At 57.2% G+C, this 55,277-nt stretch carries 61 protein-coding genes; 35 read left to right on the forward strand and 26 right to left on the reverse strand.

The genetic code is table 11. From position 1 onward, the window contains the following. Positions 1 to 98: 98 nt before the first annotated feature. Positions 99 to 1,931, reverse strand: a complete 1,833-nt coding sequence (ilvD, locus tag ACR0AH_RS17580; RefSeq protein WP_480592996.1) for a dihydroxy-acid dehydratase — start codon at positions 1,929 to 1,931, stop codon at positions 99 to 101. 104 nt (positions 1,932 to 2,035) lie between these two features. Here ilvD and ACR0AH_RS17585 point away from each other — a divergent pair, with 104 nt between their 5' ends. The 4 genes from ACR0AH_RS17585 to ACR0AH_RS17600 all read left to right on the forward strand — a co-directional run bounded on the left by ACR0AH_RS17585 (position 2,036) and on the right by ACR0AH_RS17600 (position 5,009). Then, entirely contained in the window at positions 2,036 to 2,593 is a 558-nt protein-coding gene (locus tag ACR0AH_RS17585; protein ID WP_170395136.1) for an XRE family transcriptional regulator, read from the forward strand. A 14-nt stretch (positions 2,594 to 2,607) separates the two neighbouring features. Beyond that, positions 2,608 to 2,877: a CBU_0592 family membrane protein gene (locus ACR0AH_RS17590; RefSeq protein ID WP_480592998.1), complete on the forward strand. Its 270-nt coding sequence runs from the start codon at positions 2,608 to 2,610 to the stop codon at positions 2,875 to 2,877. A 93-nt stretch (positions 2,878 to 2,970) separates the two neighbouring features. After that, complete coding sequence (sseA, locus tag ACR0AH_RS17595; protein WP_170395143.1) at positions 2,971 to 3,825, forward strand: 3-mercaptopyruvate sulfurtransferase; 855 nt, start codon at positions 2,971 to 2,973, stop codon at positions 3,823 to 3,825. After that, positions 3,825 to 5,009 carry an amino acid aminotransferase gene (locus ACR0AH_RS17600; RefSeq protein ID WP_170664331.1) on the forward strand — a complete coding sequence of 395 codons (1,185 nt, stop codon included), beginning with the start codon at positions 3,825 to 3,827 and terminating at the stop codon, positions 5,007 to 5,009. Before sseA ends, ACR0AH_RS17600 begins: the two co-directional genes overlap by 1 nt. Positions 5,010 to 5,079: 70 nt before the next feature. On the opposite strand, the gene ACR0AH_RS17605 is transcribed toward ACR0AH_RS17600, so the two are convergent. Then, positions 5,080 to 6,402, reverse strand: a complete 1,323-nt coding sequence (locus tag ACR0AH_RS17605; RefSeq protein ID WP_170395150.1) for an ammonium transporter — start codon at positions 6,400 to 6,402, stop codon at positions 5,080 to 5,082. Between the two features lie 33 nt (positions 6,403 to 6,435). Next, on the reverse strand, positions 6,436 to 6,774 hold the full coding sequence (locus tag ACR0AH_RS17610) for a P-II family nitrogen regulator (RefSeq protein ID WP_039541190.1): 339 nt from the start codon (positions 6,772 to 6,774) through the stop codon (positions 6,436 to 6,438). A gap of 257 nt (positions 6,775 to 7,031) precedes the next feature. Between ACR0AH_RS17610 and ACR0AH_RS17615 the strand changes: the two genes are divergently transcribed. After that, positions 7,032 to 9,218, forward strand: a complete 2,187-nt coding sequence (locus ACR0AH_RS17615) for a PBP1A family penicillin-binding protein (RefSeq protein WP_170776368.1) — start codon at positions 7,032 to 7,034, stop codon at positions 9,216 to 9,218. Positions 9,219 to 9,276: 58 nt separating this feature from the next. On the opposite strand, the gene leuB is transcribed toward ACR0AH_RS17615, so the two are convergent. Further along, a complete protein-coding gene (gene leuB, locus ACR0AH_RS17620; protein ID WP_480593000.1) occupies positions 9,277 to 10,380 on the reverse strand; it encodes a 3-isopropylmalate dehydrogenase in 1,104 nt (367 codons plus the stop codon). A 91-nt stretch (positions 10,381 to 10,471) separates the two neighbouring features. Here leuB and ACR0AH_RS17625 point away from each other — a divergent pair, with 91 nt between their 5' ends. Then, the gene (locus ACR0AH_RS17625) at positions 10,472 to 10,999 is read left to right on the forward strand and encodes a redoxin domain-containing protein (RefSeq protein ID WP_480593002.1); all 528 of its coding nucleotides are present in this window, start codon (positions 10,472 to 10,474) and stop codon (positions 10,997 to 10,999) included. A gap of 6 nt (positions 11,000 to 11,005) precedes the next feature. On the opposite strand, the gene ACR0AH_RS17630 is transcribed toward ACR0AH_RS17625, so the two are convergent. Beyond that, entirely contained in the window at positions 11,006 to 11,899 is an 894-nt protein-coding gene (locus ACR0AH_RS17630; RefSeq protein ID WP_480593004.1) for a LysR family transcriptional regulator, read from the reverse strand. An 83-nt stretch (positions 11,900 to 11,982) separates the two neighbouring features. On the opposite strand from ACR0AH_RS17630, the gene ACR0AH_RS17635 reads away from it, so the two are divergent. Continuing rightward, positions 11,983 to 12,888 carry a sugar nucleotide-binding protein gene (locus ACR0AH_RS17635; protein WP_480593006.1) on the forward strand — a complete coding sequence of 302 codons (906 nt, stop codon included), beginning with the start codon at positions 11,983 to 11,985 and terminating at the stop codon, positions 12,886 to 12,888. 7 nt (positions 12,889 to 12,895) lie between these two features. Here ACR0AH_RS17635 and ACR0AH_RS17640 read toward each other — a convergent pair whose 3' ends face one another. The 6 genes from ACR0AH_RS17640 to ACR0AH_RS17665 form a co-directional block, all read right to left on the reverse strand. Further along, a complete protein-coding gene (locus tag ACR0AH_RS17640) occupies positions 12,896 to 13,918 on the reverse strand; it encodes an endonuclease/exonuclease/phosphatase family protein (protein WP_170734175.1) in 1,023 nt (340 codons plus the stop codon). After that, positions 13,915 to 14,745: a hypothetical protein gene (locus ACR0AH_RS17645; RefSeq protein WP_170395166.1), complete on the reverse strand. Its 831-nt coding sequence runs from the start codon at positions 14,743 to 14,745 to the stop codon at positions 13,915 to 13,917. The genes ACR0AH_RS17640 and ACR0AH_RS17645 overlap by 4 nt, the downstream gene beginning before the upstream one ends. 331 nt (positions 14,746 to 15,076) lie before the next feature. Next, the gene (gene leuD, locus ACR0AH_RS17650) at positions 15,077 to 15,682 is read right to left on the reverse strand and encodes a 3-isopropylmalate dehydratase small subunit (RefSeq protein WP_170395169.1); all 606 of its coding nucleotides are present in this window, start codon (positions 15,680 to 15,682) and stop codon (positions 15,077 to 15,079) included. Positions 15,683 to 15,724: 42 nt separating this feature from the next. Further along, positions 15,725 to 16,279, reverse strand: coding sequence for an HdeD family acid-resistance protein (locus ACR0AH_RS17655; RefSeq protein WP_170395171.1), 555 nt, complete (start codon positions 16,277 to 16,279; stop codon positions 15,725 to 15,727). 38 nt (positions 16,280 to 16,317) lie between these two features. Further along, positions 16,318 to 17,721 (reverse strand): 3-isopropylmalate dehydratase large subunit, encoded by a 1,404-nt coding sequence (gene leuC, locus ACR0AH_RS17660; protein ID WP_480593007.1) that lies wholly within the window; start codon positions 17,719 to 17,721, stop codon positions 16,318 to 16,320. A gap of 43 nt (positions 17,722 to 17,764) precedes the next feature. Beyond that, positions 17,765 to 17,878, reverse strand: coding sequence for an isopropylmalate isomerase (locus ACR0AH_RS17665; RefSeq protein WP_480593009.1), 114 nt, complete (start codon positions 17,876 to 17,878; stop codon positions 17,765 to 17,767). Between the two features lie 105 nt (positions 17,879 to 17,983). On the opposite strand from ACR0AH_RS17665, the gene ACR0AH_RS17670 reads away from it, so the two are divergent. The 4 genes from ACR0AH_RS17670 to ACR0AH_RS17685 all read left to right on the forward strand — a co-directional run bounded on the left by ACR0AH_RS17670 (position 17,984) and on the right by ACR0AH_RS17685 (position 20,871). Continuing rightward, on the forward strand, positions 17,984 to 19,345 hold the full coding sequence (locus ACR0AH_RS17670) for a mechanosensitive ion channel domain-containing protein (RefSeq protein ID WP_170408707.1): 1,362 nt from the start codon (positions 17,984 to 17,986) through the stop codon (positions 19,343 to 19,345). A 164-nt stretch (positions 19,346 to 19,509) separates the two neighbouring features. Next, positions 19,510 to 19,869 carry a ribosome silencing factor gene (gene rsfS / locus ACR0AH_RS17675; RefSeq protein WP_039541351.1) on the forward strand — a complete coding sequence of 120 codons (360 nt, stop codon included), beginning with the start codon at positions 19,510 to 19,512 and terminating at the stop codon, positions 19,867 to 19,869. 44 nt (positions 19,870 to 19,913) lie between these two features. Further along, positions 19,914 to 20,384: a 23S rRNA (pseudouridine(1915)-N(3))-methyltransferase RlmH gene (gene rlmH / locus ACR0AH_RS17680; RefSeq protein ID WP_170408706.1), complete on the forward strand. Its 471-nt coding sequence runs from the start codon at positions 19,914 to 19,916 to the stop codon at positions 20,382 to 20,384. 1 nt (position 20,385) lies between these two features. Next, positions 20,386 to 20,871 carry an NAD(P)H-dependent oxidoreductase gene (locus ACR0AH_RS17685; RefSeq protein ID WP_170664335.1) on the forward strand — a complete coding sequence of 162 codons (486 nt, stop codon included), beginning with the start codon at positions 20,386 to 20,388 and terminating at the stop codon, positions 20,869 to 20,871. Positions 20,872 to 20,874: 3 nt separating this feature from the next. Here the strand turns inward: ACR0AH_RS17685 and ACR0AH_RS17690 are convergent, their stop codons facing one another. Together ACR0AH_RS17690 and ACR0AH_RS17695 are read right to left on the reverse strand one after the other, a co-directional pair. Further along, the gene (locus ACR0AH_RS17690; RefSeq protein ID WP_480593012.1) at positions 20,875 to 21,222 is read right to left on the reverse strand and encodes a hypothetical protein; all 348 of its coding nucleotides are present in this window, start codon (positions 21,220 to 21,222) and stop codon (positions 20,875 to 20,877) included. A 35-nt stretch (positions 21,223 to 21,257) separates the two neighbouring features. Continuing rightward, a complete protein-coding gene (locus tag ACR0AH_RS17695) occupies positions 21,258 to 21,968 on the reverse strand; it encodes a DUF599 domain-containing protein (RefSeq protein ID WP_170395190.1) in 711 nt (236 codons plus the stop codon). A gap of 80 nt (positions 21,969 to 22,048) precedes the next feature. On the opposite strand from ACR0AH_RS17695, the gene ACR0AH_RS17700 reads away from it, so the two are divergent. The 15 genes from ACR0AH_RS17700 (at position 22,049) to ACR0AH_RS17770 (ending at position 36,337) form a co-directional block, all read left to right on the forward strand. Then, positions 22,049 to 23,488: an FAD-linked oxidase C-terminal domain-containing protein gene (locus ACR0AH_RS17700; RefSeq protein WP_480593015.1), complete on the forward strand. Its 1,440-nt coding sequence runs from the start codon at positions 22,049 to 22,051 to the stop codon at positions 23,486 to 23,488. Between the two features lie 50 nt (positions 23,489 to 23,538). Next, a complete protein-coding gene (locus ACR0AH_RS17705) occupies positions 23,539 to 24,633 on the forward strand; it encodes an FAD-binding protein (protein ID WP_480593018.1) in 1,095 nt (364 codons plus the stop codon). A 3-nt stretch (positions 24,634 to 24,636) separates the two neighbouring features. Beyond that, complete coding sequence (gene glcF / locus ACR0AH_RS17710) at positions 24,637 to 25,950, forward strand: glycolate oxidase subunit GlcF (protein WP_480593020.1); 1,314 nt, start codon at positions 24,637 to 24,639, stop codon at positions 25,948 to 25,950. Between the two features lie 117 nt (positions 25,951 to 26,067). Further along, complete coding sequence (locus ACR0AH_RS17715) at positions 26,068 to 26,853, forward strand: trypsin-like serine protease (RefSeq protein WP_170395202.1); 786 nt, start codon at positions 26,068 to 26,070, stop codon at positions 26,851 to 26,853. After that, on the forward strand, positions 26,850 to 27,668 hold the full coding sequence (locus tag ACR0AH_RS17720) for a trypsin-like serine peptidase (RefSeq protein ID WP_480562695.1): 819 nt from the start codon (positions 26,850 to 26,852) through the stop codon (positions 27,666 to 27,668). The genes ACR0AH_RS17715 and ACR0AH_RS17720 overlap by 4 nt, the downstream gene beginning before the upstream one ends. Before the next feature lie 122 nt (positions 27,669 to 27,790). Continuing rightward, on the forward strand, positions 27,791 to 28,258 hold the full coding sequence (locus ACR0AH_RS17725) for an Hsp20 family protein (RefSeq protein WP_170395206.1): 468 nt from the start codon (positions 27,791 to 27,793) through the stop codon (positions 28,256 to 28,258). Between the two features lie 223 nt (positions 28,259 to 28,481). Next, positions 28,482 to 28,913, forward strand: coding sequence for a hypothetical protein (locus ACR0AH_RS17730; protein ID WP_170395209.1), 432 nt, complete (start codon positions 28,482 to 28,484; stop codon positions 28,911 to 28,913). A gap of 210 nt (positions 28,914 to 29,123) precedes the next feature. Further along, on the forward strand, positions 29,124 to 30,203 hold the full coding sequence (locus ACR0AH_RS17735; protein ID WP_170423295.1) for a coiled-coil domain-containing protein: 1,080 nt from the start codon (positions 29,124 to 29,126) through the stop codon (positions 30,201 to 30,203). A 62-nt stretch (positions 30,204 to 30,265) separates the two neighbouring features. After that, on the forward strand, positions 30,266 to 30,481 hold the full coding sequence (locus ACR0AH_RS17740; RefSeq protein ID WP_480593024.1) for a hypothetical protein: 216 nt from the start codon (positions 30,266 to 30,268) through the stop codon (positions 30,479 to 30,481). Beyond that, positions 30,474 to 31,592, forward strand: coding sequence for a hypothetical protein (locus ACR0AH_RS17745; RefSeq protein ID WP_480593025.1), 1,119 nt, complete (start codon positions 30,474 to 30,476; stop codon positions 31,590 to 31,592). Before ACR0AH_RS17740 ends, ACR0AH_RS17745 begins: the two co-directional genes overlap by 8 nt. A 75-nt stretch (positions 31,593 to 31,667) precedes the next feature. Further along, the gene (locus ACR0AH_RS17750; RefSeq protein ID WP_480593027.1) at positions 31,668 to 33,599 is read left to right on the forward strand and encodes an AAA family ATPase; all 1,932 of its coding nucleotides are present in this window, start codon (positions 31,668 to 31,670) and stop codon (positions 33,597 to 33,599) included. Next, positions 33,596 to 33,928 carry a hypothetical protein gene (locus tag ACR0AH_RS17755; protein WP_480593030.1) on the forward strand — a complete coding sequence of 111 codons (333 nt, stop codon included), beginning with the start codon at positions 33,596 to 33,598 and terminating at the stop codon, positions 33,926 to 33,928. The genes ACR0AH_RS17750 and ACR0AH_RS17755 overlap by 4 nt, the downstream gene beginning before the upstream one ends. Positions 33,929 to 34,076: 148 nt before the next feature. Beyond that, positions 34,077 to 35,414, forward strand: coding sequence for a DUF6638 family protein (locus tag ACR0AH_RS17760; protein WP_480593032.1), 1,338 nt, complete (start codon positions 34,077 to 34,079; stop codon positions 35,412 to 35,414). Between the two features lies 1 nt (position 35,415). After that, positions 35,416 to 35,682 carry a hypothetical protein gene (locus ACR0AH_RS17765; protein WP_170395242.1) on the forward strand — a complete coding sequence of 89 codons (267 nt, stop codon included), beginning with the start codon at positions 35,416 to 35,418 and terminating at the stop codon, positions 35,680 to 35,682. A 10-nt stretch (positions 35,683 to 35,692) separates the two neighbouring features. Next, the gene (locus ACR0AH_RS17770; protein ID WP_170408694.1) at positions 35,693 to 36,337 is read left to right on the forward strand and encodes a DUF1523 family protein; all 645 of its coding nucleotides are present in this window, start codon (positions 35,693 to 35,695) and stop codon (positions 36,335 to 36,337) included. A 38-nt stretch (positions 36,338 to 36,375) separates the two neighbouring features. Here the strand turns inward: ACR0AH_RS17770 and ACR0AH_RS17775 are convergent, their stop codons facing one another. The 6 genes from ACR0AH_RS17775 to ACR0AH_RS17800 all read right to left on the reverse strand — a co-directional run bounded on the left by ACR0AH_RS17775 (position 36,376) and on the right by ACR0AH_RS17800 (position 43,604). Further along, a complete protein-coding gene (locus tag ACR0AH_RS17775; RefSeq protein ID WP_170408693.1) occupies positions 36,376 to 37,470 on the reverse strand; it encodes a flagellar basal body P-ring protein FlgI in 1,095 nt (364 codons plus the stop codon). Continuing rightward, a complete protein-coding gene (locus ACR0AH_RS17780; RefSeq protein WP_170423309.1) occupies positions 37,467 to 38,474 on the reverse strand; it encodes a flagellin in 1,008 nt (335 codons plus the stop codon). Before ACR0AH_RS17780 ends, ACR0AH_RS17775 begins: the two co-directional genes overlap by 4 nt. A 2-nt stretch (positions 38,475 to 38,476) precedes the next feature. Then, on the reverse strand, positions 38,477 to 39,928 hold the full coding sequence (gene flgK, locus ACR0AH_RS17785; RefSeq protein WP_480593034.1) for a flagellar hook-associated protein FlgK: 1,452 nt from the start codon (positions 39,926 to 39,928) through the stop codon (positions 38,477 to 38,479). Positions 39,929 to 39,961: 33 nt separating this feature from the next. Next, complete coding sequence (locus ACR0AH_RS17790) at positions 39,962 to 41,257, reverse strand: flagellar hook protein FlgE (protein ID WP_480593035.1); 1,296 nt, start codon at positions 41,255 to 41,257, stop codon at positions 39,962 to 39,964. Between the two features lie 98 nt (positions 41,258 to 41,355). Then, positions 41,356 to 42,195: a flagellar motor protein MotB gene (locus ACR0AH_RS17795; RefSeq protein ID WP_170408689.1), complete on the reverse strand. Its 840-nt coding sequence runs from the start codon at positions 42,193 to 42,195 to the stop codon at positions 41,356 to 41,358. An 83-nt stretch (positions 42,196 to 42,278) separates the two neighbouring features. Continuing rightward, positions 42,279 to 43,604 carry a FliI/YscN family ATPase gene (locus ACR0AH_RS17800; RefSeq protein ID WP_480593105.1) on the reverse strand — a complete coding sequence of 442 codons (1,326 nt, stop codon included), beginning with the start codon at positions 43,602 to 43,604 and terminating at the stop codon, positions 42,279 to 42,281. Between the two features lie 107 nt (positions 43,605 to 43,711). On the opposite strand from ACR0AH_RS17800, the gene ACR0AH_RS17805 reads away from it, so the two are divergent. The 9 genes from ACR0AH_RS17805 to ACR0AH_RS17845 are packed head-to-tail and all read left to right on the forward strand — an operon-like array spanning position 43,712 to position 48,242. Beyond that, positions 43,712 to 44,098, forward strand: coding sequence for a FlgB family protein (locus tag ACR0AH_RS17805; protein WP_480593036.1), 387 nt, complete (start codon positions 43,712 to 43,714; stop codon positions 44,096 to 44,098). A gap of 11 nt (positions 44,099 to 44,109) precedes the next feature. Beyond that, the gene (gene flgC / locus ACR0AH_RS17810) at positions 44,110 to 44,496 is read left to right on the forward strand and encodes a flagellar basal body rod protein FlgC (RefSeq protein ID WP_170395265.1); all 387 of its coding nucleotides are present in this window, start codon (positions 44,110 to 44,112) and stop codon (positions 44,494 to 44,496) included. Positions 44,497 to 44,508: 12 nt separating this feature from the next. After that, positions 44,509 to 44,799 (forward strand): flagellar hook-basal body complex protein FliE, encoded by a 291-nt coding sequence (fliE, locus tag ACR0AH_RS17815; protein ID WP_170734158.1) that lies wholly within the window; start codon positions 44,509 to 44,511, stop codon positions 44,797 to 44,799. Positions 44,800 to 44,802: 3 nt separating this feature from the next. Continuing rightward, positions 44,803 to 45,075, forward strand: a complete 273-nt coding sequence (locus ACR0AH_RS17820; protein ID WP_170395271.1) for a flagellar biosynthetic protein FliQ — start codon at positions 44,803 to 44,805, stop codon at positions 45,073 to 45,075. Then, a complete protein-coding gene (locus ACR0AH_RS17825; protein WP_170408684.1) occupies positions 45,075 to 45,785 on the forward strand; it encodes a flagellar hook-basal body complex protein in 711 nt (236 codons plus the stop codon). The genes ACR0AH_RS17820 and ACR0AH_RS17825 overlap by 1 nt, the downstream gene beginning before the upstream one ends. A gap of 21 nt (positions 45,786 to 45,806) precedes the next feature. Then, positions 45,807 to 46,592, forward strand: coding sequence for a flagellar basal-body rod protein FlgG (gene flgG, locus ACR0AH_RS17830; RefSeq protein ID WP_480593038.1), 786 nt, complete (start codon positions 45,807 to 45,809; stop codon positions 46,590 to 46,592). Then, positions 46,592 to 47,005 carry a flagellar basal body P-ring formation chaperone FlgA gene (gene flgA, locus ACR0AH_RS17835; RefSeq protein WP_480571223.1) on the forward strand — a complete coding sequence of 138 codons (414 nt, stop codon included), beginning with the start codon at positions 46,592 to 46,594 and terminating at the stop codon, positions 47,003 to 47,005. Before flgG ends, flgA begins: the two co-directional genes overlap by 1 nt. Next, positions 47,005 to 47,736 carry a flagellar basal body L-ring protein FlgH gene (flgH, locus tag ACR0AH_RS17840; protein ID WP_170395282.1) on the forward strand — a complete coding sequence of 244 codons (732 nt, stop codon included), beginning with the start codon at positions 47,005 to 47,007 and terminating at the stop codon, positions 47,734 to 47,736. Before flgA ends, flgH begins: the two co-directional genes overlap by 1 nt. A gap of 11 nt (positions 47,737 to 47,747) precedes the next feature. Continuing rightward, on the forward strand, positions 47,748 to 48,242 hold the full coding sequence (locus ACR0AH_RS17845; protein WP_480593039.1) for a flagellar basal body-associated FliL family protein: 495 nt from the start codon (positions 47,748 to 47,750) through the stop codon (positions 48,240 to 48,242). Between the two features lie 11 nt (positions 48,243 to 48,253). On the opposite strand, the gene ACR0AH_RS17850 is transcribed toward ACR0AH_RS17845, so the two are convergent. The 7 genes from ACR0AH_RS17850 to ACR0AH_RS17880 form a co-directional block, all read right to left on the reverse strand. Next, on the reverse strand, positions 48,254 to 48,613 hold the full coding sequence (locus tag ACR0AH_RS17850) for a hypothetical protein (protein WP_480593040.1): 360 nt from the start codon (positions 48,611 to 48,613) through the stop codon (positions 48,254 to 48,256). Between the two features lie 23 nt (positions 48,614 to 48,636). Further along, on the reverse strand, positions 48,637 to 49,722 hold the full coding sequence (flhB, locus tag ACR0AH_RS17855) for a flagellar type III secretion system protein FlhB (RefSeq protein WP_480593042.1): 1,086 nt from the start codon (positions 49,720 to 49,722) through the stop codon (positions 48,637 to 48,639). Further along, the gene (locus ACR0AH_RS17860; protein ID WP_480593043.1) at positions 49,719 to 50,492 is read right to left on the reverse strand and encodes a flagellar biosynthetic protein FliR; all 774 of its coding nucleotides are present in this window, start codon (positions 50,490 to 50,492) and stop codon (positions 49,719 to 49,721) included. Before ACR0AH_RS17860 ends, flhB begins: the two co-directional genes overlap by 4 nt. Then, positions 50,489 to 52,576, reverse strand: coding sequence for a flagellar biosynthesis protein FlhA (gene flhA, locus ACR0AH_RS17865; protein ID WP_480593046.1), 2,088 nt, complete (start codon positions 52,574 to 52,576; stop codon positions 50,489 to 50,491). Before flhA ends, ACR0AH_RS17860 begins: the two co-directional genes overlap by 4 nt. A 9-nt stretch (positions 52,577 to 52,585) precedes the next feature. Further along, positions 52,586 to 53,263 carry a lytic transglycosylase domain-containing protein gene (locus ACR0AH_RS17870; protein WP_170691623.1) on the reverse strand — a complete coding sequence of 226 codons (678 nt, stop codon included), beginning with the start codon at positions 53,261 to 53,263 and terminating at the stop codon, positions 52,586 to 52,588. A gap of 72 nt (positions 53,264 to 53,335) precedes the next feature. Next, positions 53,336 to 53,764 (reverse strand): Lrp/AsnC family transcriptional regulator, encoded by a 429-nt coding sequence (locus ACR0AH_RS17875; RefSeq protein ID WP_480571238.1) that lies wholly within the window; start codon positions 53,762 to 53,764, stop codon positions 53,336 to 53,338. A gap of 56 nt (positions 53,765 to 53,820) precedes the next feature. Continuing rightward, positions 53,821 to 55,140: an MFS transporter gene (locus ACR0AH_RS17880; RefSeq protein ID WP_480593049.1), complete on the reverse strand. Its 1,320-nt coding sequence runs from the start codon at positions 55,138 to 55,140 to the stop codon at positions 53,821 to 53,823. Between the last annotated feature and the right edge of the window lie 137 nt (positions 55,141 to 55,277).

The raw sequence follows: 55,277 nt of genomic DNA on the forward strand, positions 1-55,277 counted from the left end.
GCCGCGCAAAGCGCGGCGCCGGGCCCAAATTCCGAAAGTGGAATCGGCGCAGCCGATTCCATGTATCGGGTGCAGGAGTGTTCGCTCACCCGCAGTGCTTAGACCTGACGGACGGCACCTTTTGCGGCACTGGTCGTCAATTTGGCATAGGCTTTTAGCGCGGTGGACACTTTACGCTTACGTGGTGCAACGGGCTGCCAGCCCTTCTCGTCCTGCTCTTCGCGCCGCGCGGCCAGGTCTTCGTCGGAGACCGCCAGATGGATGCTGCGGTTGGGGATGTCGATCTCGATTTTGTCGCCGGTTTTCACCAGCCCGATCTCGCCTCCTTCGGCGGCTTCGGGTGAGACGTGTCCAATCGACAGGCCGGACGTGCCGCCCGAGAAACGACCGTCAGTCAGCAGCGCGCAGGCTTTGCCCAGCCCCTTGGATTTCAGATACGAAGTCGGATACAGCATTTCCTGCATTCCCGGCCCACCACGCGGGCCTTCGTAGCGGATCACCACCACGTCACCTTCCTTGACCTTGCCGGTCAGGATGTCATTGACAGCCTGGTCCTGGCTTTCGCAGACATAAGCTGAGCCTGTGAATTTCAGGATGTTCTCATCCACACCCGCAGTTTTCACGATACAGCCGTCGCGCGCGATATTGCCGAACAATACTGCCAGGCCGCCATCCTGGCTGAATGCGTGCTCTTTCGAGCGGATCACGCCGCCTTCGCGGTCAGTGTCCAGCTCCTTGTAGCGGTTCGACTGGCTGAAGGCTTGTGTAGTACGCACGCCGCCGGGCGCCGCTTTGAATAGGTCCTGAGCCTTCGGGTTGTTGGCGACTTTGATGTCCCAGTTGGCAATTGCTTCGCCCATGGTGCCCGAATGCACTGTATGGCAATCCTCATGCAGCAAGCCTGTGCGGCTGAGTTCACCAAGGATCGAGAAGATGCCACCAGCGCGGTGGACGTCTTCCATGTGCACGTTTTCGATGTTGGGCGCGACTTTGCACAAACAGGGCACTTGGCGGCTCAGGCGGTCCATGTCGGACATGGTGAAATGCACTTCACCTTCGTGCGCGATGGCCAGCAAATGAAGCACCGTATTGGTCGATCCACCCATTGCGATATCCAAGCTCATGGCATTTTCGAACGCGTCGAACGTGGCGATTTCACGCGGCAAAAAGCCTTTCTCGTCCAGATCATAGTGGCGCTTGGTGATCTCGACGATGCGGCGACCAGCTTCCAAGAACAACTCTTTACGGTCGGCATGTGTGGCCAGGGTCGAGCCATTGCCCGGCAGCGCCAGACCCAGTGCTTCGGCCAGACAATTCATCGAGTTCGCGGTGAACATGCCCGAGCATGAACCACAGGTTGGACAGGCGTTTTCTTCAATGTGTTGCACCTGCTCATCGGTAAATCGATCATCCGCTGCGGCAACCATCGCGTCGACAAGGTCGATCTTCTTGGCGTCCAGATCGGCGATGTCGATCTTGCCCGCCTCCATAGGTCCACCCGAGACAAAGATCGCAGGGATGTTCAGACGCATGGCCGCCATCAACATGCCGGGCGTGATCTTGTCGCAGTTCGAGATACAGACCATAGCGTCCGCGCAGTGGGCGTTAACCATGTATTCAACAGAATCCGCAATCACCTCACGCGAGGGCAGCGAATACAGCATCCCGTCATGGCCCATGGCGATGCCATCATCGACCGCGATGGTGTTGAACTCTTTGGCGACACCGCCAGCGGCTTCAACCTCACGCGCAACCATCTGTCCCAGGTCCTTCAGGTGGACGTGACCGGGTACAAACTGGGTGAATGAGTTGACGATGGCGATGATCGGTTTGCCGAAATCGTCGTCTCCCATACCGGTGGCGCGCCACAGGCCGCGGGCACCGGCCATGTTACGGCCATGGGTGGAGGTTCTGGATCGGTACATTGGCATGATGCTGTATCCCTATTGCCCAAACTGCGATATTGGGTGTGTACGTTATAGCGCACGTATCATATGTACGTTATAACGCACAAGACAAATCGCAGGGCGCGGCTATGGAATCGGACGAACTAACGCTGAAACTAAGGGATGTGCGGGCGGCATCCGGGCTGAGCCTGTCAAAAGTCGCGGAACTCACCGGGGTCAGCAAAGCTATGCTGGGCCAGATCGAGCGTGGCGAATCAAGCCCGACCATCGCGACCCTGTGGAAGATCGCGAAGGGTTTCCAGCTCCCGCTGAGTGCATTGATTGGTACTGCTGCAATGCGTGACACGACAGATGCTGATGTGTTCAGTACCGTGAGATTTCCGGGAAGTATCGAAGTCAAGATTGTCTTTCCTTTTGATCCCGCATTGGGGGCCGAAACATTTCATGTCGAGTTGTCACCCAATCAAAGCCACGAATCTCCGGCCCATGCAGCAGGCGTAACCGAAGAGGTTTTTGTTCTGAGCGGAGCTTTGGACGTGCTGCGAAATGGAAATTGGGTTCCGCTGCAATCCGGTCAAGGGTTGCGATTTTCTGCGGATGTGCCGCATGGATACCGCGCTGGTGATCAGGGAGCTGCTTTTCTAAATATGCACCACTATTCGCAACCAGCGGAAGTTTCAGAATAGGAAAGCCCCATACAATGACCGCACTACTGGACAGTTTGACCGTCGTCGATGCCATCGGCTCATTCGGGGCTTTGATCGTTGTTGCGGCATATTTTGCGACCCAGATGCGAGTGATGAACTCGGAGGATCTAGCCTTTCCGCTGGTGAATCTTATCGGTTCGGTGCTGATCGTGCTCTCACTGCTGCAGAACTTCAATCTGGCGTCGATGCTGATCGAAGGCTTCTGGATCATCATCAGCGTTATTGGGATCATCCAGTATTATCGCCTGCGTCGTTTGCGATAAATCCAGTGTGGTCGGGACGCTAGCGCTATCCAGCCTTGAACCTGCATCCTGCCAAGTATAGGGAAAGCCCAAGCTCGCTTAGGGGAGGCATAGATGCAGGACGATCCAAAAACCCTCGTTTCTACCGAATGGCTTGCCGCACATCTCAAGGATCCGGATCTAAGGATTCTGGATGGGTCGTGGTACCTGCCGCAGCAAGCGCGAGACGCCAAGGCAGAGTATGACGCTGCCCACATCCCTGGTGCGCGGTTCTTTGATATTGATGAGATATCCGACCATCGTTCCGACTTGCCGCATATGGCACCTCCGGTCGAGAAGTTCATGTCGCGCCTGCGCGCGATGGGCGTTGGCGATGGCCATCAGGTCGTGGTCTATGATGGTGCGGGGCTGATGTCGGCGGCGCGGGTCTGGTGGTTGTTCCGTCTGATGGGACAGGACAATATTGCCGTTCTGGATGGTGGACTGCCAAAATGGCAGTCCGAAGGGCGCGAGATCGAAGACCTGCCCCCCATTATTCGCGACCGTCATATGACGGTGCGGGTTCAGAACCACCTTGTCCGCGATGTGACGCAAGTTTCATCAGCCGCGAAGCTTGCGGATCACGAGATCATCGATGCCCGTTCGGCGGCCCGTTTCTTCGGGACCGAAGCTGAACCGCGCGAGGGGTTGCGCTCGGGTCATATCCCAGGCTCGCGCAACGTGCCTTTTGGAATGCTGTTGAACAAGAATGGCACGATGAAGTCGCCCGAAGACTGCCGCGCGGTTTTCGAAGATGCCGGCGTCGACTTATCGAAACCCGCGATCACATCCTGTGGCTCTGGTGTGACTGCCGCAATTCTCAGCCTTGCATTGGAACGCATGGGCAAGAAAGACCACGCGCTTTATGACGGCTCCTGGGCTGAATGGGGTGCCTTCCCAACCCTGCCCGTCGCAACCGGAGAGAACTGATGTTCGAGAACCTTAAACCGCAGCCAGCAGACAAGATTCTGGCGCTGATGCAGATGTACCGCGACGACCCACGTGATCAGAAGATCGATCTGGGCGTTGGCGTCTACAAGAACGCCGAGGGGGTCACTCCGGTGATGCGCGCGGTGAAAGCAGCTGAAAAGCGTATTCTCGAAGAGCAGGAGAGCAAGGCTTATACCGGTCTGGCTGGTGATCCAGCCTTTGCGGACGCGATGATCGACTTGATCCTCGGAACTTCTGTCCCGCGTGGCAACATTGCAGCCGTAGCCACCCCCGGTGGTACCGGTGCCTGTCGTCAGGCGTTTGAGATGATCCGTATGGCCAACCCCACCGCGCGTGTTTTCGTGTCGAACCCCACATGGCCAAACCATTTGTCGATCCTGAACTATCTAGGGATCGAGACAGTCCAATACCGTTATTTCGACGGAGAATCTCGTGGCGTCGATTTCGACGGTATGATCGAGGACCTGAAAACTGCCAATGCAGGCGACGTGGTTCTTCTGCACGGCTGTTGCCACAACCCAACGGGTGCCAACTTAAATATGGTGCAATGGCAAGAGGTCGTGAACCTGATCAACGCGCGTGGCCTCGTCGCAATGATCGACATTGCCTATCAGGGCTTTGGCGACGGTCTGGAAGAAGATGCGCAGGCAACCCGTCTGGTCGCATCGTCAGTGAAGCGCTGCCTGATCGCGGCGTCTTGTTCGAAGAACTTCGGCGTCTACCGCGAACGCACCGGCCTGCTGATGGCGATCAGTGACGATCCGGCACAGACTGCACTGAACCAGTCTACGCTGGCATTTCTGAACCGCCAGAACTACTCATTCCCGCCTGATCACGGCGCGCGGGTGGTGACGACGATCCTGAATGACGATGCTCTGCGGGCAGATTGGGCGACCGAATTGGAAGATGTCCGCCTTTCCATGCTGGGCCTGCGTCAGCAACTGGCTGATGAGCTGCAGAGCCTTAGTGGATCGGATCGATTTGGATTTATCGCCCAGCATCGCGGCATGTTCTCGCGACTGGGGGCCGCGCCAGAACTGGTTGAAAAGCTGCGTGCCGATCACGGCATTTACATGGTCGGTGACAGCCGTCTGAACATCGCTGGTTTGAACGCCAATACTGTGCCCATTTTGGCGCAGGCGATTGTCGATGTCGGCGTCTGAGCGATATCTTTGAATGAAGGAAAACCCGGGCGCGAACGCCCGGGTTTTTTTGTTTTTACTTGGTTGGCTATTAGCCCTTGGAGAATTCCGGATACGCTTCCATACCCAGTTCAGCCATGTCGAGGCCGTTGATCTCGTCCTCTTCGCTAACACGGATACCTACGGTGGCCTTCAGGATCGACCAAAGGATAAGTGCAGCACCAAAGGTGAAGACACCATAAGCAATGATCCCGGTCAGCTGAGTGATCAGGCTGGCTTCGCCATAGAAGATCACGGCGATGGTGCCCCAGATGCCAGCGAACAGGTGGACCGGGATGGCGCCGACTACGTCGTCGATCTTGAACTTGTCCAGCATCGGAACCGCGAAGACCACGATGATACCGCCCACAGCACCGATCCACAGAGCGCCGAACAGGGTTGGGGCCAGCGGCTCAGCAGTGATCGACACCAGTCCCGCCAGCGCGCCGTTCAGCACCATGGTCAGGTCGGGCTTTTTGTACAGCAGCTGTGTCATGATAAGGGCGGCAACGGCTCCGGATGCAGCAGCCATGTTAGTGTTGGCAAAGATGCGCGATACGTCCGAGACATCTCCTACAGTGCCCATCGCCAGCTGCGAGCCACCGTTGAAGCCGAACCAACCCAGCCACAGGATAAAGGTACCCAGAGTGGCCAGAGCCAGGTTCGAACCAGGCATCGGGTGCACTTTACCGTCCTTGTACTTACCGATGCGCGGCCCAAGGATGAGGGCACCTGCTAGAGCCGCCCAGCCACCGACCGAGTGCACGATGGTCGAACCAGCGAAGTCCGAGAAGCCTGCTTCGGACAGCCAACCACCACCCCACTGCCACGAGCCCGAGATCGGGTACATGATGCCGGTTAGGACAACAACGAAGGCAAGGAAGGGCCACAATTTGATCCGTTCAGCCACCGCACCGGACACGATCGAGGCGGTCGCTGCGACAAAGACCAGTTGGAAGAAGAAATCCGAACCGATTGAGGCGTAGTCAAGCGCCGCAGCATCTGCACCGACACCCACTGGGTCAAGCACGGTGGTCGAGAAGAACGGGCCCAGCCAGCCAGAAATGGTCCAACCATCACCGGGGTACATCAGGTTGAAGCCGATCAGCCAGTACATGATCGCGGCGATTGAAAACAGCGCGATGTTTTTGGTCATCTGCATCGCGACGTTCTTTGAGCGCACCAGCCCGCCTTCGAGCATGGCAAAGCCTGCAGCCATGAAGAACACCAGGAAACCGCCCATCAGGAACAGCAGCGTGGTGAAGATATATTGGGTGTGTTGCGCGGGCTCTCCGGTAGCGGCCTCTTGCGCAAGACCCATCTGCGGCAGTGCGACGATCGCAGCGGCAGGGATGAGAGATTTCATCAGGTTCATTGTTAGTCCTCGAGTGATTGTGAGTAAGCGCGCTTAAAGCGCCTCTTCGTTGGTTTCCCCGGTCCGCACGCGCAGGGCTTGCTCGACATCGAGGACGAAAATCTTGCCGTCACCGATCTTGCCGGTCTTGGCGGTTGTGGTGATGGTTTCGACGATCTGGTCGGCCATGGTGGCGGGCACCACGATCTCAAGCTTGATCTTAGGAACGAAATTCACGGCGTATTCGGCACCGCGATAAATCTCGGTGTGACCCGATTGCGAGCCAAACCCTTTGATCTCAGTCACCATCATGCCGCGCACGCCTGCATTGGTCAGTGCTTCGCGCACCTCCTCAAGCTTGAACGGTTTGATTGTCGCAATGATCAGTTTCACGTCTTTCCCCTCTACTACTCCGGGCGGCCCGGCATTTTGCACCTGCAGAAAAATGCGCGACAGAGGTTCAGATGGAACGTTTTCGGAGGGTAAATGAGGGTAAAAAATCAGCAATTATGCACAATTTTTGCACAAAACACGCTATTTGGTGAAAATATAGGCAAACTTGTGAGGGGAAATACGGGTATTTCACACCTCTACATGGCCGTTCCGGCGGGGTATGGTGCCCCAAAAGCATAACCGGGCAGAGTTTGAGCATGACTGAGTCCAACCGTCGCAAATCGCGCCTTGTCGCGGATAAAAGGTACCCGACCAAAGGCCGAAAGCCTGCGGCGACCAAGCGGGCTGCAAAACCCGCTGGTAAGAAGTCGACGGCCCGAAAAGCCGCTCCGCGCAAAACGGCGCGGAAGAAAACGCGGCGCAGTTCTGGTGGGAAGGGCGGTGGCATTTTCCGCCGGCTGTTCCGCTGGTTCTGGCGCATAATTTGGGGGATCAGTTGGAGGGTCGGCGCAGTGGCGGGGTTGCTGTTGGCGCTGGCGGTGGGTGTTGTTTACACCTCATTGCCGGATGTCGATGCCCTGCTTGATGGGCGGGCACGTGGTTCGGTGACCTTGCTGGATCGCGACGGCAAGGTCTTTGCCTGGCGCGGCGATCAGTTTGGCGGCGTGATTACGGCGGATACAGTTTCGCCGCATCTCAAGAACGCCGTGATTGCAACCGAGGATAAACGGTTCTACCGCCATTTCGGCGTCAGCCCGCGCGGTGTCGCCAGCGCGGTACGCATCAACCTGAGCGAAGGACGTGGACCGCTGTCTGGTCACGGTGGTTCAACGATCACCCAGCAAACCGCGAAACTTCTATGCCTGGGTGTGCCTTATGAGCCCAGCGAATGGGAGTCTGAGGCTGCATATGAAGCCGATTGCCGTCAGGGTTCGCTATGGCGCAAGGCGAAAGAGGCAGTTTATGCCATTGCGATGGAGGTCAAATACTCCAAGGATGAAATTCTGACGATCTATCTGAACCGCGCCTTCCTCGGTGCGGGAGCCCGCGGCTTCGAGGCCGCCAGCCAGCGGTATTTCGGTATTTCGGCAGCCGAAGTGTCTCCGGCCGAGGCGGCAATGCTGGCAGGTCTATTGGTGGCCCCGACACGCTATGCGCCAACGAACAACCTACAACGTTCACAAGATCGGGCACGTTTGGTGGTTGGGCTAATGGAGACTCAGGGCTATCTGAGCAGCGCGCAGGCCAGCGAGGCCCGCAGCCGTCCGGCGCAGTTATCCGAGGCCGCTGCCGCGCGTGCTGGCGGTTACTTTGCCGATTGGGTCATGGCCAGCGGGCCTGAGTTTTTCACACGTAACACAACCGAGGACGTGGTGATCCGAACCACACTGGATCAGCGCATTCAAACGTCGGCAGAAGAGGCGCTGAAATTCATCTTCCAGGAGAAGGTGCGCGAAGGGTCTAAAGCGCAGGCCGCCATTGTCGTGATGTCGGCGGATGGCGCGGTTCGAGGTATGGTCGGTGGGCGCAAGACCCGTGTTTCGGGGGCGTTCAACCGGGCTACGCAGGCTCTGCGTCAAACGGGTTCGTCGTTCAAACCGTTTGTCTATGCGACGGCCTTGGAGTTGGGATATTCACCGCTGGACACGGTGATGGATGAACCAACGTGCTGGAACATCGCAGGTTCAGGTCAGTGGTGCCCGAAGAACTACACCAATAAGTTCTATGGCCGGGTGACATTAGCAGATGCGTTGAAGAACTCGTTGAATATTCCCGCAGTCAAAGTGGCGGATATCTCGGGGCTGGACAACGTGCGCACGGTTGCCAGTGGTTTCGGCCTTTCAAGTGATCTGGCCGAGGGACTCGCGCTGGCGCTCGGCGCATCGGAAAGCACGCTGATAGAGATGACGGGCGCTTACGCTGGTATCCTGAACGGCGGTTCAGCGGTGGAACCCTATGGCCTGACCGAGTTGAAGCTGCTTGGTGAGACCGATCCAGTTATGATCACGACAACCGGTATCGGTGAACGCGTCATCAACGACAAGGCCGCCAAACAACTGACCTGGATGATGGAGCGTGTGGTCTCTGAAGGTACGGGTGGGCGCGCGAAGCTGCCGGGCTGGCAGGTGGCGGGCAAGACCGGCACGACCCAGGCCGCGCGGGATGCCTGGTTTATCGGATTTACCGCGGACTACGTTACGGGCGTTTGGATGGGGTATGATGACAATACACCGTTGTCAGGTGTCACGGGTGGAGGCTTGCCGGCGGAGATATGGAAAGAGACCATGCTGCGCGTGACAGAAGGGATGACGCCCACGCCGTTGCCCATGTTGGCGCCGGACCCACCGGTTAGAACCGCGCAGCCGCAGCAACAGCGCCGTAAGAATCAAACCGGTTTGGACCGTGCGATCAACAACCTGCTAAACAACATCTTCGGAAACTGACGAACAAAAAAAGGCGGTGCGCTGGGCACCGCCTTTGCTAGTCTGAATGATCGTAAGATCAGACGCTTTCGTCTAGCGCTGCCAGAATTGCATCACCCATTTCGCTGGTCGAAACCGGCTCAACCCCTTCTTCGGCCAGCAGGTCAGCTGTGCGAACGCCGTCGGCCAGAACCTTCTCGATCGCCGCTTCCAGACGATCCGCTTCGTCGCCCTGATCAAAGCTGTAGCGCAGTGCCATGGCGAAGCTGAGGATACACGCAATTGGGTTGGCCTTGCCTTGACCTGTAATGTCCGGGGCCGAGCCATGAACGGGTTCATACATGGCCTTAGGGCGGCCATTCGCCATCGGTGCGCCCAGCGAGGCAGACGGCAGCATGCCCAAAGACCCGGTCAGCATCGCTGCGCAATCGGATAGTACATCTCCAAACAGGTTGTCGGTGACGATCACGTCAAACTGTTTGGGCGCGCGCACAAGCTGCATCGCGCCGTTGTCTGCATACATGTGTGACAGCTCGACCTCGGGGTATTCCTGACCGACACGTGTCACGACCTCGCGCCACAGGATGCCCGATTCCATCACATTCGCTTTTTCCATCGAGCACAGTTTCTTGTTCCGGCGCATCGCCAGCTCAAACGCGGAACGTGCTGCGCGTTCGATCTCGGATTCGGTGTAGCGCTGGGTGTTGATGCCGACGCGCTCATTGCCTTCTTCAAAGATGCCGCGCGGCTCACCGAAGTAGACACCCGATGTCAGCTCGCGCACAATCATGATGTCGAGGCCAGCGACCACATCCTTCTTTAGCGAAGAGAAATCCGCCAGCGCGTCGAAGCACTGAGCTGGGCGCAGGTTGGAATACAGGTCCATTTCCTTGCGCAAACGCAGCAGTCCGCGTTCGGGTTTCAGGCTGAAATCCAGATCGTCATACTTAGGGCCGCCAACAGCCCCCAGCAGAACAGCGTCGACCTCTTGTGCCTTGGCCATGGTCTCATCCGACAGGGGCTTCCCGTGCGCATCATAGGCAGCGCCGCCGACCAGATCCTCGCTCACGTCAAATTGAAGACCGCGATTGGCGCCGAACCAATCGATGATTTTGCGCACTTCGGCCATAACTTCCGGGCCAATTCCGTCTCCGGGCAGGATGAGGAGCGAGGGGTTGGTCATCGACAGTCTCCTTGCGTTTTGTCGCACAGGCCCTAGCGTTTGCGGCGCATCGGGTCAATGAGACGAACCCATCAAATCACGAGGAAACCACATGCTGACACCCGGAAATCCGGCCCCATCGCTAAAAATCGAAACAGTAAGCCATGGCACCTTTGATCTTGAGCGCGACACTGGCGAAAACGGAACGCTGGTGATTCAGTATCGCGGTCTGCATTGCCCGATCTGCGTTCGCCAAATGGGTGAGGTCGAGGCTGCGCTGGATGAATTCGCCGAGCTGGGGGTTGAGGTGATCATGATCACCACGGATACCGACGAACGTGCGGCCGAGACGGTTGAGAAGGCCGGAGTGTCGAAGCTGCGCGTAGGATACGGCCTGTCCATGGCCGACGCGCGGGATGTCTGGGGCCTGAACATCTCGGTGGCTCGTGAAGGTAGTGCCGAGCCAGCGTTGTTCGCTGAGCCGGGACATTTCTATATCAAACCTGATCAGACCCTCTATTACGTCTGGCAGCAGACAACGCCTTTTGCGCGACCGCCAATGTCGGACATCGTCGGCGGTTTGAAATTCACCTTGGCCAATAACTATCCTGCGCGCGGCACCTATACCGGCGCGCTGTAGGCGGTTTTAAAGCCGGGCCTTCAACCCGTCGGCCAGCAGATCCCAGACTCTGCGAATGCGCGGGGTCTGTCGCATCGCCTGAGGGGCAGCCAACCAGACCGGCAGCACCGGTATCTCGACATCAATATCTAGCACGTCGACCAGAGGATCGGACTGCGCGATGCTGAGTTGGCTGAAGCCCACCCCACACCCTGCGCGGATCAATTCCCAATAGGCAGTCTGGTTGTCGCATCGCGTGACAAAGCTGTCCCGGCTGGCAGGCCAGCCCTTGTTCCGCATAGCGGTGATAATGTCTTCATTGGTGTCAAATCCCACAAGGTCGTGCTGCATCAGCTCTGTCGGCGTTGTTGGTCGCCCCGCACGATCCAGATAGCTTTGGGCGGCGCAGAAACATAACGGCACCTCGCCGATATGCTTTGCCACGATGTCGACCTGTTCGGGCCGATACATGCGCACGGCAATATCGGCCTCGCGGAATAGCAAGTTTTCGCTGGCATCCGAGGCGACCAGATCAAGCTGAATCGCCGGTTCTGCCTCACGGATTGCGGCAAGTATCGGCGGCAACAGGTGATGCGATACAAATACCGAAGCGGTGATCCTGACCGACCCTTCCAGCTGTTGCGCCTGACCCGCTGCCGTCAGCCCCAGGGCATTGACTGCGCTGTACATCTGCTGCGCCATTGGCAGCACTTGCTGCCCCACCTCGCTGAGCGTCAGTCCACGCGCGTGACGATCAAACAGCGAGACCCCCAATTCTTCTTCCAGCGCATGCACCTGACGACCAAGCGTCGGCTGGCTGCGACCCAGTTGCTTTGCGGCTGCGGATAGTGAGCCGGTTTCGGCAACCGCCAGAAAGCTTTGAACTAAGGACCAGTCGGATAGTTGGAGTGTTTTAGCCATTCAAAAACGAATACATAATCTGCGATTTTTCGCAATTTCCAAAACATCGTGAATGAATAGATTGATCCGGAACGGAGGGATCAATGCCACAAACGGTACTTATTCTCGGGGCCACCGGTCGATTTGGACGCAACGCTGCAAGAGCCTTTTCGGATGCGGGATGGATTGTGCAAAAGTTTGATCGACGCAGGGAGGAATTGCGCACGGCGGTACATGGAGTAGACGTCATCGTGAACGCCTGGAACCCGCTTTACCCCGACTGGGCGGAGCAGGTGCCAGAGTTGCATCGTCAGGTAATCGCCGCTGCATCAGAGCGTGACTTGACGGTCATTGTCCCGGGGAACGTTTATGTTTTCGGTGCGGATACGCCCGGCCCCTGGTCGACCAGGACACCGCATCTTGCGCGAAATCCGTTGGGACGCATTCGGATCGAGATGGAAGAGGCTTATCGCGCCTCGTCGGTTCGGACCATCATGTTGCGGGCAGGTGATTTCATAGATACCACGGCCTCTGGCAATTGGTTCGATCAGATTCTCATCAAACACTTGCGGCGCGGGCGCTTTGTGTATCCCGGCAATCCGGATATCGCGCATGCTTGGGCCTATCTGCACGATTTAACTCGCGCTGCTGTGGAATTGGCAGAAATGCGCAGCCTGCTACCGCGTTTCTGCGATGTCCCCTATGCTGGATACACCTTGACCGGCAATGAAATGGCATTGGCGCTTTCGCAGGTTGCGGGGCGTGAACTCACCCTTAAACAGATGGCATGGTGGCCTTTGCATCTGGCCCGCCCGTTCTGGCGTATGGCGCCTCATTTGCTTGAGATGAGGTATCTATGGAATACTTCTCACCGGCTGGACGCACGCCTCTTTGATGCTCTGCTCCCGGAATTTGCGCAGACCGACCTAAATGACGCGTTGAGGAACGCCGTGTCTGAACCTATGCAATATGAATCCCGCCAGCGATTCGGCACAGTCATACGGTCATGATCGAAGCCTATTCGTCGAATAGATCGACCCAGACAAGCCGGTGACGGCTTGCGGCGACGGCCGCGTCACGGGATGTGGGTTCCGGCCAGTAAATGCCCGCATCGTGCACACGCCAATCCGCCGAAGGTAGGACATAATCAACTCTCATCTCGCCAACGCCCTTCCACAAAACTGTTGAAGTTGACCCCGCAGGGTCAACAGGCATCGGATCCTGCAGATGCGGATTGGCCAGAAGATCACGGATTGCCGATTTGCGACCCTCGCCTTTGTAAGGATCCTGGTTCGCATCACCTGCGATGACAAAACGGCCTGTAGGTTTCTCACCCAGATCACCGTTCAGCAGAAGCGACCAGAGCCGAATTTCATCCCGGTTGCGCAGTCCGTTCCGATCTTCAGGTCCATCAAAGACAGGCGGGCTGGCGTGAAACGTCATCAGGTTTAGGCGACCACTCGGGGTGTCGACCGGAACGACCCAATGCGATGTAGAAGACAGCCGCTGAACAGCCTGCGCTTGTGGTGATGGGAAGGGCTCTCCATCCTCGGCTGGCAGCTGGGCATCCGGCAAGTCGCGCCACCGCATCTGGGTGAATGACCGCACTTGATCAGTAGCGATAGGATAGCGGGACAGCACTGCCAGCCCATTCTGGCCGGTGAACCGCCCCCAGCCTTGTGCATCGCCCGGGCCGCCCGTCTCGCCGTCCCCATCCAGATCCAACGCGGTTTCGATCCCGGAATTGGGTTGCTCGGCATAACTGTATCGATAATCCAAGCCGTTGCTTTTCAGCGCCTCGACCAGCGCAGCAAGGGCAAGCCCGTCTAAATCCCAATCGATGCCTTGCAGCGCGACGATATCGGGACGGGTTGTCATCAGCACCTCGATCACCGCAGCGACCTGAGGGTCGTTCCGCCGAATATCACGCAGCAACAGGCCGGGACCTTCGCGACTGAGTTCTGTATTGAAACTTGCGATGCGCAATGTCTCTGCCTGTGCCGTAAACGGCAACAGCAACAGAACCAGCAGTCGGATCATGCGATCTGAGTTGACTCGGAAGTTGAGTATGCGCGGCGCTTCTCAACGATCAGGCCGGCAATGCGCAGTGTCGCCATACCTCGCATGATCATGCTGGCAGGCAGGAATGCCCATGCGCAAAGCGTCCAGATCAATGTCTGCGGATTGCTGAGCGCGATCGGCGTGATGAAAGCAGCCATCAGTTTGATCAGGGCGGGAATCAGGAAAGGCAGCAAAGCCCCAATTGCGATGTTGAGCCGCCCGTCACGCTGCAGACGGGTGACCACATCACCACCCTTGGTTGGGTCAAACAGCGGTAGATTGGTCCAGACGTTGAACGCGCCGTTGCCTGTTGGCCATCCCCGAAGCTTTACTGCATAGGCAAAGCTGGCGATGGTAACCAAGGCCGCGACATAAGCGACGCTGGCGGAGATACGCACCAAATCTACGAGGGGCTGGCTGGCATCGGCGGGCAGCATCAGAACCACAAGACGAACGGGGGAGTAGGGGAAATCCACCACATTCGCGACCATCAGGCCAACTGAATAAAACAGGCCAGTAAGTTCCGAGGGGGCATAGGCGTTCTTGCAGATCAGCGTCAGGAAGGTAACCATCGACATCAAACCGACAAAGCGCAGCCTGTTCACAGGTGGTGCGTCACGAAATTCGATAAAGCTTGGAAAGGCCGAGTTGTATTCCGAGAAAGTCAGGATAAACGCAAGGATCGCCAGAAAGACGACAATCTCAGTCCCATTCGACGTCGATGTAGGCAGGTACAACGCAGGGGTAAGCACCATAAGTGCTACCAATAATCCACGTATCGCCGCCCCCGTTGTGCGTGCAATCACAATCCGAACCCTTTTTCAAACCGGCGTAGTCGATTCTGTGCCGACTTATCGTCCAACTTGTGCTCACCGCTCGTTCGTTGGCGGCTACCTCATGGGAGCCAACTTTGCCGATAAGCGGTATTTCGCTCAAGCCAATGAGCAAATAACACGCAATTTCGGGCAAAATGATGGCGCAACTGGTGCGGGATTGCATCAATTTCGACGCAAATCCGACGTGTATCTCAAATTGATACCTACATGTTGTGGTGCACTGGGTTTTTGCCCCAAGAATGCGAACAGGGCCGCGCTTGCGACCCTGTTAGGTTGAGTATCAACAGATTCGCCCCCAGAATCATACCCAGGGGCGGGCCTGACTCGCATGATCTTCGAACTTATCGATGTGATGGTCTTTTTCCATCGTCAGGCCAATATCGTCCAGACCGTTCAGCAGGCAGTGCTTGCGGTGTGGGTCAATGTCGAACTCGATGACCATGCCATCCGAAGTGGTAATCTGCTGATCTTCCAGATGCACGGTCATGCGGGCGTTTTCACCCTTGTGCGCGTCATCCATAAGAATCGCGTGATGCTCTTCTTCGACTACGATTGGCAGGATGCCGTTCTTGAAGCAGTTGTTGAAAAAGATGTCGGCGAAGCTGGTCGAGATCACCACCTTGATACCGAAATCCTTGATCGCCCATGGCGCATGTTCCCGCGACGAGCCGCAACCGAAATTGTCGCCAGCCACCAGAATCTCGGTGTTGCGATAAGCGGGTTTGTTCAGAACGAAATCTTCGTTCTCGCCGCCATGATCGTGATAGCGCATCTCATCAAACAGCACGACACCCAGGCCAGAGCGTTTGATGGTTTTCAGGTGCACTTTGGGAATGATCATATCGGTGTCGATATTGATCAGTGGCATTGGGGCGGCCACCCCGTGGACTTTTTCGAACTTTTCCATTTCTACACTCCTGCGGGGTAGGGCCGCGCCCGTGCTCCGCGTTTAAGCTTCTTTCGCTTCCGTTGTTTCGTCCTTGGGTGCGTTCTTGACGAAGAACGCCATGAAGACCAATCCGAACCCGTTGAACAGCATCTCAATGCCCAGGAAGATCCCTAGTATGCTCAGCAGAGCAGCCGGTTCCTTGCCCACATAGGTCCAGATGATGCCGGCGAGGATGATCGACAAGATGCCCGAGATCATCGTGGGCCAGAAAAACTGCGTTCCTTTCATCTGGAACGACAGAATGACCCGCGCGATGCCGCCTGCCATAAACAGGATCAGCATCACAGTTGCCAGCGTCAGCGTGCCCTGCAGCGGGTGATCCAGAAAGGACCAGCCCAGAAACAGCATGACCGCACCCATGATGAGTGACAGGATCTTGTTGCCAGTGCCTTCAACCGTGAAGCCACCAACGATCTGCATTCCGCCCGCAATCAATAGCAACACACCAGTTACTACTGTTACGGCAACGGACGCCACGACCGGTGCGCCCAATACGAACACCCCGAATGCTATGGACAAAAGTCCAAGCAGTAGCCATTTGACCCAATCACTCATGTTAGTCTCTCCATCAAATATCTAGATATGAGAGACTCTTACATCAATTCACGGACGTCTGTCAGCCGTCCTGTGATTGCCGCAGCGGCAGCCATTGCGGGGCTCAGCAGATGGGTACGCCCACCGCGACCCTGACGGCCTTCGAAGTTGCGGTTCGAAGTCGCGGCACAGCGCTCGCCCGGTTGCAGCTGGTCGGGGTTCATCGCCAGACACATTGAACAGCCCGCGAGACGCCACTCGAAACCGGCATCTTTGAAGATCTCGGCCAAACCTTCTTCTTCGGCCTGTGCACGCACCAAACCCGAACCCGGTACGACCATGGCGCGCATGCCGTCCTTGATCTTCTTGCCTTTCAGGATTTCCGCCGCAGCGCGCAGGTCTTCGATCCGACCGTTGGTGCAAGAGCCGATGAAAACGGTGTCGATTTCAACATCGCTCAGCTTTTGACCGGCTTCCAAGCCCATATACTCGATCGAACGGCGGGCCGCGTCGACTTTACCGCCTTCGAAATCTTCGGGATGCGGTACGGATGCGGTGATCGGCAGCACATCTTCGGGACTGGTGCCCCAAGTGACGACCGGCGCGATATCTTCACCACGCAGCGTGATGACTTTATCGAAATGCGCATCTTCGTCGGTGTAAAGCGTCTTCCACCAGTCCATCGCGGCTTCCCACTGGGCACCTTTCGGCGCATGGGGTCGGCCTCTGACATACTCGAACGTGGTCTCATCCGGCGCGATCAGGCCAGCGCGGGCACCGCCTTCGATGGCCATGTTACAGACGGTCATGCGCCCTTCCATCGAAAGATCGCGGATCGCTTCGCCGCAATATTCAATCACATAGCCGGTGCCGCCAGCAGTACCGGTCTCGCCGATCACAGCCAGAGTGATATCTTTGGCGGTTACACCCGGCTGCAGTTTGCCAGTGATTTCGACCTTCATATTCTTGGACTTCTTCTGGATCAGAGTCTGGGTGGCCAGAACGTGTTCAACCTCGGACGTGCCGATGCCGTGGGCCAGAGCGCCGAATGCACCATGAGTCGCCGTGTGGCTGTCGCCGCAAACAACGGTCATGCCGGGCAGGGTCCAGCCCTGTTCGGGGCCGACGATATGCACAATGCCCTGACGGACGTCGTGCACAGGGTAATAGTGAATGCCGAAATCCTTGGCGTTCTTGTCCAGTGCCTCGACCTGAATGCGCGATTCCGGGTTTTCGATACCATTCACACGGTCCGGCGTGGTCGGAACGTTGTGATCCGGCACGGCGATGGTTTTTTCTGGCGCGCGCACCTTGCGGCCCGCCATGCGCAGGCCTTCGAATGCCTGTGGGCTGGTCACTTCGTGCACCAGATGGCGGTCGATATACAGCAGGCAGGTGCCATCATCGGCCTCGTGGGCGACATGGGCATCCCAGATCTTGTCATAGAGTGTTTTGGGGGACATCGGTCCTCTCCCGTATGTAATGAGAAATAGCTGGCGAGTTGGCTTAGGCCGCCGATAGGCGGGCCAAGACCGTGCGGGCAGCCCCAAAGAACCGTTCACGCAGACGCGCGCGATCTTCCAGATTCTGTTCTTGGGCCACATTGAGTCTCATACGCATCAGATATAACGGGCATTCGTGTCAATCAAGGTTCAATCCCAACCGTCTCACTGCGGGCTTGCATCATCCAGCATCGCTGTCCAAGCTGACCTGCAGGAGAGGTGAATGAACCAGGATTTACTACCGGAGACGCTCTCGGAGCTTTACGCCAACATGACGGCGGCGTTTTCCTCGCAAATTGAAGGTCTGGTCGAGTTGATCGTCACCCCGGGATGGCGGCAGTATCAACTCATCATCATCTTGTTTCTCTGGGCAATTTCATTCTTGCTGAAACTGCTGACGCAGGGCCGATGGGAAACCTGGGCGAGGGCCCGGGTGGGATGGCCGAAATGGCGCTTGCGGATATTGATACAACTGATGCGCCGTCTGACGTTGGTCTATTTTGTGTTGCTGTCTGGTGGGCTTTATCTGGTGATGCAACAGGTCACATGGCCGTCGCGGAGCTACATACTTGGTGTCTTCGCAACGCTGGCTGTTGCATGGCTGGCCATCGCGTTGGTTTCGCGATTGGTGAGAAACCGAACGCTGCGACAAATATTTAAATGGTCTATGTGGGTCTATGCCACGTTGATTGCGTTGAACCTGACGGATGATGTAGCCGGTTTCCTTGATGGCGTCGCCATTTCTATCGGTGATCTTCATATCTCGGCGCTGGGCATCATCAAGGCTGTACTGCTGATTGGCGTCCTGCTGACTTTGGCGCGTGTCGGCACACGCGCGGCTGAGCGCGGCCTTACGAACAATCAAGACATAACACCATCGATGCAGGTTCTTCTGGCCAAGGGTATTCAGGTGCTGCTCTACGGGGCGGTGTTCATGGCGGCGATCCGCACCCTCGGGTTTGATCTGACTGGCATAGCGTTGCTGTCCGGGGCCATTGGCGTCGGGATCGGGTTTGGCCTGCAAAAAGTGGTTTCGAACCTGATCTCAGGCATTATCATCCTGATGGACCGGTCGATCAAACCGGGCGACGTGATTTCACTCGGGGACACATTTGGTTGGATTAACGCGCTGGGCGCGCGCTATGTCTCGGTGGTTACGCGGGATGGTCGGGAATATCTGATTCCAAACGAAGATCTGATTACCAATCAGGTTGTAAACTGGTCGCATTCCGACCGTTTCGTGCGGTTGGATCTTGATTTCGGCACCAGCTACGACGACGACCCGCACAAAGTCCGCGCGACAGCGATCCGTGCCGTCAAGACGGTTGGTCGAGTGCTGAGTGGAGGCAAACATGAACCTGTCTGCCATATCACTGGTTTCGGTGACAGCAGCGTGGACTATGTGTTGCGCTTCTGGATCAGTGATCCGAACAAGGGTCTGACAAACATTCGGGGCAATGTTTTCCTGGCGCTGTGGGATGCGTTCAAGGTCGAAGACATCTCGCTTCCGTTCCCGCAGCGTGAAATCCGCGTATTGGGCGGCCCGGAGGCCGACGCCGAGGTGCAACATCTCGCCAAAGAGTGACTGGATGTGGGGCGCAGCGTCGGCCCTTTCATTGAAATGTTGCAATCCCCTTGTTACCCTATTAGTACCCCGGCGCCGGGGTTTGGCGGCGCGCAGCAAAGGAGGACTATGTCCTGTCTCTACATACACAGGCGGGTTTGCCCGCCGATGATGGGGCCGGTGTAATGGCCCACTCTCAGTCAATCAGCGACAAGCTGCTTGAACGTATCCTTTCCTCACTTTCCGATGACAAGGCCGAAGACGTCGTGCAGATCAACCTGCAAGGTAAGTCTTCTGTTGCGGATCACATGGTGATTGCCTCTGGTCGGTCGACCCGTCAGGTCTCGGCCATGGCGGAAAAGCTGACGGATCGCATCAAGCAGGAATTCGGTTTCACCTCGAAGGTCGAAGGCAAGGATGCCGGCGACTGGGTGCTGATCGATACGGGCGACGTGGTCGTCCATATCTTCCGCCCCGAAGTGCGTGAATTCTATCAGCTGGAAAAGATGTGGCTGCCTCAGGGCGGCAGCGCCTCGGCGAATTGAGGCGCCATCCCGGCCTGTATTGAGGGGCCGGAGGCGAGAGAGACATGCGTATCAGCATCGTTGCGGTCGGGCGATTGCGCGCCGGACCGGAGAAATCCCTGCTTGACGACTATCTGACCCGATTTGACCGGACCGGCCGCGCGCTGGGGCTTGGGCCTGCGCGCGTGATCGAGGTTGAAGACAAGAAAAACGCTGGCATGGGGGCCGAGGCCACCCTGCTGCGCAAGGCGCTGCCCAAAGGTGTGGTGATCTGTACCCTAGATGAGCGCGGACGGGTGTTGTCCTCGCCTGATTTTGCAAAAAAGCTGGGTGGATGGCGCGACGCGGGCCGACAGGATCTGGCGCTGATCATCGGCGGAGCGGACGGAATAGACCCTAATCTGCGGGCGGAGGCTGATTTTTCCCTATCCTTTGGGTCAATGGTCTGGCCCCATATGTTGGTCCGTGTGATGCTGGCCGAGCAACTTTACCGGGCCGCGACCATCCTTTCAGGCGGCCCTTATCACCGGGTCTGACATGGCGCAGCTATTGATCGTCTACCACTCGCGCACCGGCGGCACCCGGCAAATGGCTGAAGCCGCAGCCGAAGCAGCGCGGGATGAAGCGAACACCATCCTGAAAACCGCCGATCAGGCCGGTCCGAACGACTTGCTGGCCTCCGATGGCTATATCTTCTGCGCGCCCGAGAACCTGGCCGCGATCTCTGGGCTGATGAAAGAGTTCTTTGACCGCTGCTATTATCCGGTGCTGGGTCAGATCGAAGGTCGACCCTATGCGCAGATGGTCTGCGCCGGATCAGATGGTGAGAATGCCGCGCGACAGATGGCACGGATCGCAACGGGGTGGCGGTTGAAAGAGGTGCAACCGCCCCTGATCATCTGCACTCATGCGCAAACACCCAAAGCGATCTTGGCCGAAAAGATCATTCCTGAAGAACAACTTGAAAACTGTCGTGAGGTTGGAGCGGCCTTGGCCGCAGGTCTCAGCCTCGGGGTGTTCTGAGGGTCAGTTCAGATCGACCACGGTCGTGTCTTCGCTCCAACCACCGACATTGTCGCGCGCTTGAATTTGCACCTGCGTGGTCCCGTCCGGAATCACCACCCCGCCAAGTGACCGTGTAAAGGGCTGCTCATCGACATGAGGGTGATGCAGCACACGCATCCCCAGCTCGTTCCCCTGCATATCCAGAACACGCCAGCCGTCGGCATAGTCATCCCATCCGGTGTCGGAGTGGCGGATCGTGACTTCGAAGCGCCAGGTATTCCCATTTGATTGGGCCGAAACCTGTTCGACCGTCGGAGGGTCGGCGAATGCGGGGCTGGCCAGTAAGGCGCTGAGAATCAGATATCGCATGGGGTCAATCTATGCGCTCGCGCATGGCATTGCGATCACGACTCTGTGTTTGGTGGCGCAGTCATGATTACGGTGCGTGAATGTGAGGCGAATTCGCGACGATAGAGCACACCGAATGTGACGATTGAGCTTAGGATCAAGGCTACCGGTCCAAGTATCCATGCAATTGAAGCCAACGCAAAATATGTCGCCCGCAACGCGCGATTGAAACTACGAGCCGCCGTGATGCAGATATCAGCGGATTGTGTGGCGCGTGGATAGGCCTGTGGATCATCGGGATCATTTGGAACAGCGGCCATCAGGATTGCGCAATACCCAAACAGGCGATGCGACCAGACAAATTTCAGAAAAGCGTTCGACAGAAAAAGCAGAATAATCAGTATCTTGATTTCCCAAACCATGGCAGGCGCACGGCCGATGGCAAGATCTTCAGCAACCCCAGCAAGGCGTTCGGTATTGCCAAGCAATGCCAAGCCGCCGCCTATTGCAATCATGATTGTCGAAGCGAAGAACGTGCTGCCCTGACGCATGGCCGAGATCACTTGTGCATCGAACACACGCGGCTGGCGCGTCACCATTTCACGCATCCAGACCTTGCGGAAATCATCCATCATCAATGAAACCGATGGTTTCTGAGAGGACGGATTTTCGATCCTCCACCCAATCCCCAGCCATGTCGCGAACAATAGCAAAACGGCTGCATAGTCCAGCGAGGAAAACAGTAATGTGCGGTCGATCCAGGTCATGCCGCGACACTATTGTTGGATTCGGCAACTTGCCAGTCGATAAAATTGGTAATATAATTTTACCAAATGGAGGATCAGCGATGGAAATGCCCAAGCCAAATCCGGATGTCTTAGCACGCAAGCAGGCATTGGTTGCGCGACTACAGCAAGTGCTGCCGAAGGATGCTGTTATCCATGAAGAGGCCGAGACCAGGGCTTATGAATGTGATGCGCTGACCGCCTATAAATGCCCGCCAATGCTGGCTGTACTGCCTTCGACCACGCAGCAGGTTTCTGATGTCTTGCGCATTTGCCATGAACTGGGTGTGCCGGTTGTACCGCGCGGCGCGGGCACGTCATTGGCCGGTGGCGCCCTGCCGACGGCAGATTGTGTGATTCTAGGCGTTGCACGGATGAACGAAGTTCTGGAAATCGATTACGACAACAGGTTTATCAAGGTGCAATCCGGCCGAACCAACCTGAGTGTAACCGGTGCCGTTGAAGAAGAGGATTTCTTTTACGCTCCCGATCCCTCATCCCAGCTTGCCTGCGCCATTGCCGGGAATATCGCGATGAATTCCGGCGGCGCGCATTGCCTGAAATACGGGGTGACGACCAACAATTTGATGGGTGTGACTATGGTCATGATGGATGGCAGCGTGGTCGAAATTGGAGGTGCCTATCTGGATGCAGGCGGGTTGGACCTGTTGGGTGTTATCTGCGGATCCGAAGGGCAATTGGGTGTCGTAACTGAAGCAACGTTGCGCATCCTGCGCAAACCTGAGGGTGCGCGGCCCGTTCTGATGGGCTTTGACGATAATGAAGTGGCCGGTCAATGCGTCTCTGACATAATCAAATCGGGCATATTGCCTGTCGCGATCGAGTTCATGGACCGCCTTTGTATTCGAGCCTGCGAGAATTTCGCCCAAGCGGGTTATCCTGATTGCGAGGCGTTGCTGATCGTCGAAGTTGAAGGATCAGAGGCAGAGATCGATAGTCAGTTGTCGAAGATTATCGAGATCGCCAAGCGGCATAATCCGGTTGAGCTGCGAGAAAGCCAATCGGCTGATGAAAGCGCCCGTATTTGGCTGGGGCGGAAATCGGCCTTTGGCGCGATGGGGCAAATCAACGATTATATGTGTTTGGATGGGACGATCCCGGTCTCATCGCTACCCTTCGTCCTGCGCCGGATCGGGGAGCTGAGCAAAGATTATGGCCTGCCAGTCGGCAATGTGTTCCATGCCGGTGACGGCAACATGCACCCCTTGGTCCTGTTTGACGCCAACAAACCCGGCGATCTTGAGAAATGTGAAGCGTTCGGGGCGGACATCCTGAAGCTTTGCGTTGATGCGGGGGGCTGCCTGACTGGTGAGCATGGGGTCGGCATCGAAAAGCGTGATCTGATGACACACCAATATGAACCACAGGATCTTGAGGCGCAGATGGCGGTGAAAGATGTGTTTGACCCGAATTGGCTGTTGAACCCAGCCAAGGTGTTTCCGCTAAAGGCGTCTGCCACGCGCAGGATGGCCGCGGAATAGATGAGCCTTCCCCATCAATACCCAGAGTATTTGCGAAAAGATGAAGTGCCATGACACCTGAAACCGAGGCTGAACTTGCAGACATCGTTGCCGGCCTGGATGGCCCAGTGCGTATTGCCGGAGGCGGCACGCGCGGCCTTGATGGGCCCGAGCCTGTGCTGAACCTGTCGGGACTGCACGGAATTACACAGTATGAGCCGGGCGCATTGACTCTGGTCGCGCATGCCGGGACTCCAGTGACTGAGATCGAAGCGGCTTTGGAGGCCGAGGGCCAGCAACTGGCGTTCGAGCCGATGGATAATCGCGGTTTGCTGGGCACCACGGGGGAACCGACAATCGGCGGTGTTGTCGCGGCCAACATCTCGGGGCCGCGTCGAATTCAGGCTGGCGCGTGCCGGGATTTCCTGTTGGGCGTACGTTATGTCGACGGGTTGGGGCGGGTGATCAAGAATGGCGGGCGGGTGATGAAGAATGTCACCGGTTACGATCTGGTCAAGCTCATGGCGGGTTCCTGGGGCACGCTAGGGGTGCTGTCCGAGGTCTCACTGAAAGTGCTGCCTAGACCTGAGATTGAGACCACTCTGGCAGTCGGGGCCGCTGATGTAGGAACCGCAGTTGATCTCATGTCCACTGCCCTGAAATCCCCCTTCGAGGTGAGCAGCGCAGCCTATGATCCACTGGGTGGGCAGGCGCTGTTGCGGATCGAAGGATTTGCCGACTCGGTTGCCTATCGGGTAGGTCGATTGCGCGAAATCCTTGGGGGCGAATGCACCGAGTTAGAGAATTCGAGGAACCGCTGGGTCGATCTGCGTGATCTGCGTGCGTTTCAGGATCTGGAAGGTGATGTCTGGCGCTTATCGGTGAAACCCGGCGATGCAGCCAGCCTTGCAGAACGGATCGACGCGGATCGAACCCTATTTGACTGGGGCGGGGGCTTGATCTGGGTATTGGTGCCAAAGGGCACCGATCTGCGTGCACGACTGGGTCACTTTGAAGGACATGCAACGCTGGTACGTGCAGAGGCTGACACCATCGTTGAATTTGGGCGGTTCCAACCAGAGAGCACGCAGATTCAGGCTCTAACAAAGGCAATTCGGAAGAGATTTGACCCTCGGAACGTGTTCAATCCGGGTCTGATGGGGTAGGCGATGCAGACGAAATTTACCGAAAAGCTGTTGCAAGACCCAGCGATTCAGCGATCCAATGAGATACTACGAAATTGTGTTCACTGTGGTTTCTGTACAGCAACCTGCCCGACTTATCAGGTGCTAGGCGATGAGTTGGATAGCCCTCGCGGGCGCATCTATCTGATCAAGGACATGTTGGAGAATGAGCGTGTTCCGGACGAAAAGACTGTCAAGCATATCGATCGCTGCCTATCTTGCCTCGCCTGCATGACCACGTGCCCCTCGGGCGTGCATTACATGCACCTCGTGGACCACGCACGGGAATATATCGAAGACAACTACAAGCGCCCGTTCTCGGATCGGGCTCTGCGCTGGATATTGGCCAGAATCCTGCCTTATCCGTCACGCTTTCGCTGGGCTCTAATCGGGGCAAAGCTGGGTCGTCCGTTCCGGTTTCTGATGCCGGATGCCCGGCTGAAGGCGATGCTGGACATGGCGCCGAGATATATTCCACCGGTTAGTCGCAATGATGACCCTCAGAGCTTTGCAGCAAAAGGCGCTAAGAAGAAACGCGTCGCCCTGATGACGGGCTGTGCGCAAAAAGCGCTCAACACCGACATCAACGACGCGACGATTCGCCTGCTGACCCGATTGGGCTGCGAGGTCGTTGTCGCCGAAGGTGCCAGCTGTTGTGGCGCATTGACCCATCACATGGGTAAAACCGGTGAAAGCCATGCGTCTGCTGCAGCCAATATCCGGGCCTGGACACGCGAAATGGATGGTGATGGTCTGGATGCGATCGTGATCAACACCTCGGGGTGTGGGACCACGGTTAAAGATTATGGGCACATGTTCCGCAGTGATCCGCTGGCGGTGGATGCGGGGCGTGTATCCGCCATGGCGATGGATATCAGCGAGCTTTTGGTGCAGCTGGAGATGCCGGACAGCGACAAGAAAGAACTGGTTGTTGCCTACCACGCGGCGTGTTCATTGCAACATGGGCAAAAGGTTACCTCTTATCCCAAGAACCTGCTGAAATCTGCTGGATTCACAGTGTTAGAGCCTAAAGATAGTCATTTGTGCTGTGGCAGTGCAGGAACCTACAACCTGATGCAGCCTGAGATTTCGGGTCAGTTGAAACAACGAAAAGTGCGCACGCTTGAGGCTAGGAATCCTGATGTTATCGCGGCAGGTAACATCGGATGCATGATGCAGATCGGCTCTGGGACTGACACGCCCGTTGTCCACACAGTCGAGTTGCTGGACTGGGCCACCGGAGGGCCGGAACCGCGCGCATTGCGCGACGGCATGGCTGGGGTACCCCAACTGCGCTGATCGATTGCTGCACTCGCGCATCAGGTCCGGTTGAAATTCATCCAAGGGGCAATTGCCCTATTTTCGCCGCACCAACGGCATACGAATCTTGGTCGGACCTCATGACCGGAGACCCGCGTGCGCAACTGGATCACGGCTATTGTCTTCAGCTTGCTGCCCTTGGCAGGACAGGCGCAGGATACTGGGCTTAGGAGCCTGGAAACCACCGATGCTGGGCGCGAGTGGATGGCAGTTGGTCGGCTGGATATCGACGGCACCGGGTTTTGTACCGGATCGCTGATATCTCCGACTCTGGTACTGACGGCTGCGCATTGTCTGTACGACAAAACCACGAAACAGCGAATTAATCCGGCCCGGATCGAGTTTCTGGCCGGTTGGCGCCTCGGTTCCGCCTCGGCTTATCGCCCGGCGCGTCGAACAGTGGTTCACCCCGACTATGTGTATGAAGGCAATGTTTCTGCAACGCGGGTGCGTCATGATATTGCGCTGATCGAGCTGTGGCAGCCGATCCGCAACACCTCGGTTATTCCTTTCGAAACCGGACGTCGTCCTGCCCGCGGTCAAGAGGTGGGGGTTGTCTCTTACGCGCATGACCGCGCCGAAGCGCCAGCACTGCAGGAAGTCTGTTCCGTCATTGGGAGACAGGCTGGAATTCTGGTTATGTCCTGCAACGTGGATTTCGGGGCATCCGGCGCGCCGATCTTTTCGTTTGACGGCGAGCGGCCACGCATTGTGTCGGTCGTTGCAGCGAAGGCCGAATTGCAGGGTCAACGCGTTGCGCTGGGCACCGCCTTGGATGAATCGCTGGAATTGTTGCGGGCCGAGCTTTCGCAGGGGCGGGGTATGAACGCCACATTGGACAACAACACCAAAAACCTCGGAGCAAAGTTCATTAAGCCATGATGCGTGTTTTTCTAAGTATCACCTTGCTTGTTTCTATTCTCGTAACTGCCGCGCAGGCCCAGACCAGCGGCAAGCGCCGACTGACGGATCGCGATGATCTGTATGGGTGGGAGGCGGTCGGACGTCTGGATATCGGCGAACAGGGCTTTTGCACCGGTACTTTGATCGCAAAGGACATCGTGCTGACAGCGGCGCATTGCGCTGTGAGCAAGGCCACCGGAAAACCCTATGCCCCCGGTGAATTGACCTTTCGCGCCGGTTTGAGCGACGGTCAGGCGCTTGCGGATCGCAAGGTCATCCAGATTGCGACCCATCCCGATTTTGTTGCCAATGCGCCGGTATCGGCGTCACGTGTTCGAATTGATGTGGCTCTAATGCGGCTGGAAGAGCCGATTCCCTATTCGATTGCTGATCCGTTCGCCCTGCACAGCGGCCGCGTTAGCGACAGCGAAATCAGCGTCGCCTCGTATGGTCGCGGTCGGGCCGAGGCGATCACGCGCCAACGCTCTTGCCGCATCCTGCAACGCGGGCAGGGGCTGATCAGCTTTGATTGCGATATTACATTCGGTTCGTCGGGCTCCGCTATTTTAGCAAAAAAAGGCCCGCGTTGGCAGATCCTGTCGGTTGTTTCGGCGGGCGCATCGGATGGTCAACGCAAGATCGGCTACGGGATGGAGCTGTCGGGGATTGTCTCGGAACTCAAGGCGATATTGCGTCGTGACGCGCCCCGACCCACGGCAACAATCCGCAGATTGCAGCCGGGTTCAGCCAAGTCCAGTTCGGGTGCTAAATTCCTCAGCGCGGGCGGGTCTTGAACCCAGTCCTTTTACTTCCCATCTGAGTTTTACCGGATCGCCAAAGCTGGGGTCCGGCATAAATCACCGCCCGTCCATTTCGGAGGGCAATTTCGTGAATCGCTCAAAGATGAGGATACGACATGCGTACATTTGACTTCGCACCACTTCACCGCGCAACCATCGGTTTCGACCAGATTGCAGACATGATGGACCGGGTTTTGACCAATGACGTGGCTCAGCCCAGCTATCCCCCTTATAACATCGAAAAGACCGATGCTGATACCTACCGCATTTCGGTCGCTGTTGCCGGGTTTTCCGAGGCCGATCTGTCGGTTGAGGTAAAGGAAAATTCTCTGGTGGTTTCGGGCAAGAAAGCTTCGGACGAAAAAGAGCGCAGCTACCTGCACCGTGGCATCGCCACCCGTGCGTTCGAGCGCCGCTTTGCTCTGGCCGACCACGTTCGTGTCACCGGCGCGAGCCATGAAAACGGCATGCTGAACATCGATCTGAAGCGCGAAGTGCCAGAAGCGCTGAAACCGCGCCGGATCGAAATTTCGTCTGGCAAGGCCATTGAAAAGGACGTGGTTGACGCCAAAGCCGTGAACTGAGGCTGTTGATCACTTAGCGACAGTCCCGCCTCTCTGGATTGTCGCACCACACGCCCCGCGTTCCTCCAGGCGCGGGGCGAAGTTGTATCCATCGCAACAAGGACTTGGTGGGCAACACGTTTTCACGAAAATCTGGCAATAGTTTAGGTCGTCAGGCTAGTCTCTTCTGGAACACTTCAATGAACTGAATTTTGTTCACTGCCTACAGAGGGAGACGAAATAGATGCGAATGAAATCCGTTTTTGCCGCTATAGTCTGTGCCGTTGTTGCATCGACCACACTGACCGCGACATCAACCCGTGCCAACGATACAGGAGCGCTTATCGCTGGGGTCGCGTTGGGTGTGCTGGGAGCGTCGATCGCCAAACACCATCATAAGCACGGATCAAAATACCAGAAGCACCCGCACGTTTCGCCCGAGGAGAATGCGATCGGGCTTTGTATGCATCGGACCCACACCGCCATGAGCAATCAAGGCTACTATGCCGTCGATTTTGAGCGGACGCTTTCCTATACGACAAATTCTGATGGCATCGATCTGATTGATCTGGAGGTCGCGCGCTCGAAGGACAGCAATGATGCGCGGAGCCACATAAAAGCCCATTGCGCTATTCAAGATGATGCTGTGGTTAATTTCCGCTACTCAAACTACTGAGCTTGCCCTTCGGCAACTTCAACTTAAGAAATCCAAGAGCTTCTATTTTCCCTTCTGAAAACCAGTAGGCAATGTGTCTCGGCCTTGTCTCTGCGTCTATCTTTTTAGCGTCGAGTTTGTCACAGTCTTGGTGATTTGGAGACCCAAGGGGATGTAAATTGCCATAACATTCCCTATGTCATTGGATGATAAGAAGAATAGGGATAGCAGATGTCGAACCAGCAATTCGAAGCATTGATTCAAGAGACGCAACAGAAAGTCCGCGAAAGCCAGTCGCAGATTGAAGGCTTGACCTCACGGATCGAAGCGGCGCGTGCCAAGATCGGAACCGCAGAGGCAGATATCGACATTGAAAATGCCACTTTGGAAGATGTGCACGCCCATACCGAGGTGATGAACGCCAACATCGCTGAGTTGATCATGGGGCTCGACGACGTGACCAACGCGTTTTCCAAGGATTTCGACGAAATGCGTTCGAAAACCGGGTGGGAGTCGTTCGTCGGCATCTTCGCCAAGGCCAAATCCGAGTCCATGCGGCAGGAACGCATGCGCACCGCCAATATTGATGACAAGCTGCAGGACCTGATCGCCAAGTCCGATGTGATCGTAAAATTGCTGGAAGGGCAGTTGTCGGTACTGGAGGAACAGCGCGTCAAGGTCGAAGACAACCTGACTGTCACGCTGGATGACCGTGAGGCGACGGTGGCCGAGTTGGAAGCACTGCGCGCCGAGATTCAGGGTATGGACCCAACAATCATCACGCTGGAAAACAAGATCAGCGTCGAACAGGATGCTGCCGCCCGCACCCAGTTAGAGACTGAATTGGCCGAATTGAACAAGCAATACAACGCCAAGGTTCAGGAAGAGCAGGTCAAGCTGGCCAAATCTCAGACGCTGGAACGCTATATCGAAAAGGGCAAAACCTGGGTCGACTCACTGCAAAACCAGGCGGCGACGCAGATGGTGCTGATCAACAAGCTGCAGACAGACACGCAACAGCGCGTGGTGCTGTATGACGCCCTGACCAAATCGCTGAAAACAGCACAGCAGCAGGACGTGGCCCACCGCATCAACGAGATCGGCGTGCAGACGGATCAAGAAGCGCAAACCGCCATGGCCGCCATCGGCACCGCGACCAACCAGAAGATGGCCGACATGCTTGAGGCGCATGAGGACCACATGGTCTTCGCCCGCGACGTGCTGGAGAAGAAGGCCAAGGCAGACGAACGTTTTGCCCGTCGGTTTGCCTCGATTGTCGAGAAGCATGATAAGAATTTGTATGGCGGATGAAGCGCTTTAGCCGAAAAGACGTAAGGCTGCTAAGGATTGGCCTCCTTCTCGTAGTTTGGCCGATGCCGATTTATGGACTGACTGCCCTTTTGCACAAATTTGGTGTTGAAGGCGGAGCTTACAAACTGCTCGGCTTCTTCACCCTTTACGTCGGGCCGGGCAGCATGATCTTCGGGCTTATCATTTTCGCGTTGTATCTGATCTCAGAAGTTTTTCTCCTGCCTTGGCGGCTCAACCAATGCTGTGGAACCGGTGATAGAAAATCCCCTAATGTCTGACCCCACCCAAGACCATGTCGGCCTGACCGACACCTTTGCCTCGCGCCGCTATTTCCGCAAATTTGAGGTGATCACTGTCCACCTCCTGCGCGTGGCCGCGACGATGGAGGCCGAAGGCGCGATCAGCAAGCAAGAGGTGCGGATCGTATCACGCTACCTCTCGGGGTTGCTCTACACCTTCCGCGCTCTCAGCATGAAATACCTGCTGGTCGGGCGCGATACAGGACGGTTCTTTGGCAGCCTCGCCATGGACAAGCGCGACAGCGGGTTTCCGGTGGCGGCCGAGCTGCTGACCATGGCCAATGACGCGCAGCAGGCGCAGGTGCATCTGGCGAATATGCCCTCGGAAGACGACCTGAAAACCGACATGGTGCGGACGATCATCGGCGATCAGGAGATCCCGACCAAGCTGCAATTCGCGCTGTCCCAAAGGCTCTATTACGAAGAATTGCTGAAAGGTCAGCTGTTCTGGGCCCGCAATGATCCCGAGTGCCACTGGATCGGGAATGAGGGCGACCGGCGCAAGTTCATGATCCACTGGGCGGTCTATGACAGCCAGATCAACCTGCCGGTCATCTATCTGATGCAGTTAGAGGACAGCGGCAAGACGGCATTGCCCAAGGACCAGCGTCGCTGGCCCGAGGTACAGGCACATCTGATGGCGCAGTCGCTTGGCGGGCTAAAACTGGTAACGATCGCGAAAGGCTTTGATCAGGATTTCGACGACCTACACCCCAAACACCTGCGCCGCATCCATGTGGGGCCGATGTACTCTTCGGCCTATACCGAGCAATCCGGCCCTCTGCGGCAGGTGCTGGAGGACGCGCAGTCTCCGCAAGGCCAGGATTGGGCGCTGGCCTGGACCACCGAGGAGCTGGAAAGCGAAGAGGTGATCGAAGAGCGTGCCGGGTGGTTCTCGACCGTCGAGCGCGAGGTTTTTGCACTGGACCCGTTCGGCGGGCAAGGGGCCGAAACTGGGGCTACGCGCACCCAAAGGTCGATCATCCTGCCGCAACGTCCGTTTCAGGTACTGGCTGAACGCAACCCACCGGGCTTTACCGATGTGCGCAAGTTTGTGGTCAGCAAGGCCGGTCAGGTGTTGAGGTATTGAGACCAGAGGCGGGCTGAAGCCCGCCCTACAGAATTTGAGTAGGCCGGGCTTCAGCCCGGCATTGCGAGGAAAAAGATGAGTTTGACGTCAGATCAGATGGAATTGCGCGAAGACGATATTCGCAAGCATTACGCAGCAGCGACCGCCTTGCTGAACGGGTTCGAGCATGCGCCGCGTATCGCCAAACCTGTTGAGGCTGCAGCAGAACGGTCTCCGGGTGTTTCGACGGGGCGTCGGTTCCGGTCTACTACACCGGGGCTGGTGACGCGCCGCGTTGCGCGCGCCGACGGGGTGCATCTGGTCGAACGGATTGAGGCCTCGGATGAGGGCGACACGCTGGTCTCACCGCCTCAGGCCACAACGCAGCAGGCAATCCGCCGTGCAATAGCCATCGCTCTGGCCGTGGCCGAGGCTTATGCGGAGCAGACTCCGCTGGCCGACCTGAAGCGCGCCAACCTTGCCGGAGATCTGCCTGCTGCCCGCAAAACTGAATTCTCGGAATTACTGACCGCCGAAGCGCTGATCACGTCACATGTTCTGGGCAATGCGCTGGCTTACCTGATGTCCTCGCATTTGGGCGAAACCACCGTCGATATCGGCGAGATTGAAGAGGTTCTGACCGACAACGGCCAACTCGCCCTGCATGGCGCGCTGTGGGAGCTGGACCAGACCCTCGCCAAACACGCCCCCGACGACGCCCATCTGATAGCTGCCACCAGCGCCTATGCCGAGCAATTGATGGAAAGAGCCGCCCTGCGCGCCCAGTCCGCAGGCCATCTGGCCCCGTTCCAGAACGCCGCTTGGCATATCGAAGCTGATGACCTGACGATCCGGGGCTTTGAACCGGCCTCCAAGGCGAAATCCACCACCCTGACCATGACGTTCAAGAAACCGAACGAAGTGGTCGGCAACCATATCGCCAAGTATCAGGCCATGAAGCTGGCCAAGATGGTGATGGCCTATGACTTTGAGCGACGCCTGAACCCGTTCGCGGAACTCGGCGGGTTCATCTTCACCTTCATGGGCGACGGCAAACCGGGCACCGGCAAGACCACACTGATCCAGATGATGGCCGGGCTGATCAACGATTATTGCCAGAACGCGGGCTATCCGTTCCGCTACCAGAACCTGAGCACAGACAATATCGACAGCTATCAGGGCAAATCCGGCCAGAACGCCAAGGCCTTTATCAACACGATCATCGACCCCTCGGTCATCGGCTTCGGCACCATCGACGACATCGACCAGCTGGCGGGCAAACGCGGCGACCGGCAGTCCAGCGCGGGCCAATTGGAAATCACCGCCGTGCTGATGGAGAGCTTTGCGGGCGCCAACACCGTCGTGCGCGGCAACTGCACCTTTGGCATGTTCTCGAACTACCCCGAGAATGTGGACGATGCCCTACGTCAGCGGGCGGGCGCGCGTTTCCTGGTGGACGGGCCGCAAACGCGCGAGGATTACATTGACATCCTGCACCTGCTGATGGGCCGCAATCACGACATCCCGCTGGGCGAACACGAAGCCTATGCCGCGCAGGAGATCAAAAAGGCCGTCGCCGCCAGTTTTGAAAGCCACTCCCGTCCACATGAGGATGCCCTGCTGCAGGTCTATGACCGGGTGTCTGGCGAGATCGGCCAGATGGACACGATTGCCAAGCTGGGCACCTACCTCAAGGCGATCCAGCAGGCGGATGAGCGGTTCACCGGCCGTGCGATCAAGAACATCACCGACGCGGTCAAGGTCCGCGCGATGGATTTCGAACTGCCCGACGAGTGGATGGAAAACCCCGACCTGTTCCTGTTCCGCGACTACGACACCAAGAAGGCGATGATCGACGACCTGCGCCAGCCGATCACGGTGGAAATGGTAATCCAGGAGATCAACCGCTACGCCGACAGCGAATTCCGCTATGCCGACAAGAGTGACGAGGTCGCCATCGAAAACGCCGTGCGTGAGATGGGTCGGATGGAAGAGGCCAAGCGGCGGTATCTGGAGGGGAAGGGGTGAATTATTTGATCGCTATAGGTCTGCCTCTTCTACTGAGCACTGTGGTTGCTATTCCAATAGGGTTCCGAGCCTATCGAACATCTCGTGCGGCTAAAGAAAGCGGAAAGAAATGTTTTCTTCCTTTCTTCGTATATGGCGCGGTTTGCGCTGTTCTGGCAATTCTTACCAGCTACACTTTGATGGATTTTTTTGTCGACCGATTTGCCGTGGACGTTGGCAACGCAAATCCCGCAGATGTAATGGTCTATTTTCAGCTACAGTTCTGGTTGATTGCAGTACCCCTTGGTTTCGCGTTCATTTTTGCATTTGCAAAAGGACTGCGAGCATGAGTTTCGAATTCTTGGAGCACAGGTTTCTGTTTGAGAGTGATATCGCGGCGCAGCCGCGACGCGCCCGACCCGGCCCCCAGGGCGGGCGCGTTCCGCACCCACCCTCAGGCCGGGCGCATCGCTACCGTTGCGCGGGAAGGCAATTGTTATGATCCGCCTCATCGAAAAAGGCCTGATGTTCGGCAATCTCATCCACATCTCCAGCCCGGCTCTGGTCGAGCGGTATAACCGCGCGCTGCAGCATCTGACGGGCAAGACTACGGCGTTAACGGATTTCCATGTCGATATCTCGGGCTATTCGCCAGAGGTGGGGATTGAGCTGGAGGATGAGCTCTACCTCAACCCCAACGGGGTTAACCGGCAGTTCATCCTGCTGACGACCGAGCAGAAACGCGCGCCTTTGCTGAACGTCAAATTCTCGACCTCGCGCGATATCCTGCGCGAATTCATCGATATGAACGAGGCGCAACTGTTTGCCTTGACCGCCACCGATGCGGTGGCCGGAGAGCTTGTGAACTCGGTCATCAAACTCACCACCCCGCGCGACCTGTTGAATCTGAGCAAGATCGAGATTGAGGCTGATACCGCAGGCGGCACCTTGCGCAAGGCCCAGCAGCTAGCGGGCATGGTCGAACGCTTCAAAACCGAAGAGGACGCCTGGTTCGACGACGTGCTGATCGCCAAGATGATCGAAACGGCCAAAGAAACCGGCGACGTCACCCGCAACCCGGTCCGCCTGCGCCACACAGCGTTCGAGCAGCGCAATTTCTGGACCGCGCATTTCGGCGGGCTCTACCTGTTCCCGTATATGGATCACCCGGCGGCGATTTGCATGGGCGAAAAGCCCGACGATATGCCGATCAAATACATTTTTGACCCGTCGCAGCGGAACCAGATTGCCAAGTTTCTCGACTACAACGATCTGGTTGAACCCATCGTAAAGGCGCGCGGCGTGGATGCTGCCGCGATCCTGCAACAGAAAATGGACTTTCTGACCATTGCTGCGGCTGCTGACGCAGATGTTGATCTGAGCGGGTTGGATCGCAGCGATATGCGACGACTGGCCCGCAACCACGCGGATCGCCTGCCCGAGGCGTACCACGGCCTCGCACAATTGCTGCGCTGGGCGACCGATGGCGGGCGCTGGCCACGCATCACCTCGGATCATCCCGCTTATTTCTACACATTGCGCGCAGCCGATACGCCGAACCGCGATCTGGTGAATATGCTGTTGACCGAATTGGCTCCGCTGGATCCGCGGCAGATGTTCATCTGCCACAAGGAATTGTTTTATAGTACTTACAGGACCTGGCCCGAGACCAAGAAAGCCTATGTTGCCGACTTCCTTGCCCGCGAGTATCAGGTGGACAAGGCTGGTGCGCGGGCGGCTCTATTTGGTCATGAACCGGATATGTCAGGCAATGACCGGGTCAGCGAAACAGTGATCGCACGGGTCGGCCCTTGGGGCGCGGTCAGGAGAGATTAAGATGTTCGGAGCGATGCGCCTGTTTCTGATCCTGCTGGTGATCCAGACGATTGCCTATTTCGCGCTGTCCTTTTATTCGCGAGGAGTTAGGCGGCGAAAGTTGGAGACGTGGTGGGACGAAAAGGGCAAAACCGGTAACAAAGAAGCGTTTGTTGCGCGTGGTTTGCACGTCTACGACAACTCATTCCGGCGCAAACTGATTTTGGGTGTCTATATTGTACCTTGGGTGGCGATTGGCGCGCTGATCTACATCGTGAATTACATGTGAGGGTTAAGGCATGGCCTATGTGAAATGGGCGTTCATTATCATCTTCTGGGGCACGATCGCCGTGATCTTGCAGTATTCCCTACCGCAGCACGATGTGGTGCGGATCGTCAACACCTACGAGGAACGTCAGGACCTGACGGACTGGACGCGAATCTTCTGGTCCGAGCCTGAAGATCAATCCACCAGCCTGTCAAACCGCGATGTACAGTTCATTCAGGCCGTACGCGCCAACGGGAAGCCGATTGTCTATCGCAACGAAGACACCGGTTGGGGCTGGCCGCCTTATTTCAAGTTCGACACTGCGAACCTTTACACCGAGGCCAACGATGCCAAGTCGACCAAAGATAACCCCGATTGGGTGGTCGTAACGCACTACGGCTGGCGGAATGAATTCATGTCGATTTTTCCCAACGCAATTTTCATCCGGCATGTCGAGGGGCCGGATGTCCGCATCATCCCGTGGTTCAATATTGTCTTCCTGACTTTGTTTGCTGCGCTGGTTTGGGCCATCTGGGTTCGATGGCGGCGGTTTCGGCAAAAGAAGATCGATCCTGTTTTGGAGAACATGGAAGATGGTCTTTACGCCGCTGGTGATGCAATAGATGAAAAGCGCAAGGGCTTTCGCCGCTGGCTGGACAGTTGGAAATCCAAGTAAAACCGTACACCAAAAGGCGCACGCTGTGGTCTGACTGCTCATCTCACGATGAACTCAGCATGAAGCGCCCCGGCAGCCTTGATGGTTTTCAGGATGTCGATCATATCGCGTGGCGACACGCCCAAGGCGTTCAACCCGGCGACCACTTCGGACAAGGTGGTTGCCTCGGGGATTTCAGCAAGCCCCGTTCCTTCTTCCTCTTCGATCCCAGCGTAGGTGCGCGGAACAACGACTGTTTCGCCTCGCGCAAACGGATTTGGCTGAACAGCAATCGGGGCTTCCTCGACTGTGAGGGTCAAGTTGCCCTGCGATACCGCCACGCGTGAAATCCTGACGTCCCGACCCATGACAATTGTGCCCGATCTTTGATCCACCACGACGCGGGCTTTGCTTTCGGGTTCGACCAGAATGTTTTCAATACGTCCAATGGCATGCGCGGTTGATACGGCCCGCGTCGCCTCAATGCTCAACTCCACAGTGCCGGAATCGCGCATGAGTGCGACCGCTCGGTTGAATTCCTTATTGATGGCGGCCTCTATGCGGCTTGCAGTCGTGAAATCCGGTTCTCTCAACGCCAGTCTGAATTGAGTCAAATCAGCAAGCTGAAAATCGATCTCGCGCTCCACACGCGCGCCCGAGGGTATGACGCCCGATGTCGGCACCCCGCTTACAACCGACGCTGCTTCGCCTTCAACCGCAGCGCCTCCGGCTAGCACTGTCCCTTGCGCCACGGCATAAATCTGACCATCTGCTGCATTCAGGGGTGTCATGATCAATGTCCCCCCAAGAAGTCCTTTGGAATCTCCAATGGCAGAGACGGTGACGTCAATCTGACCGCCGACGCGCGCGAAGGGCGGTAGGGTGGCGGTGACCAATACGGCGGCGACGTTCTTGGGGCGAAAATCTTCGCCATTCACGTTTACGCCCAGCCGTTCGAGAATGTTGGACATAATCTCTTCGGTGAACGGAGAATTGCGCAAGCCGTCGCCGGTGCCATTCAGGCCAACCACAAGGCCGTAGCCAACCAGATCATTGCCGCGGACACCGTCGAAATCCACCAGATCTTTCAGGCGTATGGCCCCCGCATTGGCAATGCACGGTAAGACTATCAAAAGGAATACGAGTATCTTCATCTTAAGAAATTCACCAGTGACAGGTTGGCGTTGCGAACGGTCACGGAATACAGACTCTCCAGTTGGAACTGCACGGTTTGCAACTGTGCCGCAGTCTCATAGGGATCTGCAGCGATCAACGCATTGCGCGCATGCTCAGCGCTGGTCTTTGCGGCGGCGTTGCGCGTTGCGGCTTGCTCCACACGCGCCTCAGCCGCGCCGACCTGGGCGCGCAAATTGACCGTCGCATCCTGTGTATTGGCCAGCTCAACACCAAGCTGCGTGAACAATGCGGTTCGTAGATCAGGTGTCCATCCAAGCGCATCATCTGTGGCCAGAGCCGCAACCGCAACATCGCGCAAAGCGTCCTTGAGCGTGGGGTCTGTCGCAGTGATCGGAAGCGTGATCCGCTCGTTCTCGGAAATCTGCATCGGAGCCAAGGTGTCTGTGCCACCTTGATATATCACCGCATCAAATCCGGCGGGGTCGTTGAACCAATCCTCAGCGGCCTGTTGGATATCTGTTAGGGAGGTCAGCCCTATCAATTCGGCCTGCAGCGCTGTCAATAGTGTTTCAGCGGAGGGCAGAGGTGAGACGTCAGTCGATGTTCCAGAATACAGGCTGCGCCCTCCCGCCCGCGTATTCAGGGCTGAGATCATTGTGTCGAGCTCATTTCGTGCCTGAACCGATGCTTGTTCATGTGTCACGGTCTGGTTCGCCGTACCGAATGATAGCAGCGACGCTGACATCTCGGCGACCGAGCCGCTTAGCGTTGTCAGGCTCAATTGCATTGCGTCCGTGAATAGCCGCGCCTCGGCGGTGGCGATGGAAAGCGCGTCCAACCGTTCCAGGCTGCGATCTAGATCCAGTAGGTGCGAGTAATCACCACCCAGACGACCCGAGATATCCTGCACCTTGCCGGTGGACATCTCATACGACAGTGTTTCGATTTGTGATTTGATCTCGGCGCTGCGAGTTCTGAGGGTAAGGCCGCGGGCCAGATCCCCGATCGAATTCAGTGTCATGTTCATAACCTCAACAGGGTATCCATCAGTTCATCCACGACGGCGATGATGCGTGCGTTTGCGGCATAGGCCTGCTCGATCTGCATCAAGCGCTGCAGTTCCGCGTCACTGTCAACACCTTGCTCCGCGACGACTTTTTGCATTTCCAGCTGCGCGTTTGCTGCAAAACTGCTGCGCTGGTCAGCTGTGTGTGCGTTTGCCCCGGCTTTGGAAAGCAACGCCTCGGCGATCTCGGCCGCGCGCATCGTGCCTGTCCCAAATCCCACGCTAGGGGCCGGGCGTGAGTCGGTCAGAACGGCCCCAAAAGCTTGCAACTGGCTGGCATCACCCGGCGCACCGGGGGTCAATGCCCCCAGACCCGCGCGTAATCTCCAGCCGTCGCCCCTTGCGTCTGGGTCGACCACAACATTTAGTGAGATGCGCGACGCAAGACCGGTTTCAGAAACCGGATCAAAGCGGCTGCCGTTATCCGTGAAGACGCCCGGATCGGTCGCGGCAGCGGTCGGGTCCAACCCGGTGGTTTCAAACCGCTCGATCAGGTCGCGAGCGACGGCGTCCAGATCGGCTTGCGCTTCGACGGTCAGTTCGTCGCGTACCGAGAACTGGGCCATCAATGCGCCGCCTCGGATTTGGGCGAACTCTCCGCTCACGCGAACGGGTCGGCCGTTGATCTCGAGCCCGGACAACAACCCGTTGCCAACGGTCATATGCGGCATGGTATCGCCTGTGGTCGAGAACGAAAACTCGGCCGCGGTTCCTTCCAGCAGGATCAACCCGCCATCGGAATAGAGGGAAATCTGATCATTATCGCGCGCGATCGCGTTGACAGGCACCAACTCGTTGACTTGATCGACCAGAATCTGACGATGATCCAACAGCGCGCCAATATCACCGCCCGAATTGCGGACAGCGGGGATACGAGCATTCAGTTTCTCGATGTCTTTCAGAGTCTGATTCAGCGTATCGACCTGTTTGCCTATCGTGCGATCCGCATCGGATCGCATTTGCCGCACCCCTTCGGACGCTGAATTGAGCGCTGTGCTCAATGTACCGCCTGCACGGGCGGCCTGATCCAACCGTTGGGCTGAGCCGGGCAGGCTTGCAGCTGTAATCAGGCTGCTTTCGAATTGGGCCAGTCTGGCCGAGATCGAAGTGGCATCGTCGGCTGCCCCCAACAGTTTCTCGTAACCTGAATGAAATTGCGCCACGGTTTTGGCTGCCATCAGGTCTGCATCGGTCGCACGGCGGTTTGCGATCAGTACCGGATCCTGGTGCCGAGTGATACCAACGACACGAACGCCATTACCGGAAACTGTGCTGGTCGCCAATTCAAGCGATCTGCGGGCATATCCCGGGGTCAACGCGTTGGCGATGTTTCCTGAAACCACCGCCGCACCACGGCTAGCTGCGCTTAGCCCGCCCAGAGCGTTGTTCAGTGCTGTCGACATATTCATCGGACGCATCCCTTTCGTTGATCAATCATCAGATCAGCGTTTGATATTGGTGGTTTCCTGCAGCATCTCATCCACAGTCTGAATGACCTTGGCGCTTGAGGAGTAGGCCCGCTGGGTCTGGATCATTGAGGTCAACTCGGTGGCGACATCGGTGGTCGATTCCTCGCGTGCAAAAGAAACAAGATCTCCTGTTGGACCTTCACCCGCGTTCCATAAGAAAAAGGTGCCGCTGTCGCGCGAGGGGGCATAGGTCTGACTGTCCAACGCCGTCAGGCCGTTTGGATTCGGCACATCGGCCAGCGGAATCTGGAACATCCGGCGACTGACCCCAGTATCATAGAAAGCATAGACATAACCGTTCTCATCAACCTGTACGCTTGTCATCGTGCCAACGGCCGAACCATCGCGTGTGATCGAAACCGGAGCAAAGGTATCGGAAAGCTGTGTAATGCCGTCCGCATCGCCGATCTGGCCGATGTTGATCTCCATCGGTCCGCCGGCGACGTTGACGACTACGCTGCCGTTTGCCGGGTCATAGGCACCGCCGGTCACGGCGGTGACGCTGGCTAGTGTACCACCGGCTGTACGGCTATCGGTGAAGGTCAGGGTATATTCTCCGATGACAGCGCCGCCCGAGGCTGAATCGCGCAATGTCATGGTCCATTCATTGCTGCTGCCGGTTGCAGGAACGGTGGGGACCAATTCGATATCGACGCTTTCAGACTTGCCCAAATTGTCAAAATACTCGACCGACAAGGGCTGCGTGTCACCCGGAGCACCGGCGTCGGTCGCTGTTGCAGGCAGGTTCATCCGCAGGTTCATGGATGTTGTGGGGGCGCCCGAAAGTTGATTAACGCTTAGCTGTATGGGTTCCAGAGCGGCGGGCGTATCCCTCGGGACGCTGGGGATCGAGCCATCTGGATTGGCACGCCAGCCAAGAAGTACAAGGCCGGATTGTGTGACAAGATACCCCTCCTCATTGGTGCGGAATGAGCCTGTCGTGGTCAGCAGCATCTCATTTGAACCTGACGCGATCTGCGAACTGGGACGGACAGGCAGCATGCCTCTGCCGCGCACGGCCAGATCGGTTGAATTGTTGGTGGTTACAAGCGATCCGCGCTGATCTATCAGGCGTTGGCTGGTGGTTCTGACCCCGCCTGCCGAATAGCTGCCGCCCTGACCAGACGCGACCATGGAGTGAAAGTCGGTCTCGACCCTTTTATAGCCAAATGTCGATGAGTTGGCGATGTTGTCAGAGATCGAGGCCAGCCTGTTGGCGTTGGCCTTCAACGCTGCCACACCGGCATTCAGCGAAGAGGATATGGTCATCGGTACGCCCTTTTGTTGCGTCATTCGTTGATGCAACACGTACCGCACTGGCCCTTAACAGCCGGCTAACAGCTAAAATGCTGTCTATCCTTTACCCCTTAAGGGTTGCGTAAAAAGATGATCTCAATCCGATTATTGCGTATCGCCATGGGGTTTTTATCCGAAAGCTCTCGGTCCGCGTGCCCAGTCACGCGGTCCAACCGCTGTGGCTGGATGCCTTTGTTCTGCAGCAGTTGGCGGGTGCTTTGCGCCCGCGCGGTCGACAGATCCCAGACCGGGTTATTCGCCAACACGACGGGCGCAGACCGCACATGCCCTTCAACCGCGATTGCGTTTGTCACCAGATCAGAAGACCGCGCTACCAAAAGTGTCAGCGCGCGCATCATTTGGGTTGGCGTGTCTGTCCCCGATTCGAACAACGGTTGATCCTCAGTGGCGAACAGCTCGACCACCAGCCCTTCGTCGGTGACGCGGGTCACGATGTGCTTGCGCATCTTATCGGACACCAGGCTTTCCCCAGCGCGCCCCAGCAACTGCGCCTCGAGCGACGAGAAATCTTCGAACGCACCCTTACCGCCGCCTTTCGCATCCACGCCGGTTGATCCGCGCGCCTGTTTCGCCTCGGTGGGGTTCCGATTGCTGGCACCTGATCCATCCATAACCATGGTTTTTTCCGAAAACATGTTGTCACCGCCGAAGGCACCATCGCCGCCGCCCGAGACCGGATTGACCGGAATCGTGGGCGAAAAATAATCCGCCAGACCCTTGCGTTGCGTCTCGGTCGTTGCATTCAGCAGCCACATCAACATGAAGAACGCCATCATGGCAGTGACAAAGTCCGCATACGCGACCTTCCACGCACCACCGTGGTGAGCATCGCCACCCGATACACGTTTCTTCTTGATGATGATTGGCGCCGCATTGGATTGCGCACCCATCTCCACCACCTTCTATTCACCCGCTTACTGGCCTAGCAGGGCAGGTGTTAAGGTGGGCTTAACACTTAAAACTGTTCTGAATTCTAAGACTGCGACACCGGGTTTACACCAGCGCGCCTTAAAATCAGAGATAATCGATTAAAGCTGTTTTCGATACCATCGGGATCGGCCTTCGCAAAAAAGCTATCTAGCTCTTCGTGGACCCGGACGGCGCGATCCAACAAAGGATCTGTTCCTTCGGCATAGAGACCGGCTTTGATCATCACCTCAGATTGCTCATAACTGCCGACCAGCATGCGGGTTTCTGTAATCAACTGGTTCTCATCTGCGGTCGCCGCACCCGGTAGGCTGCGTGATACGGATCGGCTGAGGTCAATGGCCGGGAAGCGCCCGCGTTCGGCGATGTCTCGGCTCAGCACGACATGTCCGTCCAAGACGCCGCGCAGAATGTCCGCAATGGGCTCGTCCATGTCAGAACCCGCGACAAGAACACTGAAGACTGCGGTGATGTCACCTTGATCGGGAGTTCCGGGACCCGCCCGTTCGCACAGATTTGCAATCAGCGGCGTGACCGATGGCGGGTAGCCACGTAGCGATGGGGCTTCACCCATTGCGGCGGCAATCTCGCGGTGCGCTTCGGCAAAGCGGGTAACTGAATCGGCCAGAAACAGAACGTTTAACCCTTGATCCCGCAGGTATTCCGCCACCGACATGGCCGACCATGCGCACCGTCTGCGTATCAGGGCCGATTGATCCGAGGTTGCGGCCACGACGACGGATCGTTTCAGACCTTCGGCACCCAGGGCGTTCTCGACAAACTCATTCACTTCGCGCCCGCGTTCGCCCACCAATGCAACGACCACAGCATCCGCCTGGACTGAATGGGCAAGCGTCGCCAGAAGTGTTGATTTGCCAACGCCTGAACCAGCGAACAGGCCGATTCGCTGACCTTGGACAATGGGCAGCATCGTATTGAGGATGGCCAACCCGGTTTCCATACGACAGCCCAGCGGCTTGCGCGATACCGCAGATGGCGGGGCCTGCATAAGGTCACGTTCAAGCGTGCCAGGCAGCAGGGGCTTGCCGTCCAGAGGTTTGCTGGACGGATCGATTACCCGCCCAAGCCAGTGCATTCCGGGCGCAAAGGCAGGCATCTGGTCGAGAGAGACCTGATCCCCTAGGCTCACGCCATCGGGCGCAGTGGCAGGAAGCATATAAATAGCGCTCGTTTCGACATTCAGAACTTCGCCCGGCAACTCTGGACCGCATCGTCGGTGTAGGGTCAGATGATCCCCGATCCGGGCTTGCGCGGCCAAACCGTCAATTTCAACCACGCCGCGCGCTACACTGGTTACACGCCCGATATGGTGTACCGCCGACATCCTATCGAATTCGCATTTCAGACGCATCGGATCGAGATCGGCCATCGCAGGTCCTCCAAATAGATTTGTTGAAAACGGTTTCTAAAGGAATCGGGGTTAAGCCTTGATTGAAATTGATCGAGGGAGAAGCCCCGATGTTCAATGACCTGAACGTCTTTAAGACTGCGTACGCAATGGCAACCCATGCCGGACAACGGCAAGCGGTTGTCGCGCGCAACATGGCCAACGCGGATACGCCGGGATACAAGCCCCGCGATATTGAAGCCTTCCAGACAGCGTTTGAAAACACGAGCCGAGAGGTCGCGATGACCGCGACTCGGACGGGTCATCTGAATGGTGATGTGCGCGCTCAGCCTTGGGTTGAATTCACGGTCGCGGCTTCGAGCGATCCGAATGGCAATGGTGTTTCATTGGAAGAAGAGATGCTGAAAGCTGTCGAGGTCAAGCGACAACATGACCGGGCATTAGCGATCTACAAGTCTTCAATCGGTGTGCTGCGCACGAGTCTGGGCCAGGCATAGGGGGTTTCACGATGAGCGATTTTTCCTACTCGTTGGACGCGTCGGCTAGCGCACTGCGTGCGCAAGCAGCGCGGTTGCGTCATGTGTCCGAGAACATCTCGAACGCCGATACGCCCGGATACCGGCGTAAGACAGTCCCGTTTGAGACAGTCGAACGGGACGGAAAAGAGATGGTTCAGGCGGGGCGCGTCAAACTCGATCGTCGCGACCTGAGCAGAATTTATGATCCTGGCCACCCTATGGCTGATGAGACAGGCCATTACAGAGGATCAAACGTCGATCTGATGATCGAAATCGCAGACGCCCGAGAGGCGCAGCGCAGCTATGAAGCCAACCTCAAGATGTTCGACCAGACCCGGCAGATGTCATCGAGTCTGATGGATCTACTCCGTAAATAAAGGAATACCAGAATGGATGTTCGCTCACTTACCGCCGCGCAGAACTATACGGGTGCGCGCCCTGCAACGCAGGCCGACCCCGAACATCAGGGGACAGCGCAAGGGCTGCGATCCTCGTTTCAGGATTTCGTGGCGACGCTGAAACAAAGCGAGCAAGTCACGCAATCTTCGATGGTTGGGCAGGCCGACCCGCACGCTTTGGTTCAGGCGCTGGCGCAGACAGAGTTGGCAGTGGAAACGGCTGTGATTGTTCGGAACAAAGTCGTTGAAGCCTATCAGGAAATCTTGCGGATGCCGGTCTGAACGATGCTGAGCGAAGGTCTGTTCTACGACATCGTGCGCCAGGCGCTTTGGGTTGCAGTCATCACGTCGGTTCCGATCCTGGCGGTGGCGCTGATCTCGGGCCTTACAGTTGGTTTGTTTCAGGCCTTGACCTCGGTTCAGGAGATGACCCTGACCTTCGTGCCTAAGCTGATTGCAATCGTGGTCGTGTTCTGGATGTCGATGGGCTTCATGACCCAGACCCTTGTTACGTTTTTTACCGGGACATTGGTCCCGCTTATTGCCGGAGGTCGCTAATGGACACCGCTTATGTCACCTTGTCCCGCCAATCCGGTCTCATGGATGAGATGCGAATGGTGGCCAACAATATCGCCAATGCCAACACGACCGGGTATCGTCAGCAGGGGCTGGTGTTCTCCGAATTCGTCCGGGATATGCCGGGCAATCCTTCACTATCGCTCAGCCGTGCGCAGGTTCGAAACACTTCTCTGCAACAAGGTGTGCTGACCGAGACAGGCGGGTCCTTCGACTTTGCCATCGAAGGGGACGGGTTCTTTATGATCGAAACGCCCGCTGGGAACCGCCTGACGCGTTCCGGCAGTTTCTCACCCAATGCTGAGGGCGATCTGGTGACGATGGACGGGCACCGGGTTCTGGACAGCAATGGCGCGTCGGTCTTTGTCCCGCCCGACGCCGCAACGATCGATGTTGGCAGCGACGGCACGATGAGCGTCGATGGACAACTTCTGAGCCAGATCGGTGTCTACAACGTCGCCGATCCCGAAAACCTGGTGCGCGAAGGAAGCACACATTTCCGTGCAGGCGGGCAGGTGGACCCGGTGGACGAGCCGGTCGTGCTGCATCGGTTCCTCGAAGGATCGAATGTCAATGCCATTGGTCAGGTGACCCGGATGATTGAAATTCAGCGGGCCTACGAGCTCGGGCAGAGTTTTCTTGAGGCCGAAGACGAACGGGTTCGCGGGGCGCTTAAGGCATTGATGCGCTGATTACCGGAAGGAGAATACGACATGCGAGCATTGAAGATCGCGGCTACGGGCATGACCGCACAGCAGATGCGGGTTGAGACAATTTCAAACAACCTCGCGAATATGAATACAACCGGCTACAACACCCGCCGGGCCGAGTTTGCCGATCTGCACTATCAACAGATGGCGCGCGCCGGGGCGGTCAATGCCTCGGATGGAACGGTCCTTCCGACAGGTATTCAGTTGGGGTTGGGCGTGCGCCCTGCCGCCGTCACCGTACAGCTGGAACAGGGCGGGCTTTCGGCAACAGGCAGTGATCTGGATGTCGCCATCGAAGGGCGGGGTTACCTTGAGATCACCATGCCGAATGGCCAATCCGCCTTTACCCGAGACGGAAGCCTGAAACGTTCGGCCGAAGGTCTGATCGTAACTTCTGATGGCTTTGCCGTTGCCCCTGAAATTACCATTCCAGACGATGCCAGATCGATCTCGATCAATGCGGCGGGTGAGGTCTATGCCTATTTCGATGATACGGCCGAGGGGCAGTTGCTGGGCGAGTTTACGCTGGCCAGCTTCTCGAACGCCAAGGGTCTTGAGGCCATTGGTAGCAACCTCTTCAAGGAAACCGAAGCCTCGGGTGCACCGGTGGTCGGCACCCCGGGCGAAGATGGGCTAGGCACATTGCGGCAGGGCTATCTTGAGGACAGCTCTGTCGATGCGGTGCGCGAGGTCACGGAACTGATCGAAGCGCAGCGTGGCTATGAAATGAACGCCAAAGTTATTTCCGCCGTCGACCAGATGATGGGCGCGACCACGCAGGTCCGGTGATGCGCCTGTTAACCCTCATACTATGCATGATGCCGATGCCAAGCTTGGCCGAGATCGTTGTGCCGACCCGCACGATCCGCGCCAAAGAGGTCATTGTCTCATCCGACCTCGAAATCAAAACCACTGAGGTCAATGGGGCGGTTCGTAGGCCAGAGGATCTTATCGGTCAGGAGGCACGTGTTGCGCTTTATCCAGGTCGGCCAATCCGCCCTGCCGATGTCGGTCCGCCTGCGATCGTGGACCGAAACGATCTGGTGACGCTGGTGTTCGATCACGTCGCGCTATCGATCACTGCCGAAGGCCGCGCGTTGGGCCGGGGCGCAGCAGGCGAGCGTATCCGTGTCATGAATCTGGCGTCTCGCACAACAGTAACGGGCGTAATCCGTCCCGATGGACAAATTGAGGTTAAATGATGCCGAGCCTTTCGAAACCCCTGCTATTTGTCGTTCTGAGTGTTGCGGCGTGTGGACGATTGGACCACCTTGGCAAGCCGCCCAGCCTGACACCAAACACGGAATCGCCCGAACATGTTGCCATGCTGTGGCCCGGGCTTCCGCTGCACAGCCAGCCGCAGCGAACGGTCGACCAGTCCTCTTTGTGGAGCGGTGGGCAGCATTCTTTGCTTGGGGATCAGCGCGCGATGAAAAAAGGGGACATTCTAACGGTCGTGATCGAGCTGGATGAAAAGGCCGAAATTTCCAACGATACCAATCGATCGCGCGCGGGGTCGGAAAGCCTTGCAGTGCCGGAACTCTTCGGCTTGCCGCAACGTGCAGGTGAACGACTACCTGAAGGGGCCTCACTTGATGATGCCGTTTCAATTGACTCGGCTTCGGTCAGCAAAGGGAAGGGATCGGTCAAACGCAAAGAAAAATTGACCTTGCGCGTGGCGGCAACGGTCGTCGACGTGTTGCCAAACGGTGTGCTTTCGATTTCTGGATCGCAAGAACTGCGGGTGAATTTCGAACTTCGGGAACTGCTGGTCTCGGGTTATGTCCGCCCCGAAGATATCTCGCGCCAGAATGAAATCACCTATGACAAGATCGCGTCGGCGCGGGTGTCTTATGGTGGCCGCGGGCAGATCACGGATGTGCAGCAACCACGCTATGGACAACAGATACTTGATACCTTGCTACCTTTCTGAGGGCCGCGCTTATGGGAAAACTACTACCGATCGTTTTTCTGGTTTTCGGCCTGGCTGCCGGTGCGGGCGCCCGGATCCAATTGTCCCCTTCCGGGGAAGCTGAAGATCTTGCGGAGGCTGGGCAAAAACCCAATGAAGACAAGAAAAACAAAACTAAACCCGGCAAAGATGATCAATCAGAAACACATGAGTATCTGAAACTCACCAAACAGTTCGTGGTCCCCGTGGTTTCCGAGGACGAGATATCGGCGCTCGTCACCATGTCCCTCAGCCTTGAGGTGAGGCCGGGGATTGCCGAAGCGTTTTATGAGATCGAGCCAAAATTAAGGGACCGGTTTCTGCAAGTTCTGTTTGATCACGCCAATATCGGCGGGTTTGACGGCGCATTCACGCGGTCAGACAACCTGACGGCATTGCGCAATGCGTTGCTGGAGGTTGCGAGAAAGGATCTGGGCGAAGATGTCTCGCAAGTTCTGATCATGAGTGTCAGCCGACAGGATACCTGAACGGGTTGGGGTTACGAATCCTGAGCCTTAGATTGTCGCACGCGTCGCTTGTGTTCCTGCAGGCGGCGCGACAGATCGGCAACGGCCAGTTTGCGCCCAAATGCCCCACGCAATTCTTCCATTGCCGCAAGCTTTTGTGATCGCAGGCGCGCCAACTCGGTGTTCAGGTTGCGCCGTGTCAAAGATTCCCAGCCGTGCCACAACAGGTCTGTGCCGGTGACCTGATAGCCATCCGACTGTGAACTCGTCGATTTTACTTCGGCTAATTGAGAATCCAGACGCGTCAATTGCTGAAGCAACTGGGCTTCGCGCTGCAACAAAGGGTGCAATTTTTGGTGTTCCCGTTGATAAACAGCTTCGACGACGGTCAAAAGGTTGTCTATGCGATCTTGCGTCATCCGACCTGGCCCTTCGCTCGTTTGCGCATGGCTTCGGCAAACCGAATAGCTGCTGCAACGGGTCGGTAGTATTCTTCGGTAATTTCCTGTCCGATCCCGACGGTCGCGTGCAATGCGCGTGCTGTTGGTGGATCGGAATGAATAGGAATGCCTGCGTCTCCGGCCGTGGCCATGATTGTTGCCGCGATTTCATCTACCCCTTTGGCGACGCAAACCGGAGCGCTGCCACTTGCTCGCGACCATTTCAGCGCCACCGCATAATGCGTCGGGTTGACGATCACCACATCGGCCTTGGGCACATCCGCCATCATCTGATTGGTTGCTATGTCCTGCGCGCGTTGGCGACGCTGCTGTTTGACGTGCGGATCACCCTCGGAATCCTTGGTTTCATCCTGAATTTCTTTGCGTGACATTCTGTTTTTGCGAAGGTGTTCGGCATGTTGCCACAAATAGTCGATCATGCCGATCGCCAGCGCGATCATTATGACGATAAACAGAAATTGGCTGAGTAAGTTCATCATCAACAGAATTGAGGATCTCGGGGCGGCTGCACTGGCTGTCAGAATCTTGGGCAGGTGGGTGTGCAAAAATAGGGTCAGGCATGTTCCATAGATCAACAATTTAACAAAGCTCTTGGCGAATTCGAACAACCCGCCCCGGCCAAACTTGTTCTTTGCGTTTGAGACGATCGAGATGCGTGAACCGCGTGGTTTCAGCTTTTCCGGCGCGAAGATCAGTGCGCGCTGGGCGATCAGGCTGAGCAACACCGCGACTGCCGGAACGATAAACAACGCGGCGATTGGTGCCAGAGTTGATCTCAGAATCCCAGCGACGGTGGATGTCGCGGGTCCGACGGTCAGCAAGCTTGCGAATTGATCTGATTGGTCGATCAAGACCACGAACAGAGCCCCCAGATGCTCTGCCGTGAATTGCCCCGTGAGCAAAAGTGCGACGAGCAGTCCCATGTATGCAGCCACCACCGACAGATCATTGGACTTCGCCACCTCGCCTTTTTTGCGGGCTTTTTCCAGCTTTTGCGGGGTCGCCTCAAATGACTTATCACTGTCGTCTGATGCGCTCATCGCAGCCCTCCCAGAGGATTTTGGAGAAACGCGAACAAAGCGTCAGACCAGGTTGCCAGGATCAATGGTGCCCCGGCGAAAAGCAGGAAAAGGCCTGCGAAAGTGATTGCTGGGGCACCGACAAAAGCGACTATGAGCTGCGGCATGGCGCGGTTAATTACGCCCAGTGCGAGGTTGTAGATCAGCGATGCGATGACAAAGGGCATAGCCAGCGCAAAGGCCAGTCCAAAGCTGTGGGCGACTTGCGCAACGCCCCATTGCGACAGATCAGGCGCAGTTGGAAGCGCGCCCATCGGAAACAGCATATAGCTGTGGATCATGAACTGCGCTGCACGGATATGAAGGCCAAGCAATACCGCCAGCGCCAAGCCGGCCAGCGTCAGCAGATACCCCATCGCCGGGACAGGTTCTGCGGCCGCTCCGCCCAGGATCTGAGACAAGGATGTCGCTTGCGCCGCGATTGAACCTGCAGTTTGTAGTGCAAGGACAAAAAGGCGCAACCCGATGCCGAGCATAAGACCGATCAAGACTTCGATGGTGATTAATCCAATCATTTTGTGAAAGCCCGGCATAACACCCGATGCGGGTATGGCGGGAATGACAATCATTGTGAAAGCAACTGCCACGCCCAGTTTGACCCGCACAGGGACGCTGCGTTCACCAAAGGCCGGTAGCAGCGAAACCAATGCGGACACACGAAGAAATACGGCGAACAGATGCCACAGGTTTTGCCCCAGATGTGGCAAAAGCTCTGACGGGACTGAGATCACGCGGGCACCGTTCCGACCAAGGCGGGGCGCGCCTCAAGCCCGATCTCTTCAAAAGACAGGACGGGGTTGGCGACGCCGCGCGCGTGCATAATGGTACTGAGCAATCTGCGTCGTCGGGTCGTGGTTACGACCGCCGGGAACAACCCGTGATCTGCTGATTTTGCGACGCTATCGACAACTCCATCGGCCAGCTTATTGAACAGGTTGGGCGGTAGTGCCACGTCGATACCTGCGTTCGCGGCGTCGATCTGGTAGGTGGCAAATGTGTCCTCCCATTCCGGCGCGAGTTGGATCAGAGGGATCGAGCCGTCCTCGCGCTTCATGTCGGCAACCAGTTGAAAGCCCAGCCGCTGGCGGACCAGTTCGCAGATCCCTTCGGGCTGGGTGGTGGTCAATCGTGCTTCGGCCACGCTTTCAAGGATCAGCGCCATGTTTCGGATCGAGACCCGTTCGTCTAGCAACAGCCGCAGAACAGCATGCAGTGTGTCGATCGGCACCTTGTCTGGGATCAATTCGTCCAGCATTTTGCGGTTGGCTTCAGCTCGGGTCGGATCGCTGAGCCGCGTCATCTCGGACAGCAGGCGGCGAAGGGATTTCAGGGTCATAAGGCGCGAGAAATTCTGTTTGATGATCTCTAGCAGATGGGTCGCCAGAATTTCAGGAGGGGTGACGATGGTGGCCCCATTCAGTGCGGCGACCTCCTGGTCCTTGGGCAATATCCAGCGCGCCGGGGCACCGTAGACGGGTTCGGTCACATCGGTGCCATCAGGTAGAAAGTCGTGCCCGTCCTGTACCAGTGCGAGCACGAGTTCAGAATTCAGAACACCACGCGCCTGTTCGACCCCTTGTACTTTGATCACATAAGTTCCGGTCGAAAGATCGGCGCGGTCAGTCAATCGAATTTCGGGCAGGATAAGCCCAAAGCTTGAGGCGACATAGGTCCGCATGTTGGCGATCCGCGCGTCAAGGCCGGTACCGGGGTTCAGCACCATGCTGACCAGATCAGGGGCGAATTCCAAGTGAACGTCGTCGAGGTCCAGGATATCACCGATAGCCTGCGAGACCGGAGTATCAGACTCGGCCTCGGGGGTCTGAGCCTCTGCCTCGCTGGCGTGGCGTTTTCTGAGACCTGAATAAGCCGCATAGCCCAGCACCCCCGCCCCAAGAATGAACGGTAAGAACGGCAAACCGGGCACCAGGGCGAACAGCACCATCAGAACCGCTACGGTGCTCAACGCCGCCGGGTGGCGTCCAAGTTGCGAGAAGAGCGCATTGTCGGTTGCACCCTGCGTACCGCCACGCGCCAACAGCAAGGCGGACGCAATCGAGATGATCACTGCTGGTATCTGCGACACCAACCCGTCCCCAACGGTCAGGATTGCGTAGGTTTCGAAGGCGGACGATACCGGCATCCCATGCACGATGACCCCCATGACCAATCCCATCACGAGGTTGAGAAGTGTGATCAGCAACCCGGCAATCGCATCACCTTTGACGAATTTCGACGCGCCGTCGAGCGAACCAAAAAAGGTGGTTTCCTGCTGCTCGCGCTCGCGTCGTTCTTTGGCTTGCTGGTGATCGATGGCTCCAGCCGACATGTCACTGTCGATGGCCAACTGTTTGCCCGGCATCCCGTCCAGCGCGAACCGGGCACCCACTTCGGCCATGCGGGCCGCACCCTTTGTGATGACCATGAAGTTCACGATCAGCAGAACGCCAAACACCACAAGGCCCAGAAAGATGCTGCCGCCCATGACAAACTGGGCGAAACCTTCGATCACGTCACCAGCGGCGTTGGTGCCGGTGTGCCCCTGACCGATGATCAGCTTGGTTGAGGACACGTTCAGCGACAAGCGCAACATCAGTGAGGCCAGCAGGATCGTCGGGAAGGATGAGAAATCCAGTGGCCGTTCGATGAACAGCGTCAATGTGAAGATCAGTATCGCCAGCGCAAAGGATGCCGCCAGCCCCACGTCCAGTACCCAGGCTGGCATGGGCAGGATCATCATCACGATGACCGCCATCAGCGCCAGCGCCAGCAATATGGTCGGAGAGAACAAGGTGCGGGGATCGATACGGGGCACTATCTGCTCCTAATTGAAAGCGATAAAGGCGGTGGCTGTAGAGGTTTCGGGAACCAGTGACCCCAGCGCGTTCTGGCCGACCGGATGAGCGTTCAGCGGGATGAGCGGACTGGCAGATGCTGTGAATGGATCGCGTTCGTGGACTGTGCCCGAGCCATCCAGCTGCGCCAGGACGGTCTGAAAACGATCAGAATATGAGGCCGCAAGGTGCTGCGTGCGCGAGTGGTAGGCCCCGGCAGCGGCAGGCCATGATCCAAGTTCCGCATAAAGCTGGGCCAGAAACCGTGCTGCATAGGTTGCGTTTTCATCCGGATCGAACATCGCGTCGATCGAGCGAAAAGCCTTACCATGCCAACGATAATTGATCTGAAAGCAACCGACATCAAAGCTGCGTACACCGGATTTGAAGATGTCGAACACGTAAGACTTTGCCTCAACCTCGGAGGCAAACCAATATCCCTGTCCTTCACGATTGACGGTCCATGGCCAGGGTTCCAGTAATCCGTTCTGCGTGCGGCCTGTTTCTACGCGGGCAATTGCCTTGAGAACATCGAGCGGGACGCCTTCGGCCTGCGCAGCCCGCCGGGCCGCTTGATCACACAGCGCCGATGTTGGCGATGCGTATCCGGCCTGCGCCAGAAGGGCCTGCGCCAAGAGCGCGGAAACTAGTAGGTTTTGAGTTGGCATTCTGCCGGTCCGGAATTCTAATCAGTCCGGGCCAAGCTATCCAATCATCTGTTTACAGAGAGTTAGCGCGCCTTAGTTTCGATCAATCTTTCGGCCAAAAACCACACTGGTGTTGGTACGCAATACGCCGGGGATGCGCGCAAGTTCGTCGACCAGAATATCAAGATCATCGATCCGTGGCGCTTCGGCGGAAAGCAGCAGGTCAAATTCGCCATTGATTGACAAACACAGTTTGACCTCGGGATAAGCTTCAAGCCGCTTGATGATCCGTGTGGTTTCTTTCTGCTGCACTTCAAGCAGAACGATGATCTGAACGCGTGGCGTATCTTCGGTTTCGCGCAGGACGACCGAGTAACCTGCGATGACGCCCCGCTCTTCCATTCGATTGATGCGTTCATGCACCGTTGTTCGGGCGACGCCAAGCTTAGAGGCGATGAGGGTCGTCGAATCGCGTGCATTGTGTTGCAAAGCGGCGATGATGCGTCGGTCAAGCTGGTCCATTGCGGCTCCGGGTTCAGGCAACTTCGCCTCGGTTTAGGGTAGTTTGGTGTTCGGGCTCAAGGCTGGTGCGGATAACGGGGATGCAGTTCATCAATGATGATCGGATGCGCATGAGGTTTTGGCCCAGACAGGTGGGGGTGATCCTGTGGAAGGTCAGGATGGTTATGGACCACCGCATTGTCTTCGCGCCGTGGCCAGGCAATGAGCACAAATACCAGACCCAGAATCGCGGCAGTTACCATTCCGGCCATGGCCACAGTTACGCCAAAGCGGGTCATCAGCCACCCGGCCAGGGGATAAAGCACCAGCCAGCAAGCATGAGACAGAGTGAACTGTGCGGCAAACACAGCGGGTCGATCCTCGGGCTGGGCGGATCGGGTCAGCAGGCGGCCCGAGGGCGTTAGCGTGCTGGAGTAACCGAAGCCGACCAATAGCCAGGTCGTCGTCAGTAAGCCCAATGTCATCGGTAGGGTGGCAGACAGCAGTGCCGCCGCCGCCATGGTGCCCGTCGCCAGCGACGCACCACCCAGCATGACGCGACGCTCTGGGATGTGATCCAGAAGGCGTGGCAGTGCAAATGCCGCCAGCATCGAACCGCCACCGAACCCGGCCAGTGCGACGGCAACGGCGCTTTCAGAAAGACCAAGTTCGCCGCGCACGATCACGACCGTGTTGACGATGACCATCGAACTGAGCGCGGCCGCGCTCCAACTCAGCGCCAGCAGGCCGCGCAGGCGCGGGGTTTTAAGGTAAATCCGGATGCCGCGCGTGGTGCGGTCGTAGATCCCGCGCGGCTGGGTTGGTTTGGGTGAGGGTAGGGTTGCAGATACTACAAGCAGGGCCGAGGCGACAAAACCGATACAGGTGCCCAGAAACAGGCTGTCGAAACTGACGAACAGCAGCAAGGTGGCGGCCAGCATTGGGCTCAGCAGGCTTTCCAGATCGTAAGCCAGCCGCGACAGGGACAGCGCTTTGGTATAGTCCTGTTCGTCGGTCAGCACATCCGGGATGGTGGCCTGAAACGCGGGTGTAAATCCGGCTGAGGCGGATTGCAGCACAAAGATCAGCACATAGACCTGCCAGATTTCGGACACGAAAGGCAGGCAGAGCGCAACCACGGCACGCACCAGATCCAGTGCGACCAGCATCCGGCGACGATCCAGCCGCTCGGCAAAAGCAGCAGCAAGCGGGGCAACGGTGACATACGCGATCATCTTGATCGTCAAAGCGGTGCCAAGCACCATCCCGGCGGCCTCTCCGGCCAGATCAAAGGCTAACAGCCCCAAGGCCACCGTCGCCAACCCGGTTCCGGTCAGCGCCACGATCTGCGCGGCCAGCAGATGTCTGTAGGTGCGGTTTCTCAGGATGCTGAGCATTGTCGGAATTTCTCAATCGCGGCGTCGCCCATCCATAGTTCAAGTGTTGGCCACAAGGTCAAGGGGACGCTTTTCCAAGGACGGCGTTGAGTTTGCGGGCCAAACCGCCTATCTCGGGGCCGAAAGCGCACAAAGGA

The organism is Ruegeria sp. AM5 (assembly GCF_056540645.1).

Bases quoted from the DNA above. Each gene is read 5' to 3' on its own strand.
- ACR0AH_RS17600 (WP_170664331.1), top strand. From the start codon at position 3,825: ATGTTCGAGAACCTTAAACCGCAGCCAGCAGACAAGATTCTGGCGCTG.
- ACR0AH_RS17625 (WP_480593002.1), top strand. From the start codon at position 10,472: ATGCTGACACCCGGAAATCCGGCCCCATCGCTAAAAATCGAAACAGTA.
- ACR0AH_RS17615 (WP_170776368.1), top strand. From the start codon at position 7,032: ATGACTGAGTCCAACCGTCGCAAATCGCGCCTTGTCGCGGATAAAAGG.
- ACR0AH_RS17630 (WP_480593004.1), bottom strand. From the start codon at position 11,899: ATGGCTAAAACACTCCAACTATCCGACTGGTCCTTAGTTCAAAGCTTT.
- glcF (WP_480593020.1), top strand. From the start codon at position 24,637: ATGCAGACGAAATTTACCGAAAAGCTGTTGCAAGACCCAGCGATTCAG.
- ACR0AH_RS17765 (WP_170395242.1), top strand. From the start codon at position 35,416: ATGTTCGGAGCGATGCGCCTGTTTCTGATCCTGCTGGTGATCCAGACG.
- sseA (WP_170395143.1), top strand. From the start codon at position 2,971: ATGCAGGACGATCCAAAAACCCTCGTTTCTACCGAATGGCTTGCCGCA.
- flhB (WP_480593042.1), bottom strand. From the start codon at position 49,722: ATGAGCGCATCAGACGACAGTGATAAGTCATTTGAGGCGACCCCGCAA.
- ACR0AH_RS17880 (WP_480593049.1), bottom strand. From the start codon at position 55,140: ATGCTCAGCATCCTGAGAAACCGCACCTACAGACATCTGCTGGCCGCG.
- ACR0AH_RS17670 (WP_170408707.1), top strand. From the start codon at position 17,984: ATGAACCAGGATTTACTACCGGAGACGCTCTCGGAGCTTTACGCCAAC.
- ACR0AH_RS17870 (WP_170691623.1), bottom strand. From the start codon at position 53,263: ATGCCAACTCAAAACCTACTAGTTTCCGCGCTCTTGGCGCAGGCCCTT.
- ACR0AH_RS17665 (WP_480593009.1), bottom strand. From the start codon at position 17,878: ATGCGTATGAGACTCAATGTGGCCCAAGAACAGAATCTGGAAGATCGC.
- leuC (WP_480593007.1), bottom strand. From the start codon at position 17,721: ATGTCCCCCAAAACACTCTATGACAAGATCTGGGATGCCCATGTCGCC.
- ilvD (WP_480592996.1), bottom strand. From the start codon at position 1,931: ATGCCAATGTACCGATCCAGAACCTCCACCCATGGCCGTAACATGGCC.
- rlmH (WP_170408706.1), top strand. From the start codon at position 19,914: ATGCGTATCAGCATCGTTGCGGTCGGGCGATTGCGCGCCGGACCGGAG.
- ACR0AH_RS17825 (WP_170408684.1), top strand. From the start codon at position 45,075: ATGGACACCGCTTATGTCACCTTGTCCCGCCAATCCGGTCTCATGGAT.
- ACR0AH_RS17655 (WP_170395171.1), bottom strand. From the start codon at position 16,279: ATGAGTGATTGGGTCAAATGGCTACTGCTTGGACTTTTGTCCATAGCA.
- fliE (WP_170734158.1), top strand. From the start codon at position 44,509: ATGGATGTTCGCTCACTTACCGCCGCGCAGAACTATACGGGTGCGCGC.
- ACR0AH_RS17695 (WP_170395190.1), bottom strand. From the start codon at position 21,968: ATGACCTGGATCGACCGCACATTACTGTTTTCCTCGCTGGACTATGCA.
- ACR0AH_RS17790 (WP_480593035.1), bottom strand. From the start codon at position 41,257: ATGACCATATCCTCTTCGCTGAATGCCGGTGTGGCAGCGTTGAAGGCC.
- rsfS (WP_039541351.1), top strand. From the start codon at position 19,510: ATGGCCCACTCTCAGTCAATCAGCGACAAGCTGCTTGAACGTATCCTT.
- ACR0AH_RS17685 (WP_170664335.1), top strand. From the start codon at position 20,386: ATGGCGCAGCTATTGATCGTCTACCACTCGCGCACCGGCGGCACCCGG.
- ACR0AH_RS17750 (WP_480593027.1), top strand. From the start codon at position 31,668: ATGAGTTTGACGTCAGATCAGATGGAATTGCGCGAAGACGATATTCGC.
- ACR0AH_RS17735 (WP_170423295.1), top strand. From the start codon at position 29,124: ATGTCGAACCAGCAATTCGAAGCATTGATTCAAGAGACGCAACAGAAA.
- leuB (WP_480593000.1), bottom strand. From the start codon at position 10,380: ATGACCAACCCCTCGCTCCTCATCCTGCCCGGAGACGGAATTGGCCCG.
- flgC (WP_170395265.1), top strand. From the start codon at position 44,110: ATGAGCGATTTTTCCTACTCGTTGGACGCGTCGGCTAGCGCACTGCGT.
- ACR0AH_RS17740 (WP_480593024.1), top strand. From the start codon at position 30,266: ATGCCGATTTATGGACTGACTGCCCTTTTGCACAAATTTGGTGTTGAA.
- flgA (WP_480571223.1), top strand. From the start codon at position 46,592: ATGCGCCTGTTAACCCTCATACTATGCATGATGCCGATGCCAAGCTTG.
- ACR0AH_RS17700 (WP_480593015.1), top strand. From the start codon at position 22,049: ATGGAAATGCCCAAGCCAAATCCGGATGTCTTAGCACGCAAGCAGGCA.
- ACR0AH_RS17820 (WP_170395271.1), top strand. From the start codon at position 44,803: ATGCTGAGCGAAGGTCTGTTCTACGACATCGTGCGCCAGGCGCTTTGG.
- ACR0AH_RS17725 (WP_170395206.1), top strand. From the start codon at position 27,791: ATGCGTACATTTGACTTCGCACCACTTCACCGCGCAACCATCGGTTTC.
- ACR0AH_RS17705 (WP_480593018.1), top strand. From the start codon at position 23,539: ATGACACCTGAAACCGAGGCTGAACTTGCAGACATCGTTGCCGGCCTG.
- ACR0AH_RS17800 (WP_480593105.1), bottom strand. From the start codon at position 43,604: ATGCGTCTGAAATGCGAATTCGATAGGATGTCGGCGGTACACCATATC.
- ACR0AH_RS17720 (WP_480562695.1), top strand. From the start codon at position 26,850: ATGATGCGTGTTTTTCTAAGTATCACCTTGCTTGTTTCTATTCTCGTA.
- ACR0AH_RS17775 (WP_170408693.1), bottom strand. From the start codon at position 37,470: ATGAAGATACTCGTATTCCTTTTGATAGTCTTACCGTGCATTGCCAAT.
- ACR0AH_RS17590 (WP_480592998.1), top strand. From the start codon at position 2,608: ATGACCGCACTACTGGACAGTTTGACCGTCGTCGATGCCATCGGCTCA.
- ACR0AH_RS17760 (WP_480593032.1), top strand. From the start codon at position 34,077: ATGATCCGCCTCATCGAAAAAGGCCTGATGTTCGGCAATCTCATCCAC.
- flgH (WP_170395282.1), top strand. From the start codon at position 47,005: ATGCCGAGCCTTTCGAAACCCCTGCTATTTGTCGTTCTGAGTGTTGCG.
- ACR0AH_RS17875 (WP_480571238.1), bottom strand. From the start codon at position 53,764: ATGGACCAGCTTGACCGACGCATCATCGCCGCTTTGCAACACAATGCA.
- ACR0AH_RS17585 (WP_170395136.1), top strand. From the start codon at position 2,036: ATGGAATCGGACGAACTAACGCTGAAACTAAGGGATGTGCGGGCGGCA.
- ACR0AH_RS17845 (WP_480593039.1), top strand. From the start codon at position 47,748: ATGGGAAAACTACTACCGATCGTTTTTCTGGTTTTCGGCCTGGCTGCC.
- ACR0AH_RS17795 (WP_170408689.1), bottom strand. From the start codon at position 42,195: ATGGGTGCGCAATCCAATGCGGCGCCAATCATCATCAAGAAGAAACGT.
- ACR0AH_RS17780 (WP_170423309.1), bottom strand. From the start codon at position 38,474: ATGACACTGAATTCGATCGGGGATCTGGCCCGCGGCCTTACCCTCAGA.
- ACR0AH_RS17770 (WP_170408694.1), top strand. From the start codon at position 35,693: ATGGCCTATGTGAAATGGGCGTTCATTATCATCTTCTGGGGCACGATC.
- ACR0AH_RS17635 (WP_480593006.1), top strand. From the start codon at position 11,983: ATGCCACAAACGGTACTTATTCTCGGGGCCACCGGTCGATTTGGACGC.
- ACR0AH_RS17605 (WP_170395150.1), bottom strand. From the start codon at position 6,402: ATGAACCTGATGAAATCTCTCATCCCTGCCGCTGCGATCGTCGCACTG.
- flgG (WP_480593038.1), top strand. From the start codon at position 45,807: ATGCGAGCATTGAAGATCGCGGCTACGGGCATGACCGCACAGCAGATG.
- flgK (WP_480593034.1), bottom strand. From the start codon at position 39,928: ATGAATATGTCGACAGCACTGAACAACGCTCTGGGCGGGCTAAGCGCA.
- ACR0AH_RS17730 (WP_170395209.1), top strand. From the start codon at position 28,482: ATGCGAATGAAATCCGTTTTTGCCGCTATAGTCTGTGCCGTTGTTGCA.
- ACR0AH_RS17640 (WP_170734175.1), bottom strand. From the start codon at position 13,918: ATGATCCGACTGCTGGTTCTGTTGCTGTTGCCGTTTACGGCACAGGCA.
- ACR0AH_RS17690 (WP_480593012.1), bottom strand. From the start codon at position 21,222: ATGCGATATCTGATTCTCAGCGCCTTACTGGCCAGCCCCGCATTCGCC.
- leuD (WP_170395169.1), bottom strand. From the start codon at position 15,682: ATGGAAAAGTTCGAAAAAGTCCACGGGGTGGCCGCCCCAATGCCACTG.
- ACR0AH_RS17805 (WP_480593036.1), top strand. From the start codon at position 43,712: ATGTTCAATGACCTGAACGTCTTTAAGACTGCGTACGCAATGGCAACC.
- ACR0AH_RS17745 (WP_480593025.1), top strand. From the start codon at position 30,474: ATGTCTGACCCCACCCAAGACCATGTCGGCCTGACCGACACCTTTGCC.